Genomic DNA, 48,860 nt, shown 5'->3' with positions numbered 1-48,860 from the left:
CGCCCCGCCGCCGACCGTCCAAGATCAGCGGCAGATGTGCCTAAGTCTTCCTCAAACCTAAACCGGACAGCCGTGGGACAAGCCCGGCCATGACGACGAAGAAGCGTGCCCTACCTCACCTACCGGTAAACTTCGCCTTGCGCTTCTCGACGAAGGCCTTGCGGCCTTCGATGGCGTCGGCGCTGGTGCGGATGGTGGCCTGAAGCTCGATTTCGCGGCGGAACTGCGCTTCGTAGCTGGTATGCTCGCTCTCCTCGACGAGGGCGCGGGTGGCGACCAGGGCCCGGGTCGGGCCATCGGCCAGACGGCGGGCCAGCGTCAGCGCTTCCTCCATCAGCTTTGCGTCGTCGACGACCTGGCGCACCAAGCCGATCTCCTGGGCGCGCTCCGCCGTCAGCGGCTCGTTCAACAGCATGAGCTCGAGCGCGCGCTGCCGGCCGATCAGCCGCGGCAGCAGCCAGGTCGAGCCGAGATCGGGCACCAGCGCGATGCGGCTGAACACCTGAATGAAACTGGCCGACCGCGCCGCAACAATCATGTCACCGGCCATCGCGAGGCTGAAGCCACCGCCGGCCGCGACGCCATTGACGGCAACAACGACAGGCACGCGGCATTCGCGCAGCGCCTTGAACGCTGGCCAGTAGAAGCGCATCACGCCGGCCGCGAGGTCCTCGCCCAGCGCTCCGGCGGCCTTCAAATTCTGTCCTGAGCAAAAGCCGCGCCCGGCGCCGGTGAGGACCAGCGCTCGGACCTCCTCATCTCCAGTCATTTCGGCGACAGCGGCGGCGAGCGCACCGAGCAGGTTCGGCGTCACCGCATTCAGGCTTGCCGGCTCGTCGAGCGTCAAGATCCCGACGGCGCCATCCCGCGCCTGTTTCACACCTGCCATGTCGCGTCTCCCTTTGGTCTCGTTCGCGTCAATGTGCCATTCTTCGCATGCTCCGCCAATTGCAGAGCTTCAAGGTCAACGCAACGAAGCCAAGCAGAAGACAAGCACAAGCGACATCATGCCTCATCAATTCAGCCTCAACCAAACCGTCCGCAAGCCCGCCGTCACATCCAAGGGCGGCATCGTTGCTTCACAATCGCGGCGGGCGGCCGAGGTGGGCGCGCAGGTGCTGGCGGCGGGCGGAGACTGCGTCGACGCAATCGTGGCGACCACCTTTGCGCTGAACGTGCTCGAGCCCTGGAACAGCGGCATCGGCGGCGGCGGCGCGATGGTGCTCTACCGCGCCAAGGACAATCGCACGGAGGTGATCGACTACGGCATGTGCGCACCACAGAGCCTGCGCGCGGCCGATTATCCCATCACCGGAGACCGCGTCGCTTCCGACCTGTTTCCCTGGCCGCGAGTGAAGGACGATCGCAACGTTCACGGTCCCGGCTCGATTGCGGTGCCCGGAGTCGTCGCCGGCATGGAGGAGGCGCACCGCCGCTACGCCACTATGCCGTGGAAAGACCTGGTTGCTCCAGCCGCAGCGCTCGCGGGCGAAGGCCTGCTCGTCGACTGGTGGACCACACTGACGATCGCGGGTGCGGCGACGGATCTTCGGCGTTATCCGGCAAGCGCGGCAGCCTTTTTGAAGGACGGCCTGCCGCCAAGCGCGCCCTGGAGCATCGAGGCCGAGACGCGATTGCCACAGGACAATTTGAAGGCGACGCTGTTGCACCTCGCCGAGGCCGGACCGCGTGATTTCTATCAGGGCGATCTCGCCAAGAGCATCGCGTCCGACGTCAAGGCCGATGGCGGCTCGCTGTCGGTCGAGGACCTCGCCGTATTCCGCGCGCATCTGCGCGAGCCGCTGACAATCCCCTATCGCGACGGCAAGGTATATGCGACGCCCGAGCTCACAGCCGGCCCGACCATGGCGCATGCGCTGCGCCTGTTGCAGCAGAGTTTGAAGCCGGCCGGCACGCCGGATGCGGCCGCCTATGTCGAATACGCGCTCGCCTTGCAGGCGGCCTTCCGCGAGCGGCTCAAGGACATGGGCGATGCCGACGGCAAGCGCTCGCTCGGCGCCGAATATCTCGCGCCCGCCTGCACCACGCACTTTTCCGTAGTCGACCGCCACGGCAACATCGCGGCGGTGACACAGACGCTGCTCTCGTCGTTCGGCTCGAAATATGTGACGCCGCACAGCGGCATCGCCATGAACAACGGCATCATGTGGTTCGATCCGACGCCCGGCACCACCAACTCGCTCGCACCTGGCAAGCGCTGCCTCTGCAACTACACGCCCGTCATCGCCGAGACCCGGGACGGCAAGCGCCTCGCGGTCGGCGCGTCCGGCGGCCGGCGCATCCTGCCTTCGGTGATGCAGCTGGTGTCCTTTGCGATGGATTTCGGCATGGACCTCGATGCCGCCGTTCATCAGCCCCGCATCGATTGCAGCGAAGGCGCGATCGTGCTCGGCGATGCCCGCCTGCCTGCCGAAGTCCGCGAAGTCCTGGCCGCGCGCTTCGACTATCAGGAGAGCCGGGTGCAGGCCTTGCCGCAAAAGTTCGCTTGCCCGAGCGTGGTGATGCGCGATGGCGACGTCAACTCCGGCGCGGTCGAGATCTTCCAGCCCTGGGCCGACGCTGTGGCGGAGGCCTGAGCGCCACTACTCCTCCATATTTGCGCGCGACACCACGACCGATGTCCATCGAACGGACAGATGCGTGCCTTAAAGGAGATAATGAAGATGAAGACGCTTGTGCTCGCCGCAACATTGATCATCGCGGCCGGCTTCACGATGCCCGGCGCGGCATTCGCCAGGGGTGGTCACGGGGGTGGCCACGGTCATGGCCACGCGATGGGCCATCACCACCACGGCACGCCCCCCGGATGGTCGCATGGACGCAAGGTCGGCTGGCGCGGTCGCGGATGCCCGCCAGGCCTGTGGAAGCAGGGCCGCTGCTGATATCCGATCTTTCAATCATGCAAGGCGTCGCTCCCTTATGGAGCGGCGCCTTCTTCAAATGCCGAGCCGGTCGCGCACGCGCCCCGCAATCACGGCGGTGGTCACGCCCACCGGCCAGAACGCGTGCATCGGGATCGGCTTGATGCCGGTGATGGGCATGTCGATCTCGGCCTTGACGCCACCGATCAGCCGACGCGCGAGCTGCGCGCCCATTGCGGTCGAGAGCGCGACGCCGCGGCCGTTGCAGCCGAGCGAGATCAGGATGGTCTCCGCAGGCTCGTGCACATGCGGATAGTGGTCCTTGGTGATCGCGAGCCGGCTGTTCCAGCCATGGGTCCAGGCGACGCCCTTGAGCTGCGGCCAAAGCCGTTCGGCGTAGCGAATCAGATAGGCAACGTCGTTCGGTGAGTTGATCCAGCGCATCGGGCCGCGGCCGCCCATCAGGAGGCGGTTGTGCTGGTCGATGCGGTAATAGACAGTGATATGGCCGCTTTCGTAAAGAACGGGTCGCGTCGGCATGATCGAGCGGGCGACGTCGTCGGAAAGCGGCGCGGTCGCCGCGATCGAGGAGAATACTGGCACGATGGTGCGCCGGAGCGCGGGCCAGAGATCGTCGGTAAAGCCATTGGTGGCGAGCAACACCTTGTCCGCATGCACGATTGCGCGCGGCGTCTCGATGCACCAACGCAAGCCGTCGCGGCGCAGCGACAGCGCCGGCGTTCCGCCATGCACCTTCGCACCTGCCGAGATCGCGGCGCGCGCGAGGCCACGGGCGTAGCTGAGAGGATGCAAGTCACCGCCGCGGGTGTCGAGCATGGCGCCGATGTAGCGATCGGTGCCCGTCATCTCGCGGAGCTGCTCGCGGTTGAGATACGTCACCGGCATGCCGCGGCGAATGCATTGCTGGGCGGTCTCTTCAATCGCAGCAGCGCTCGCTTCATTATAGGCCGCGCGCAGCGTGCCGTTCTGCCGCGCCTCACAAGGAATCTGATAGCGGCGGATCAGATCATGCGTGAAATTCGCGGTGCCGTAAGAGAAGTCGATCATGCGGCGGCCGAACTCGGCGCCGAAGTCGGCCTCGATCTGATCCGGATCGTGCTTCAGGCCGGGATTGGTATGGCCGCCGTTGTTGCCGGACGCGCCCCAACCGGGCTCCTGCGCCTCCAGCACCAGCGTCTCGACGCCCTGCTCGGCCAGATGCAACGCCGTGGACAGACCGGTGTAGCCGCCGCCGACGATCGCGACGGAGACCGTCTTGTCCGTATCGAGCGGCGGCGTGGCTACCGGCGCGACGGCGGTGTCGGCATAGAGCGAGGGCGGCAGAGGCAGGCGCGTCATGATGGAAGACCGATCAAAGCGGATGCAGCACGCGGCGCAAAAAGTCCTGCGTGCGCGGATGCTGAGGTTGGTTGAGCAGCGTTTTCGCCGCTCCCTGCTCGACGATGACCCCGCCATCGATGAACAGCACACGATCGGCGACGTCGCGGGCAAAACCCATTTCGTGGGTCACGACGATCATGGTCATGCCCTCGTCGGCGAGCTTGCGCATGACGCCGAGGACGTCGCCGACGAGCTCGGGATCGAGCGCCGAGGTTGGCTCGTCGAACAGGATGGCTTTGGGCTGCATCGCCAACGCCCGCGCGATCGCAACGCGCTGCTGCTGGCCGCCGGAGAGCTGCGGCGGATGCGCGTCGGCCTTCTCCGCGAGCCCGACCCGGGCGAGCAACGTGCGGCCGCGATCGAGCGCCTGCACGCGCGACTCCTTCTTCACGAACAGCGGCCCCTCGATGACGTTCTCGAGCACTGTTCGATGCGGAAACAGGTTGAAGCGCTGGAACACCATCGAGACCTGAGTTCGGATCGATACGATCGACGGCGCATCACGGTCGACCTTCAGGCCCTCGACGCTGATCTCGCCACGATCATAGCTTTCGAGACCGTTGATACAGCGCAGGATGGTGGACTTGCCGGAACCGGATGGCCCGATGATGCAGACCACTTCGCCTTTCTGCACGGAAGCCGTGATGCCCTTGAGCACCTCGACCTTGCCAAAGCTCTTGTGGACGTCGTTCAGCTCGATCATCGCTTGCCGGCCCGCTTCTCGAAGTGACGGACCAGCAGGATCAGCGGGATGCTCATGGTGAGATACATCAGCGCCACCAGCGTGAACACGTTGGTGTTCTTGAAGGTCGAGGACGCGATCAACTTGCCTTGCAGCGCCAGCTCGGCGACCGTGATGGTCGAGGCCTGCGACGAGTCCTTCAGCATCATGATCATGACGTTACCGTAGGGCGGCAGCACGATGCGCACCGCCTGCGGCAGCACCACGCGGCGCATGGTGAGCCACCAACCCATGCCGATCGACTGCGCCGCCTCGATCTGGCCCTTGTCGATCGCCTCGATGCCGGCGCGGAAATTCTCGGCCTGATAGGCCGAGTAGGCAATGCCGAGCCCGAGGATCGCGGCTTGTAACGCGCTCAGCGTAACGCCCAGATCGGGCATCACGAAGTAGAGATAGAACAGCAGCACGATGATCGGGATGCCGCGGATCACGTTGATCAGGCTGGCACTGAGCATCGACAGCGCCTTGATGCCGGACACCCGCATCATCGCCCAGATCAAGCCAAGCACTGTCGAGAGCAACAGCGAGCCGATGGTGACGATGATCGTCAGCGCGACGCCGTTCATCAGGATCGGGAAGAACTCGGCAGCGTCGTGCCAGAAGCCTTTCATCGGAGAGCCTGCTGTCAGCCTCTATCAGCCCTGAGCCTTCAGGCCCCATTTGTCGAGGATCTTGTCGATGGTGCCGTTGGCCTTGAGCTTTGCGAGCGAAGCGTTGATCTTGCCGAGCAGCGCGGCCTCGCCCTTGCGCACGCCGATGCCGACCGAGCCGACGGTGACGGGCTTGTAGCCGTCGACGAGGCGCACCTCGGGAAAGCCGCCCTGCTTCAGATTGTAGGCAAGGATCGGATAGTCGGCGTAGCCGGCCTTGAGGCGGCCGGTGTTCACGTCGCGCAGGATGTCGGGAATGGTGTCGTAGGCCTTCACGTCGGCGAACAGGCCGGACTTCTTCAGCGCGTCGACGAAGGCGGTACCGACCTGGGCCCCGACCGTCTCGCCCTTCAGATCATCCTGCGTGGCATAGGCTTTCGAGTCGCTCTTCGGCACCACCAGGCCTTCGCCATAGGTGTAGATCGGATCGGAGAAATCGACGACCTCTTTGCGCGGTGCCGTGATGAACATCGCGGCCGCAATGATGTCGATCTTGCTCGACGTCAGCGACGGGATCAGCGCCGAGAACTGCATCGGCTCGATCTGCACGTTGAAGCCGGCGTCCTTGCCGATTTCGGTGATGAGATCGACCATGATGCCCTGAATGGAGTTGGTCTTGGTGTCGAGGAAGGTGAAGGGAATGCCGGTCGGCGTCGAGCCGACCTTCAGCACCTGCTGCGCGGATGCCGGCGTCACCGCGGCAATTGCGAGTGCCGCGACTGCGGCCAGACCAAAACGCTTCATCGCATCCCCCTTCGGGCCGGGCCGATGGCGGCGCTCGTGCGTGTCGTGATCAAACGTTGCGCGCCAAGCCGTTTCGGCCTATTTTCACCAATATGAAAATTTGGTCACACTTTCGCAGCCGATGCAAGTGGTTTTCATGCACATGAAGGAAGCGGTTTGACGTGAGCGGTGGCAAAAGAATGCGCAAACCGGCCGCGGCAAAGCCGGCCAGGAAAGCAGCGAAGAACGAGAGGGCCAAAGCCGCCGAGCCCGCGATGGACGTCGCGGTCGGCCGCCGTATCAGGGATCTCAGGCGTGTCAGGCAGTTCTCGCTCGAATCGGTCGCAGCACGCACGGAGCTTTCGATCGGGTTCCTCAGCCAGATCGAGCGCGGCCTGTCGTCGCCATCGCTGCGCGTGCTGGCTACGCTCGCCGACGTGCTTGGCGTCGGCATCGCCGCCCTGTTCGGCGCGAGCCCAAGCGCCGACGGAGCCACCGACCGGGTGGTGACGCGCGGGCTGCAGCGGCCGGAACTGAAACTTTGGCGGACCGGCGTCTCAAAACAATTGTTGAGCCCTGCGAGTGCCGACAGCAAGCTGAACCTGTTCCTTGTGCATCTGGAGCCCGGCGGCTCAACTGGCGACGAACTCTACACTCACGATGGCGAAGAGGCCGGCCTCGTACTCGAAGGCGAGATGATGCTGACCGTGGACAGCGAGACCTGGTCGCTGAAGACCGGCGACAGCTTTCGCTTTGCAAGCCGGCGGCCGCACCGGTTTTCCAATCCGGCGCAGGATGCGAAGGCCGTGGTGCTGTGGGTGAATTGCATGACGGGGGCGTAAGCCTCTCTGCTTCCACGCACACTCCCCCCGTCATCCTGAGGTGTGAGGCGTGGGACGCAACGCGTTCCACGGGGAGCCTCGAAGGATGCACGGCCCCGATAGAGCCGGGCCATCGCCCTTCGAGGGCCGCTGAAGAAGCGGCCACCTCAGGGTAACGGTGAAGGATTTAGATGCGTGGAAAGACGCTTACCCAAATCGGTGCTGATACCGGTCCACCGACAGCGCACTCACGTCCACATCCGGCTTCTTGCCCGACAGCATGTCCGCGAGCACGCGCCCCGATCCGCAGGACATGGTCCAGCCGAGCGTGCCGTGGCCGGTGTTGAGGTGGAGGTTGGCGTAGCGCGTCGGGCCGATCACGGGCGGGCCGTCCGGCGTCATCGGACGCAGGCCGCTCCAGAACGTCGCCCTGGAGAGATCGCCTCCGCGCGGGAACAGATCGGTCAGGGAGTGATCGAGCGTGGCGCGGCGTGCATTGTAAAGCTTGGTCGAGAAACCCGAGATTTCCGCGGTGCCGCCGACGCGGATGCGATTGCCGAGGCGGGTGATCGCGACCTTGTAGCTCTCGTCCATCACGGTCGATTCCGGGGCGCCGGAGGCGTCCTTGATCGGCACCGTGATCGAATAGCCCTTCACCGGATAGACCGGCAGCGAGATGCCGAGCGGCGCGGCCATTCGCGACGAATAGCTGCCGAGTGCGAGAACATAGCTGTCGGCCTGCAACAGCCCGGCACTCGTCGCGACGCCGCTGACGCGCGTGCCGTCGGTAACGATGCGATCGATGCCGGTGTTGAACATGAAGCGCACGCCGAGCGCCTGGGCATACTTGGCCAGTGCCTGCGTGAACATGTGGCAGTCGCCGGTCTCGTCCTGCGGCAGGCGAAGTCCGCCGGCGAACTTTTCCTTCACGCCGCCGAGCGCCGGCTCGACCGCGATGCAGCCTTCCCGGCTCAGCACCTCGAATGGCACGCCATATTGCTTGAGCACGGCGATGTCCTCGCCGATGCCGTCGAGCTGCGCCTGGTAGCGAAACAGTTGCAGCGTGCCCTGCGCGCGTTCGTCATATTGAATGCCGATGTCGCGGCGCAGAGCACGCAGGCAATCGCGGCTGTATTCCGCAATCGGAATCATCCGGCTCTTGTTGACCGCGTAGCGCGCGCTGGTGCAGTTGCGCAGCATCTTGAGCAGCCAGACCCACATCACCGGATCGATGTTCGGCCGGATCACCAGCGGGCCGTGCTTCATCAAAAGCCACTTGACCGCTTTCACCGGCACGCCAGGGCCGGCCCATGGCGAAGAGTAGCCGGGCGACACTTCGCCGGCATTGGCAAAAGAGGTCTCCAGTGCCGGTTCGGGCTGACGGTCGACGACCGTCACCTCATGGCCGGCACGGGCGAGGTAGTAGGCAGAGGTGACACCAATGACACCGCTGCCGAGGATCAAGACTTTCACGCTTCGTCAAACTCCCGCGGCATCACGCCGCTGCAAGATAGGGCCCTGCAGCGGCGAGAGCAATTATCAAGCCACCTTCTTGATGGCGTCGCCGAGGATCGAGACCATCTGGTCGATATGGCTCTTCTCGACGATGAGCGGAGGCGACATCGCGAAGCTGTCTCCGCTCATGCGCAGATAAAGGCCGGTGTTGAAGCAATCGACCATGACGTCATAGCCGCGGGCGCCGACAGCGCCGTCACGTGGTGCCAGCTCGACCGCGCCCATCAGGCCGCAATTGCGGATGTCGACGACGTTCGGCAGGCCCTTGAGCGAATGCAGCGCATCGCGCCAGTATTCGGCGATCGAAGCGCCGCGCGTGAGCAGTCCTTCGTCCTTATAGATGTCGAGCGTGGCGATACCGGCGGCGCAGGCGGTCGGATGCGCCGAATAGGTGTAGCCATGGAACAGCTCCATCTGGTTTTCCGGGCCGACCATCATGCCGTCATGCACCTTGCGGCTGGCGAACACCGCACCGCAGGGAATGGTGCCGTTGGTGATGCCCTTGGCCGTCGTCATCAGGTCCGGCGTGACGCCGAAGAAATTGGCGGCGAACGGCGTGCCGAGACGACCGAAGCCGGTGATGACCTCGTCGAAGATCAGCAAGATGCCGTGCTTGTCGCAGATCTGGCGCAGCCGCTGCAGATAGCCCTTCGGCGGCGGCAGCACTGCGGTCGAGCCCGGCACCGGCTCGACGATGACGGCGGCAATCGTCTCGGCGCCATGCAGACCAACCAAACGCTCGAGATCGTCAGCAAGCTCGGCGCCGTGCTCCGGCTGATCCTTGGCAAAGGCGTTACGGGAGAGATCATGGGTGTGGCGGATGTGATCGACGCCAGGTAGCAACGTCGCAAAGGCGCGACGGTTGGCGACCATGCCGCCGACCGAAGTACCGCCGAAGCCGACGCCGTGATAGCCGCGCTCGCGGCCGATCAGGCGGGTGCGGCTCGACTGGCCGGTGGCGCGATGATAGGCGAGCGCGATCTTCAGGGCAGTGTCGACCGATTCAGAGCCGGAGTTGGTGAAGAAGATGCGGTCGAGGCCCTTCGGCGCGATCTCTGCGAGACGCTCGGCGAAATCGAACGCCAGCGGGTGCCCCATCTGGAAGGTCGGCGCGAAATCCAGCGTCATCAACTGCCGCTCGACTGCCGCGGCGATCTGCTTGCGGCCGTGGCCGGCATTGACGCACCAGAGGCCAGCGGAGCCGTCGATCACCTTGCGTCCGTCGACAGTGGTATAGTGCATGCCCTCGGCCGAGGAGAACAGGCGCGGCGCCTTCTTGAACTGCCGGTTGGCCGTGAACGGCATCCAGAACGAGTCGGTCTTGATAGTGTTCGGAATCTGATGAAGGGTCACGGGCCGCGCTCCTTTGCTGACCGCCTAGCAGAGCCACGGCCTCGATCGCGCAACAAGTCCTTTTCTGGTGACCTGCAAGCCATTGATTTTACTAGGGCAGACGGTCCATATTTGCGCGATCCGCAACACCTGAAACAGGGGCCAGAGGCATGAGCGTCGACATCGGTGGACGGCTGCGATTCATCCGGGCGCGCCACAAGCTGTCGCAACGCGAGCTCGCCAAGCGCGCCGGGGTCACCAATTCGACGATCTCGCTGATCGAATCCAACCAGATGAACCCGTCGGTCGGCGCGCTCAAGCGCATCCTCGATGGCATCCCGATGGGGCTCGCCGAGTTCTTCGCGCTGGAGCCCGAGTCGAGGCGCAAGATCTTCTACCGCGCGGAGGAGCTGACCGAGGTCGGCAAGAAGCCGATCTCCTATCGGCAGGTCGGGGACAATCTGTTCGGCCGCAGCCTGCAGATCTTGAAGGAGCGTTACGAGCCCGGCAGCGACACCGGGCGCGTACATCTCGTCCATGACGGCGAGGAAGGCGGTATCGTCATCTCGGGCAAGCTCGAGGTCACCGTCGAGGATGAGCGGCGCATTCTCAATCCCGGCGATGCCTATTACTTCGAAAGCCGCCGACCACATCGCTTCCGCTGCGTCGGCGGCAAGCCGTGCGAAGTGATCTCGGCCTGCACCCCGCCGACATTCTGAAGCGCGGCTGCGACATCCGCAATCATACGGAGCACCGGCATCCTACTGTGCTTGAGCCAGCTCAATTTCTGCGGGCCAGACCGCTAATATATTACGAATCGTAGCCGAGCAGCCTGCCTTAGAGGTGTTGAGGTTATGGCCCCGGGCTCCTAGGCACTCCGGGGCCGCTCCGTCATAGAGCTCGCAGATGAAGATTATTACGCTCGCCAATGCCGAAGCCGCGCTCGACGAAGTTCGGCGCGATGCCGACAAGCTGCACTCGCGCGAGTTGCGCAAGGCTATCGAAGCATACATCGAAAAGCAGAGAGCGCAGATCAAGGCTCTCCGCCGGATGATGAACTGACCTTGTCACCAGCGCGGGCGCGACGCCCCGCGACCTCCTGAACCGGAGCGACGCGGCAGGCGACCAAGGAACAGATCCGAGTTTGCTTCGACCAAGAGCTGCCCATGTCCGCACCAGTGCGCCTCGCGCTGCTTGCAGCCGCGCTGCTGAGTTCCGCCACCGCCAACGCGATGGACGATTTCCTGCGCGCCAGCAGCGATGGGCCGATGGCAATGGCGCTCTGCGCGCGGAACTCTGACGGCAGCAAGATCGAAGGCACAAGCAAATTTTGCAAGGGAGCCGGCTACGACAAGCTGGTCGCCGCGATCGATGGATCCTTTGCGGCTACGGTGGCCAAGGCCCCGGCCAACATCCGGCCCCTGCTCAAGCGCGATCAGGCCTGGTTCAACGAGATGGTCCAGGAGGCCGCCTATACAGTGGAGGAGGCCGACGAGGCCGAGCTGCGCGAGAACCTGGCCGACACGCTCCGCAAGCGCGCCACCGTGCTCGACGACTTCGCGCGCGGTTTCGGGCGCGGTGGCCTGACCGGCGCCTGGGCCAACGCGCTCGGCGAAGTTAACGTCACTGCGGTCGAGGCAGGCGCCTATCGCCTCGATGCGGAGTTGAACTCCGACTACGGCAACGACAAGCATTGGCGCTGCAAGCTCAAGACGACAGTGAAGCCGCGTCCGGACGGCTGGCTCAGCGGCATCACGACACCAGCGCAACCATCCGATGGCGCCGCGAAACCTGCCGATCCCGTCTCGATCAAGTTGCGACGCCAGGGCGACACCTTGCGCGTCGTGCTCCTTGCAACCGAAGAAAAATGGTCTTCGTTCAATGATCCGGACTGCGATCGCCTCGGCCAGGTGACCGGCACCTATTTCGCGCGCGCCAGCCGCGATGGGACCGACAAGACCGACACCGGCTTCGTGACGCCGACCTTCGACTGCGCACGACCGGAGACGGCCACCGACGAGGAAATCTGCGCCGACCCGGATCTGGCGACGAATGACCAGCGGCTGAACCGCGCATGGAAAGCACTGCTGCCGCGCCTGGACGACGCAACACGGCGCGCGCTGACAGACGACCAGCGCCACTGGGTGAGCAGCCAGGCCCTGCAATATCCTGAATTCCTGCATCCGGCGTGGGAGAAGCAGACCTCGGCGATGCACTACACGGTGTTCGGACGCGATCGCCTCAACGGCCTGCAACGTGAACGCATCGCGCTGCTTGAAGGTTTTGACGACAAGCGCGTCGGTCTCGCCGGAACCTGGCTGGCCTACAATGCCATCCTCAAGATTACCGTCGACAAGGACGGCTCACTCGATGCCCAGGGCTGGAAATGGTCGCAGGCCGATTGGAAAGGCGGCTGCGACTACGAGATGAGCGGCAAGGTCCAGGCCGGCGCGTTCCGCGCGAGCGACCAGGGCAAGAACCCCGATACGCTCGAACGCGACCACGCCACGCTCATCGTCAACCGGCTCGACGACGCCTTTGCCGGGAAGCGTGAAGGCAAGACCGAAAATGACGACGAGGCGAAATGCAAGCGCAACATCACGATTTCCTCGACGGCACGGCTGTTTCCGGCCAAGCCGTCGGAAGATATCGATAATCCGCGCGGTTCGATACGCTGAGTAGCAAGCGGCTCAAACCCCTGTCAGCAGCTCCTCGATCCTGATCGGGAAACGGCGCACCCGCACGCCGGTCGCATGCCAGACCGCGTTCGCAACCGCGCCGGCACTGCCGGTGATGCCGATCTCGCCGACGCCCTTGATACCCAGCGCATTCACGTGAGGATCATGCTCCTCGACCGTGATCACGTCGAGCGGCGGCACGTCGGCATTCACGGGGATGTGGTACTCGCCGAGATTGGCATTCATGATCCGGCCGCTGCGACGGTCCGTAATCGCCTCCTCGTGCAGCGCAAAGGACATTCCCCAGATCATGCCGCCAAACAGCTGGCTCTTAACCAGGTGCGGATTGACGATGCGCCCGGCGGCGAAGGCTCCGACCATGCGGGTGACCCGGACTTGCCCGAGTTCGGGATCGACCTTGACCTCCGCGAACACTGCGCCGTGGGCGTGCATGGCATACTCGTCCATCGCCGCAGGGTTCGGCGCGCCGGTGCCGTGTGCCTCAACCTCGGCCACGCCCGCACGGGCGAGGATCTCGGTGTAGGTCTCGCTGCGGCTGCCATCATCGCGCCGGATCAACCGGCCGTCGCGCGCGATCACCCCGGCATTGCCGGCGCCGAACAGCGGCGAGCGCTCGTCATTAGTAGCGAGATCGGCAAGCTTCGCGATCACGGCGGCGCCGGCGCTGTGGATCGCAGCACCCGCGGTCGCCGTGTGCGCGGAGCCGCCGGCGATGCCTGCATCCGGAAGGTCGGACGTGCCCGCCTTGAACGTGACCCGATCGATGTCGAGACCGACGGCATCGGCTGCGATCTGGGCGAGCGCGGTCCATGCGCCCTGCCCCATGTCGTGCGCGCCGATCTCCATGCTGCCGGTGCCGTCACGTCGGATCGCGGCGCGTGCTTCGGCCTGGAACATCAGCGCCGGAAAGGTCGCCGTGCCCATGCCCCAGCCGACCAGATGGCCGGAATCGTCGCGCATCTGCCGCGGCTCGAGCGAGCGCTTCGCCCAGCCGAAACGCTCCGCGCCTTGATCGTAGCAGGCGCGCAGCGCTTTCGAGGAGAACGGCTTTCCGGTGATCGGCTCGACTTCAGCATAGTTTTGCAAACGGAAGGCGACCGGATCCATGCCGCAGGCCCACGCCATCTCGTCTATCGCACTTTCCAGTGCAATCGAACCTGTCGCCTCGCCGGGCGCACGCATGAACAGCGGCGTGCCGGTGTTGACGCGCACGGCATCGTGCGACGTGCGGATCGCGGGCGCCGCGTAGAGCGTGTGCGACGCATCGGCAGCGGGCTCGTAGAAGTCGTCGAACATGCTCGACACGGTCCGCGCGTGGTGATCGAGCGCGGTCAGACGCCCCTCGGCGTCGGCGCCGATGCGCAAGCGCTGACGCGTCGGCGCCCGATGGCCGACCGGGCCATACATCTGCTCCCGCCGCAGCACGAGCTTCACGGGCTTGCCGACCAGCTTGGCAGCCATGATGCCGAGAGTCGGCGGACCGGACATCAGTCCCTTGGAGCCGAAGCCGCCGCCGAGGAACGGACTGCGGATGTGGATCTTGTCGGGCGCGATGCCGAACAGTTCGGCGATGCGCCCGAGCGACAGCATCAAGCCCTGGGTCGGCATGTCGACCGACAAATGGTCACCGTCCCAGTGGGCGACGATCGCATGCGGCTCCATAGCATTGTGATATTGCGGCGGGGTCTCGTAGATCGCATCAATCTGCTTGTCGGCCCTGGCAAGACCCGCCTCGACATCGCCGCGGTGATTTTCCGCGGGATTGCCGACGCCGACGACCGGCGGCACAAAACTTTCGCCGGCATCGAGGCCAACGAGCGCAGGCAACGTCTCATAGCGCGGTGCCAGCAGCACCGCGCCTTCCGTCGCGGCCTCCAGCGTTTCCGCGATCACGACGGCGATCGGCTGGTTGGCGTAACGGACCTCGCTGCTCTGCAAGACCTCCATCCGGAACACGAAAGGATTGGTCTTGATCTCCGGATCTACCGCAAGCTGCGGCTTGTGGTCCGGCGTCATGACATCGACGACGCCGGGATGACGCTTGGCGGCGGCGATATCGAGCGAGGTCACTCGGCCACGCGCGATGCTGGATACAGCCATGACCGCGAACAGCATGCCGGGCGGATGATTGTCGGCGGCATAGGTCGCCTGCCCTTTGACTTTGAGCACGCCGTCGCGGCGGGTCAGCGGCTGGCCGATGCTCGAACCGTGACGGAGATGGGCAGGAGCGCTGGTAAGATTGAGCTCAGACATGGATAGCTCCAGACGACGCGAAGGGAGAGGCCGGCAGCGCGGGGATGCGCGCGGGGGTACCGGCTGCGGCAAGTGTCAGCGCCCGCACGACGATGCGACGTGCCAGCTCGATCTTGTAAGCGTTGTCACCGGACGGCTTGGCATCAACGAGCGCGCGCCAGGCGGCTTCCTGGAAAGCATCAACCGTTGGCGCGACGCCTCTGAGAACATCTTCCGCAGCCCGGGCGCGCCACGGCTTTGCGGCAACGCCGCCAAGCGCAAGCCGCGCTTCCGCGACCTTACCGTTCTCGATCCGCAACGCAGCCGCGGCGGAGACGATGGCAAAGGCGTAGGACGTCCGCTCGCGGACCTTGAGATAGCGTGCATGCGCGGCAAAGCCGGGTGCGGCAGCCGGCAGACGCACCCCGACGATCAGATCGCCGGGCTCCAGCGCGGATTCACGCTCGGGCGTATTGGCGGGCAGGCGATGCAGGTCGTCGAGCGCGATTTCACGACGACCGCCTCTACCTTCGATCTCGACGACGGCGTCGAGCGCCACCAATGGTACGCAGAAGTCGGACGGATGCGTGGCAATGCAGCTCTCGCTCCAACCGAGTACGGCATGCGCCCGGTTCTCACCTTCGCGGGCGTCGCAGCCGCTCCCGGCCTCGCGCTTGTTGCAGCGGCTGGCGGTGTCGTAGAAGTACGCGCAACGCGTTCGCTGCAGGAGGTTGCCGCCAACGGTCGCGGCATTGCGCAACTGCGCCGACGCGCCGGAGAGCAGCGCTTCGGCAACGACCGGATAGGCCTTCGCGAACTCCACGTCATGCGCAAGGTCGGCATTGCTGACGAGCGCGCCGATGCGCAACGACCCATCGGCGAGGCGCTCGATCCGGTCGAGCCCATCGAGATGGGTGACATCGACCAGCCGATCCGGCCGGCTGACGTTGCCTTTCATGAGATCGAGCAGATTGGTGCCGGCGGCAAGATACATAGTGCCCGGCTGGGCGGCGGCAGCAACGGCTTCAGCGACCGTGGCGGGCCTGACGTAATCGAACTGTTTCATGCGGAGCGCCTCTGGTTGGATTCGTCGGCACCGGCCTGCGCCTCGAGCACGGCATCGACGATGCCGGCATAGGCGCCGCAACGGCAGAGATTGCCGCTCATGCATTCGCGGATACGCTCGGGATCGTTGCCGGCCTGGGCTTCGTTCATCATGCCGATCGCGCTCATGATCTGGCCGGGCGTGCAGAAGCCACACTGGAAGCCGTCATGGGCGATGAAGGCGGCCTGCACGGGATGAAGCTGGTCGCCGCGCGCAACGCCTTCGATGGTGAGGATGTCGGCTCCGTCATGGCTGATGGCGAGCGCGAGGCAGGAATTGATGCGCTTGCCGTCAACGAGAATGGTGCAGGCGCCGCACTGGCCGCGGTCGCAGCCCTTCTTGGTTCCGGTGAGATGAAGGCGCTCACGCAAGAGATCGAGCAGCGTGACGCGGGGATCGTCGAGGACGAAGTCGCGCCGTGCACCGTTCACGGTGAGGCTGATGGAGTGGTTCATACAAGGCTCCGATCAGATATGGACATGGCTCATCGCTCGGCGCGCTACCGCCGTGGCCGCCGTCGATATCGCGCCGCCGAAAGGATCCGGCTCGGCACATGAGCGAAGATACGGAGGCTCCCTCCGCTTAACAAGGGCTGCCGAAGAATATTTGGAATTCGTCAAAAGCCCGTGTGCAGACAACGCGATGCAGCCGTCCAAGGGTTCAATCTAACCAATTCGTGATCTACATTGCCGGCATGGACGACCACACCGACCAGACCCGAAAGCCCCGCGCCGATGCCGTGCGCAACCGCGAGCGCGTGCTCGAGGCGGCCAAGGCCGTGTTCAACGCGGGCGGCCCGGAGGCAAGCCTGGAGGCCGTGGCCAAACGCGCCGGCGTCGGCATCGGCACGCTCTATCGGCATTTTCCGACGCGCGAGGATCTGTTCGAAGCGGTCTACCGGCGCGAGGTCGAACAGCTCAGCGAGCTTGCCGAGCAGCTGAAGAACGCCAAGGACCCGGTCGATGCGCTCAGGCGCTGGCTGCGGTCAGGTGTCGAATTCGTCGCCACCAAGAAGGGCATGGTGGCAGCCCTGGCACTCGCAGTGCAGAGCGGATCCGAGCTGTATGCCTTCTCATTTGAGCGCCTGACCAAGGCGATTGGCTCGCTGCTTGATCGCGCAGCCGCGGCCGGCGCGATGCGCGCCGACATCAGTCCCGAGGACTTGCTGCGCGCGTTCTTCGGCATGTGCTACATGCACGATCAGCCCGGCTGGCAGTCCTCGGTGCTGCGGATGCTCGACGTGTTCGTAGACGGATTGCGCGTACAGCCGGCCGGCAAGACCAAGGCACGCGCGGCCAAGCCTGCAAAACCGGCCGTGAAACGGAAGCGATAGCACGCCCGTATTTACTCATGGTCATGCTAGGATCAGTATCGCCGGCACATCAACGCGGAGCCTGTCATGCGCATCGCAGTTTTGGTCGTCGCTCTCACTGTTGGCTTCAGCTCCCTCGCCACACGCGCTGACGATGTCACGTCGGCGCAAGGCGTGATCCGCGCCCAGGAGCAAGCCTTCGTCCGTGACGATGCCACAGCCGCCTATTCCTATGCCGCTCCGGCGATCAAGCAGATCTTCCCGGCGCCCGACATCTTCATGTCGATGGTGCAAAACGGCTACGCACCCGTTTTTCGCCACAGGAGTTTTGAGTTCGGCGACAGCAAGACTGAAGGCAGCTCGGTTGCCCAGCGCGTTCACATCATCGATGCCAATGGCGAAGCCTGGGAAGCGCTCTACACGCTCGAGCAGCAGGCAGATGGCAGCTACAAGATCACAGGCTGCTCGCTCCTGAAGGCAGGACAGGCGGTTTAGGTTGCCTCAAAGCATAGGGAGACCACGGTCGCGATGGCGCCCAACGTGATGGCCGTGTCGGCGACGTTGAAAATGGCGAACGACCAGGCCTGGTAGGAGAGGTGGACGAAGTCGATCACCGAGCCGATGCGGGCGCGGTCCAGCATGTTGCCAAGTGCGCCGCCAATGATCAGGGCCAGCCCCGTTGCCAGGATCGGCTGACGCGGCGGCACACGGCGGAGCCACCAGCCTAGCAGTCCGCACGCAAGAAGCGACAGACCAACCAAGGGCCAGCGCTGGGCATCGCCGGCAAACCGCAGGAAGCTGAACGAGACGCCCTTGTTGTAGGACAGCAGGAAGTCGATGGATGGCAGTGCGATGGACGACAACACGAGCACTGGGCGATCCGGCTCCAGCCAGCCGACGACGAACTGCTTGGTGCTCTGGTCCAGCAGCGCAACAGCAACGATCAGCCAAATCCGGCGGTGTGACGGCGTCCGCGGCATGGTCAGGATGTTCCGGGTTGCATCGATACGGACTCGCACCGACGGGAGGCGCCCTTCAGGTCGCGAAGCCAGCCCCTGCCCTGGTCGCGTTCATGCGCGAGCGGATCAGCAACGTCAAGACGATGCCGATATTGAGCGCGTTCCAGGCCACGCCGTTTGCGAAGGCCGCTGCATAGGAGCCGGAGGCATCGAAGATGACGCCGGAGACCCAGCCACCGAAGGACATACCGAACACGGAGGCGAAGATCACGATGCCGACGCGGGTTGCGGCTTCGCTGGCCGGCATCGCCTCGCGCACGATGATGGCATAGCTCGGCACGATGCCGCCCTGGAACAGGCCGAACATCGCGGAGATGAGATACAGCGACGTGAGGCTGTCGAAGAAAAGATAGAAAACCAGTGCGAAACCCTGCGCCACGGCCCCGATCAGCAACGTCGGGATGCCGCCGATCTTGTCGGCCAGGTAGCCTGAGCCAATGCGGCTGACGATGCCGCAGGCCATCATCAGCGACAGCATCTCGGCGCCGCGCGCCACGCCGTAGCCGAGGTCGCCGCAATAGGCGACGATGTGCACCTGCGGCATCGCCATGGCGACACAGCAGGAGATGCTGGCGATCGAGAGCAGCACCGTCAGCGTGTTGGTCGACAGTTTGAGATCGACCCGCGGCGGCGGCGCATTGGCGTGATTGCGAACCTTGTCGTCGCCCATCTGCACACGCAGGACCAGCACCAGGATCGACATCAGGACCACGCAGACGAAGGCGATGCCGATATGGGTGTAGCGCCAGCCGATCTTGTCCATGCCCGCGCTGACGAGCGGCGGCCACATCGTGCCGGCGACGTAATTGCCGCTCGCGACGATGGTCACGGCGAGCCCGCGATAGCGCTCGAACCAGTGCGAGGCCTCGGCCATCAATGGCGCAAAGGTCGCCGACGTGCCGAGCCCGATCAGGAAGTAGGCCGCCACGAACTGCCAGAGCTGGGTCGATAGTCCTGCCAGCGTATTGGCGACGCCGAGAAAGGCGATGCTGATCGCCATGGCCGGCACAATGCCAAATTTGTCGGTGATCTTGCCGGCAATGACGCCGCCGAGCCCGAAGCCGAACATCATCAGCGTGAAGGCCAACGACACCGCGCCGCGCGTGGCGGCAAATTCGGCCTGTACGACGGGGATCACGACGACAACCGCCCACATGCCGACGGCGCCGATCGAGCCGATCACCAGCGCGAGCAGGAGTCGCACCCAGGCCTGACGGGAGTCTGGGGAGAAGGAGGCCGGTCTCTGTCCTGGATGATTTGGTGCGTGCACGGCGCGGAACATGTTCGCGGATCGTCTCGCGGTCAAGCATCCTGCCGCGATAATGGGCATGCGCGGTGCACTGCGGTAAGAAGGAGCTTGGCGAAACGCTGCTTTGCCATTAGTTTGCAATCTGCGTGTGCAACAATGCCGCGCGGAGAGCTTGCTGTCGGAATGTTGCTGCAATTGACGCGATCGATGCGGATCAGGGTGGGGCGCTTCGTTGCGCTGGCCTATCTGTTCTGCGTGCTCGCGCCGGCAGCAGCACTCGCCTGGGGCAGCGGCCCCGCACCGTGCCTTGGCGACGATGTCGTGCCGGCGAATCACATGCACGCGAACATGCCGCATGACCACGCCGGGATGCATCATACGCATCACCAAGCGGCCGCGCAGGACACCCCCAGTCCGCAGCATCACGACGGCAAGGGGCACGTTGGCCCATGCTGCGCAATGATGTGTGTCAGCGCGCTGCCGGCTGATCTGCCGAGCGTTGCAAAGCCGCTGCAGCCCATCTCCGCCTGTGCGCCCGAGATCGTGATCAGCCTGCACAGCGCGGCGCCGCCCCAGCACTACCGCCCTCCCATCGCCTGATCTGACGCAACGACGCCAGGACTTGCGCGCATCTGCGCGCGCAAGCCTGTGGTCTCAAGACAGATCAAGGATGACTCATGCGGACCCTTTCCGGGGCGAAGTCTGCCGTCGCATCTGCGGCGCGTGGACGACACTTTCGATTTTGTCGGCCACTGCTGGCCACGATTGCGCTGGCGTTGTCCGGCTGCATGCCGGCAACCCCTCAAGTGACCACCGCCGATCCTGCCGATCCGGCGGCGAAGGTCGCGCCTGTCGGCTATCGCTCGACCGTCACGCCTTATACGAGCCTGCGGCCCGCGGCGCCGGCGCCATGGCGCGAGCGCAACGACGCCGTTGTGCCGCAGCCGAAGCAAGATCGATAGGAGCGCGCCATGGCAAAGCATTTTGCGCGGGGCCTGTTCGTTCTCGTGGCGCTCGGCCTGTCCGGTTGCGCCGGGTTCTCGCCCGACACCGGCATGACGGTGGTCTCAGATTTGACGAGCCAGACCATCAACAAGGACGTCGCCTTCGTGCGAACGGCCGACGGAGCCGGCGTGATCGATGCGCGCGTTCGCCAGTTGCTGTCACGGACGCTGACCGCAGAGAGCGCCGTGCAGGTCGCGCTGCTCAACAACAAGGGGCTGCAAGCGGCCTATAACGAGCTGGCGCTGGCCGAGACCGATCTGGTCGAGCAGAGCCTGCCGCCCAATCCGGTGTTCTCGATCTCGCGCATCTCGGGCAATGGCGCCAGCGAAATCGAACGGCAGGTGGTCGGCGATATCCTGGCGCTGGCCACGCTGCCGTTCCGATCCGAGATCGCGCGCGATCGCTTCCGCCAGGCGCAATTGCGCGCGGCGCTAGCGACGCTGCGGCTCGCCACCGATGTGCGGCGCACTTTCGTCCGCGCGGTCGCCGGAAACGAAATGGTGGCCCTGCTGACGGATGCAAAGGCGACGGCGGAATCGACGGCGCAACTCGCGGTCAAGCTCGGCGAGACCGGCTCGGTGAACAAGCTCGATCAGGCCCGCGAGCAGGTGTTTTACGCCGAGACCACTGCCGATCTCGCCGCCGCGCGCCAAGCGGCGACCAGTGCGCGCGAAAAGCTGGCGCGGCTGATGGGTCTTTGGGACGACGGTCTCGACTTCCGCCTGCCCAACGCATTGCCGCCGCTGCCACGCCGGCCGCAGGCCCTGCCCTCGATCGAGGCCGATGCCGTCGCGCACCGCATCGACCTGCAGATCGCGCGGCTGGAACTGACCGCCCTGGCAAAGTCGCTGAACCTCACCGAGGCGACGCGCTTCGTGACGCTGCTCGACCTCGCCGGCATCTCTCGCCGGACCCAGGATCCTGAAGGCACCCCGTTCCGCGAGCGCGGTTTCGACGTGCAGTTCCAGATCCCGATCTTCGACGGCGGCGAGGTGCGGGTGCGGCAGGCGGCGGAGACCTACAATCTCGCCTTCAACCGCCTGACCGAGCGTGCCGTGAACGTCCGTTCGGAGGCTCGCGATGCCTACCGTGTCTATCGCTCCACCTACGACATCGCGAGCCACTACCAGCGCGAGATCATCCCGTTGCGAAAGATCATCACCGAGGAGATGCAGTTGCGCTTCTCCAGCATGCAGGTCGACATCTTCGCGCTCCTGACCGAGGCACGGCAGCGCCTCGCCTCGCTGCGCGGTGCGATCGACGCCCGGCAAAACTTCTTCCTCGCCCAATCCGAGCTGCAGACTGCCGTCAATGGCGGCGGCGCGCCTGCTTCCGGCGGCGACAATCCGACCAACATCGCCGCGGCAGCACCTGCCGATGGCGGTCACTGACATGGAGATAAGCATGTTTTCCCGTCGAGGATTTTTGGGGACCGCCGCGCTCGTCAGCGCCTCAGCCGTCAGCGGTCGCGTGCAGGCAGCATCGATTCCGGAGGCGCCGCATATGGACAAGGCCGTGATGCAGCCGCCGCTGCACCCGGCAAGCGGTCCAGACTACCGCCCCGTCGTCACCCTGAATGGCTGGACGCTGCCGTTCCGCATGAACGGCGACTGGAAGGAATTCCATCTCGTCGCCGAGCCGGTGGTGCGCGAATTCGCCGAAGGCATGAAGGTGAATCTATGGGGCTACAACGGCCAGTCGCCGGGCCCGACCATCGAGGCCGTCGAGGGCGACAAGGTCCGCATCTTCGTCACCAACCGCCTGCCCGAATACACCACCGTGCATTGGCACGGCATGATCATTCCGAGCGGCATGGACGGTGTCGGCGGGTTGACCCAGCCGCACATCCAACCCGGCAAGACCTTCGTCTACGAGTTCGAGATGAAGAAGAGCGGGACCTTCATGTACCACCCCCATTCCGACGAAATGGTGCAGATGGCGATGGGGATGATGGGCATGGTTATCGTGCACCCGCGCGATCCGAACTTCAGGCCCGTCGACCGCGACTTCGTCTTCGTGATGAGCACCTACCGCATCGATCCCGGCACGTATCTGCCCCGGGTCAACGAGATGACCGATTTCAACATGTGGACCTGGAATGCGCGGGTGTTTCCCGGCATCGATCCGCTGCCAGTGCGGCTCGGCGACAAGGTGCGCGTGCGCATCGGCAATCTCAGCATGACCAACCATCCGATCCATCTGCATGGCCACAGCTTCGCCGTGACCTGCACCGACGGTGGCTGGATTCCGGAGAGCGCCCAATATCCGGAGACGACGACCGACGTTCCCGTCGGCGCGGTCCGTGTGTTCGACGTCCTCGCCGACAATCCCGGCGACTGGGCATTCCACTGCCACAAATCGCACCACACCATGAATGCGATGGGCCACGACATGCGCAACATGATCGGCGTGTCGCGCAAGGATCTCGCCAAGGCCGTCGGCAAGCTCGCGCCCGACGCCATGGTGATGGGGCAATCAGGTATGGCGATGGACAACATGGAGATGCCCGCGCCTGACAACACGCTGCCGATGATGAGCGGCGCCGGCCAGTTCGGTCCGATCGAGATGGGTGGCATGTTCACGGTGATGAAGATCCGCGAGGACCTCGCGCGCGGCGATTACCGCGATCCCGGCCCCTATCAATTCCCGAAAGGTACCGTCGCCTACGAGGTCGCCTCGCCCGCGACGGAGCCTGCGCGGCAGCCGGCCGCACCGGCGCACAAAATGAAGATGTGAGCGTTTCGATGAACCACCAACTGGAGAATAAGATGAAAACGACGATCAAACTTGCCCTCGCGCTGGCTGCGCTTTCGATCGCGCCTGCGCTCGCGCACGAGGGACACGACCATCACGGCTTCTCGGCCGGCGAACCCGGCGATCCCAACAAGCCCGCTCGCACCATCGAGATCGCGTTGAGCGAGATGGCCTATGAGCCGTCGGCCGTCACGGTCAAGCGCGGCGAGCAGATCCGCTTCGTGCTGCGCAATGTCGGCAGGGAGGATCACGAATTCCTGCTCGCCACCACAAAGGAGAATCTCGCGCATGCCGAGGTGATGAAGAAGCACCCGCATATGGAGCACGACGATCCGAACGGGGTGCGGCTGGCGCCGAACAAGACGGCCGAGATCGTCTGGAAGTTCACCAAGGCCGGCACCTTCGAATTTTCCTGCCTGATCCCGGACCATCGCGACTACGGCATGGTCGGCCACGTCACCGTGAAATAGCAATGGAGACTCTCATGAACCACATCATCCGCATCACGACCGCGCTGGTGCTGACCGTCGGCGTTGCCACTAATGCGCTGGCAGCCGGGGGCGCCTCGATCAGTGGCGAGGTCAAGAAGATCGACGAGGGCGCCGGCAAGATCACGCTCAAGCACGGCCCCGCCAAGAGCCTCGGCATGGATGAGCCCATGACCATGGTCTACCGAGTCAAGGACCCTGCTCTCCTCAAGCAGGTCAAGGTCGGCGACAAGGTGAGCTTCGAGGCCGAAGAGGCGGCTTCGGGCTACACGGTGACGAAGCTGGAGAAGGCGAAGTAGGCGGATTGCCAGCCACGCCGTCATTCCGGGATGGTCCGAAGGACCAGACCTCAGGCGCGCAATTGCGCACCGGGGGATCTCGAGATTCCGGGTTCGATGCTGCGCATCGCCCCGGCATGACCAGGAGCCCCCCCGAAACACCCCGGTCCGCCCCTCCCAGCCCCCTCCATTAACCCTTTGCTAACCATACACCCGGCAAGAATTGCCGGGTGAAGTCGAGTGTCGTCAGCCGCGTAGAACGGGGGATCCCGTGGACGCCAGTGCGGTGCCTCACTTTCGGAACGGCGGCCCATCGGCCGCCGCGCAGACGTTTGGGGCGCGCGGACGGCAGTCGCGCGGGGAGGCAGCTACCATGGTCGACGTCACCGCGGGACAGGGCGTAGGCAGCGCGAAGCCGGGCCTCCCCTCCGTCACCGAGATCGTCAACATCCTCAAGCGCGGCGACATCGCGCTGGCGCTCGGCATCCTCACCATCCTGGTGGTGTTGATCCTGCCGCTGCCCGCGATCGTCCTGGACCTGTTCCTGGCGATCTCGATCACGCTCTCGATCCTGATCCTGATGACGTCGCTGTTCATCCAGGCGCCGCTGGAATTCTCCGCCTTCCCGACCATCCTCTTGATCTCGACCATGTTGCGGCTGTCGCTGAACATGGCCTCGACCCGCCTGATTCTGTCGCACGGGCACGAGGGCACGGATGCCGCCGGTCACGTCATCGAAGCCTTCGGCAGCTTCGTCATGGGCGGCAATTTCGTCATCGGCATCATCGTCTTCGCCATCCTGATCATCGTCAACTTCGTCGTCATCACCAAGGGTTCGGGCCGTATCGCCGAAGTCGCCGCCCGCTTCCACTTGGACGCCATGCCCGGCAAGCAGATGGCGATCGACGCCGACCTTTCCGCCGGCCTGATCGACGAGAAGGTCGCCAAGGAGCGCCGCAAGGCGCTGGAGGACGAAAGCGGCTTCTTCGGCGCCATGGACGGTGCCTCGAAGTTCGTCCGCGGCGACGCCATCGCCGGCCTCCTGATCGTCTTCATCAACGTCGTCGGCGGCATGATCATCGGCGTCGCGCAGCAGGGCCTGTCCTTTGCCGATGCCGGACGCAGCTACACGCTGCTGACCGTCGGTGACGGCCTCGTCACCCAGGTGCCGGCGCTGATCGTCTCGACCGCGGCGGGCCTGCTCGTTTCCAAGGCCGGCGTCTCCGGCGCCGCCGACAAGGCGCTGATGAAGCAATTCTCCGGCTATCCGCAGGCGCTGGCGATGTCCTCGGCCGTCATGCTGGTGCTGGCGGCGCTGCCGGGCATCCCAACCATCCCGTTCCTCGCGCTCGGCGCCGGCGCCGGCGCACTGGCCTGGAGCGCGCGCAACCACAAGCGCACCACCGCCAAGGCCGAGGAAGCGGCCAAGGCCGCGCCTGTTCCGGGAACGCCCGGCGCGCCTGGCGCGGCGGCAGCGGACGAACCGATCTCGGCGGCGCTGAAGATCGACGACCTCAAGATCGAGCTCGGCTATGCGCTGCTGCCGCTGGTCAACGGCCCCGACGGCACCGACCGCCTCACCGAGCAGATCAAGGCCCTGCGCCGCTCGCTCGCGATCGAGATGGGTTTCGTGATGCCGGCGGTGCGCATCCTCGACAACGTCCAGCTCGAAGCCAACACCTACATCATCAAGATCAAGGAGGTCGACGCCGGCACCGGCAAGATCTGGCCGAACCAGTTCATGGTCATGGACCCCGGCGGCAGCCAGGTGCAGGTGCCCGGCATCCACACCACCGAGCCGACCTTCGGCCTGCCCGCGACCTGGGTCGATGCCAGCCTCAAGGAGGAGGCTTCGCTCAAGGGCTACACCGTCGTCGACGCCGCCACCGTGCTCTCGACCCACCTCACCGAGTTGCTCAAGGCCAACATGTCGGACCTGCTTTCCTACGGCGAGGTGCAGAAGCTGCTCAAGGAGCTGCCGAAGGAGCAGAGCGAGCTGGTCAAGGACATCGTGCCCGGCCAGGTCACGGTTTCCGGCATCCAGCGCGTGCTGCAGCTGCTGCTCGCCGAGCGCATCTCGATCCGCGACCTCTCGACCATCCTCGAAGGCATCGCCGACTCGCTCGCCTTCTCGCGCAACCCCGCGACCATGGTCGAGCATGTCCGCGCCCGCCTCGCACGGCAGATCTGTGCCCAGAACACCTCCTACGCCGGCTACCTGCCGCTGATCGCGCTGTCGGCGAAATGGGAGCAGGCCTTTGCCGAATCCATCATCGGCCAGGGCGAGGAGCGCAGCCTGGCGATGCAGCCGTCGAAACTGTCGGAGTTCATGACCGCCGTGCGCGAGGCCTTCGAGCGCGCCGCCCGCGAAGGCGAGGCCCCCGTACTGGTCACCTCTGCGGCAATTCGTCCCTTCGTCCGTTCCCTGGTCGAACGGTTCCGCGCCCAGACGACCGTGCTGTCGCAGGCCGAAATCCACCCGAGGGCAAGGCTGAAGACCGTCGGAAGCGTCTGATTTACCTTAAGAAGCCGTGTGTTTTTCGGCCACAGGCAAATGGTTTTTGAGTTCCTGGCGCCTTGTGGACCAGATGTTGACAAGGCGCCCTGCAAGTACATTACAGCATTGAAATAATTGCCAATTTGCACGATCAGGCCTCGCTGCTGATCGCGATTTCTCACGTCATATCACGCTCTTGTGATGTCCCCTTGGGAACGAATCCGCCCAATACTAGGTTGTTGGGCACCGGAAGCATGAACCAGCCTGAACGGGCTAGCGACTACTTCGGGTAGGTGGCGGCAGGAGGCTTCCATGAACCACTCGATCTACAGCGCAGATCGCTCGACCCATTTGAAGATTGTGGTCGTTGCCCTCGTCGCCGGGATCGCGGTTGCTGGCTTCGGCATCACGGCACGCACAGGTTCGGACGACGGCCTGACCCAGACCGCCCGCGTCATCAAGGCCGGCAAGCCGGTTGTGATCACCAGTTCGAACGCATCGCTCGTTCGCTAAGGAGATTTTTTGAGTTTCAGGAATTCACGCGGCTCTTTACCAGCCCCCCAAAGTCGCCACGTGGATATGTAGACGACCCCAACCCCAAGTCGACTACAGAAAGCGCCCGCCCCCCACGGGCGCTTTCTCATGTCTGGGGGGTACGTCGTTGCTTGCGGGACTAGCGCCTCAGCCTCGTCATTGCGGGGAGCATAGCGACGAAGCACTGTGCGACGGTTGCGCTACAAGAGGCTGCACAGCGGCATACAGGTGAAGAGTTGCGGGCCAAAAGCCGACGTCACCCGGCTATTCAATCACCTCGTCAGCGCGTGTCAGCACTGAGGCAGGAACGATGAGGTCGAGCGACTTGGCAGTTTTCAGGTTCAACGCGAACTCAAATGACGTCGGCCGCTCGATCGGAATGTCGCGAGGCGCGACGCCGCGAAATATCTGAGCAATCTGGTCGGCCATGCGCTTGCGCAGTTCTATGCGATTGGGCCCATATCCGATCAGACACCCCGTGTGCGCCATTTCCGCCCATTCGCACACTGTTGGGAGCCGACCTTCGAGAGCAAGAGCTGCCAACTGCCTGCCATCCCGCAGAAACTGCGGAAGCGCGCTGATGATCAATGCCTGTGCACCTTGAGCCCGCATCGCCGCAAAGGCAGCCGGGTATTCGCTCGGTGCGGCGACTGGAAATACAAGTACTTCAATGCCGAGCCCCGCCGCCGCCTTCCTCACGGCCTCGCTCGCTCCACTCAAGGCCGGGACCAGCGCGGCCACACGCCGACGGTCAGGTACCGCTTCGAGCAGAATGGAAAGCCGCTTCGCTTCAAGCTCGTCCGCCGCAATCACGACGCCAGTAATATTCCCTCCCGGCCGCGCGTAACTCGCGGCGAGGCCAAGCACAATCGGATCGTTGCCAAAAGCGACGACCGGCACGGTGCGTGTGGCCGCGGCGGCAGGCTTTAGTGCGGTGCCAATGGCGACGACTGCGTCTGGCTGAGCGGCGAGCAATTCGCGCATGAGAGCCGGCAGCGAATCCGAATCGCCGACACGTGCGTCGAAGATGAGATTGCGGCCTTCAACAAAGCCAAGCCTTTCAAGTTCTGGCAAAGTTATCTGGCGGGTAAGAGCTTCGGTTTCCGATGTGGTCGCAAGATGCCCGAGGCGGTAGATTCGGTTTGGCCTCTGAGCGCGAGCGGTCAGCGGCAGTGCCACCATACCAGCCAGCCCGGCAATGAACTTCCGTCGCCACATGTCTCCCTCGCTTGATCGACGATAGGATTGCACAGAATGGCTTTTCAGCGCCTCGGATGGGGGGAGCGAAGCGAAACCCCATCAAACTTCGTTCTCTTGATCAGATCGCACCAACGATTGCTTGATGCTGGCTCCGCCCGTCAAGCGATGGGATTCGCGAGAGCTCACGTCCAACGAGCTGACATCTCTCAGCATTGCCTAACTTCAATTCGGTCCTCATCGTCTCCCAGCGGCTGAAAGCGGCTCTTAAGCATCTCGAACGTATGTCGGACGATGAGCAAGCTTCCGTCGAGATGCGCATTTCGTTTGTCGACCCGACGCCATGCTTCGTGTTCCGGGCACTCGAGAAGATAGAGCCGCGCGCTAGCCCCCAGCGCTGCAGCGGTCGTCCTTGTCTCATCGCGCTGGCGTCGCGACCAAAAACCAAGATCAAGTACGACATCTAGGCCGAGTTTCACACATCGTGTCCAGTGCGCGTCGATCAGCCTCGATACGCGTTGATGAAATTCGGGAAACTGATCCATAGGCGGATCATTGCCGTACAAAATCGTCATCCATTCGTCGTGACTGAAGCGAATGGCCGGCAGTTCGTGCTCCAAGTGCCGCGCGAACGTCGTCTTTCCTGCACCGAGATATCCATGAATCAAGTGTGCGGTTGCCATTCTGCTGTCCCGTTACAGCGCGTAGGATGGATAGAGCGAAGCGAGATCCATCAGACTTCGTTCTCTTTATCAGATCGGCACCAACAGTCGCTTGGCGCTGGCCCCGCCCGTCGGGCGACGGGCTTCGCAAGAGTTCAACACACGCTATGAGAACTGACATCTAGCCGATTGCCGTCGGGCGTCGCTTTGGCTGATGGCGTGCCCATCTCAAGGACGACCGTCAGAATGAACGGCAAGCGATCCACCGAGCGGCTCCATTTCGCGGTTGCACGGCAAATATGGCACAATCTCGGGCCGATCGTCCATGGGCGAACTTGCCGCGCCCGGTGCGACGTCAGCCCGTAGGGCCATGCCGGACCAAGCAATCGTCGTTCCGGTCTGATCAGGAGAACGAGGTTCGATGAGTTTTGCTTCGCTCTCCCCATTCTACGCGGTACGTTCATGGCGCGACGATGCTGAGCGTCAATTGGGGAAACCGTTATGCTCTTTAGGATTGTGACGGCCGCTTTTGCGGCAATGTGTCTTTCGACACCTACCGTCGCCGGCGCTCAATCGGAGCCCTCATCCTCCGCAACATCCGACAATGCAACCATGGAGCGCGCCGTCGATCAGCTCTTCGCGCGATGGGCTGAACCAAACTCGCCCGGCGCTGTCATCGCCGTCCTTCGGGACGGCCAGATCATCTACAGCCAGGGTTATGGCGCAGCCAATCTGGAGTATGGTGTGCCAAACACGCCGGCGACCGTATTCCACCTGGCATCGGTCTCCAAGCAGTTCACCGCCTTCGCGATCTATCAACTTGCTCACGAAGGAAAATTGTCTCTGGATGACGACGTTCGCAAATATGTTCCGAAGTTGCACGACTTCGGCAAGCCGATCACGATCCGTCAACTGCTTCATCACACCAGCGGAGTTCGAGACCAGTGGAATCTTCTGGCGCTCGCGGGGTGGCGGCTCGACGACGAGATCACGGACGATGATGTGGCACATCTGCTGTTTCAACAAACCGAGTTGAACTTCGAGCCCGGCGACCAGTTCCTCTACAGCAACAGCGGCTACACGCTGCTCGCAATGGTCGTGAGGCAAGTGTCCGGCAAAACGCTGCCCGAGTTCACGAAGGAGCGCATCTTCGACCCACTCGGTATGTCTCATACGCACTTCCAGGACAAATACGGCATGCCCGTCAAGGACCGGGCCTATTCCTACGGGCGGCAGCCGGATGGCAAGTACCAATACATTGCGCTGACCTATTCGACGGTCGGACCTTCAAGCCTGTTTTCAACGGTCGGCGACCTGGCGCGCTGGGATGAGAATTTCTACACCGGACAAGTCGGCGGCCTGACGCTGCTCGCCGAGATGCAGCAGAAGGGCAAGCTCAACAACGGCAAAGATATCAACTACGCATCGGGCCTATCCATCGGAAAGTATCGCGGGCTCAGGACGGTTGAGCATTCTGGCGGCGATGCCGCATACCGGACCAATATTCTCAGATTTCCAGACCAGCACTTTTCGGTAGTGATACTGGCAAACGCGGGAGATCTGACCCCGGCAGCGCTCTCATTCAGGATCGCCGACATCTATCTCAAGGAATTGCTCAAGCCTGCGCGTGACAAGCCGACCCTTGACGACAAGCCGGAAGTTGCCGTCGACCCCAAGATCCTCGATGCCTATGTTGGCGACTATGAACTCAGACCGGGGTTCATCATTTCCGTCAGCAAGGACAATGATCATCTCGTCACGCGCGCGACCGGCCAGCCATCGTTTCCAATGTACGCGGTCTCCAACACCGCTTTCCGCCTGAGGGTGGTTCCCGCCGAAATCGTCTTCGACGACGTCGCGCAAGGCGGAGCGGCCCAAAACGCGGTCCTGCACCAGAACGGCGCCATTCTTCCTCTGAAGCGGATCACCATCAGCAAGCCTGCAGGAGACCGGCTCAAAGCATACGAGGGTCACTATTACAGCGCTGAACTCGGCGTCATCTATGACGTGTTCGTTCGCGAGAATGTGCTGATGGTGCACTACCCGCGGGGAGAACTCGATCTGCAACCTGTCGGAACTGACGCGTTCACGACGGGCTTTCCGATCGGAAATCTGAAGTTCGCGTGCGTAGACGATGGCAAGTGCAATGCAATGTCGATCGATGACGGCCGCGTCAAGCGGCTGCGATTCGACAAGGTCTCGCTCGATCCGATCGGCTCGAAGTCGTCGCAATGATTCAGGAATGCGCTTCCCGGAACTGACATAAATCGAGGGCTTGAACGTTTGCTTGTCCTGATGACCAAGGACGAACGCGTTACTGGACCTCGGCGACCTTCGGTTCAGATGACCGCAACTGCGCATTCGTTGCCGGGGGCCGCTTCGACGGCGATGACGGGTCCGGTGATCGGAAGGTGGTGTCGGGCGTCGCTTCCTGGGATGGTCGATGGGCTGCGGTTGCCGGAAGCACGATCACTTTCGCTCCGACTTTAACCCGCTCATAGAGATCGACGACGTCCTCATTGGTCAGCCGGATACAGCCGGACGAAACACGCTTCCCGATCGTATCGGGCTTGTTGGTGCCGTGAATTCTATACTCGGTCTCGCCCAGATACATCGCCCGGGCGCCGAGCGGGTTGCCGGGACCGCCTGCCATGAACCGCGGCAGATAAGGCTGGCGCACGACCATCTCGGCCGGCGGACGCCAATCCGGCCATTCCGTCTTGCGGGCCACGGTCTGTTCGCCCGACCAGGTGAAACCCTCGCGGCCGACACCGATGCCGTAGCGCATCGCTTGCGCGTCGTTCAGAACGAAATAGAGGAACGTATTCTTGGTATCGATGATCACCGTGCCTGGCGCCTGGTGGCTGGCGTAGTCGACCACCTGCCGGACAAGCGCTCCGGGACCTTCAGCAGCCTTTGGCGGTTCGACCAGTGGCGCAGGGGCCGGGATTGGAGCCGGAGTTGGCGCTGACGCCAATGCATGAACCGGAGGTGCCACGTAAACCGGAGTTGACGACGCCTGGGCCTGAGGCGCGGACGGCTTCCGTGTTGGTTGCACGCTCGCCGGGCGAGACAGCAAACCGTACCCCAATGCGGCGACGGCCACGGCGCCAATTGCAACTCTCGCGGCCATGGGTATTGCGAGCGTCTCCGCCTTTCCACGTTTGGCCCGCCTACCCATACGCTTTCCCCAGGTCACTATGCCCAAGAGACGTACCCAGCAAGTTTTAACAAACTTCGAAGCAATTTCCGCTCAGGCTGGAACCGTTAACCATCATTCGCTGCCGACCACGGCCACGCTCAATTCCGCCGCGCTCCATAGGTCGGCGGCGGCGCCTGCACCGTCGGCGCAGCGGCAGCAAACAGCTCGTCCTTGCGCCCCGAGAGCGGCGGATAGATGCGCTTGCGGTTGATGGCCTGCTTGGTCGCCTTGGCTGCCTCGCCGGTCGTCCGCACCTCGCGATCCCAGCCTTCCGTGTAGAGCGCGCCCCAGCCGCCGAGATCGAGCACGGTCACGTACCAGTCGATGCGCAGCGGCAGCATCGGCCGGCCGGCGAGATCGGCCACCACATTGTGACCAGCGAAGCGGCCCATGGGCCGGGCAAACTGGCAGGACATCACGGTTGGATGCAGACCGTCGATCACGCTGGATGCGACGTCGCCTGCCGCGAATACACCAGGCACATCCGCAATCCGCATGAAGGGATCGACCAGCAGGCGCCCGAGACGATCGCGCGCCCCGGCAAAGTTTCCGGCCAGCCGGCTCGCGCGCATGCCGGCGCACCAGATCACCGTCTGCGTCAGGATGAATTCACCTGAATTCAAGCGGGCTCCTGCGGCCTCTACCGATGCGACGCGCACGCCGAGTCGGGTTTCGACGTCGAGCGAGGCCAGCGCCGTCTCGATGACGGGGCGTGCTTGTTCGCCAATGGTGGCGCCGACCACTGGATTGGGATCAAGCAGGACAATGCGGCGGCTGCCGGTGATGCCGGCGCGCGCCAGCCGCGCAGGCATTTCGGCAGCAACCTCGATGCCGGTAAAGCCGGCGCCGACCACCACCACCGTCGATCGCGCGGGCGACGGCGCGCTTCGCCCGAGCGAGGCGAGATGATCCTCAAGGCGACGCGCCGCAGCATAGGTGTCGACATCGAATGCGTGCTCGGCCAGGCCCGGAACATCGGGACGCATCACTTCGCTGCCAAGCGCAAGCACGAGGCGATCGTAACTCAGACTCTCCTTGCCATCGCTCGTGACCAGCGAGATTTCGCGCCGCGCGGGATCGATGGCTTCGACCTCACCGATCCCGTGCGTGACGCCGATCGGGTCGAGCAATTGCGGCAGCGGCAGCGCGACCTCGCTGAGGTCGACCTCGTAATTGCGCACGCGGATGTTGTGGTAAGGATTGCGGTCGATGAGATGGATCTCGATGTCGCGGCCGGCATCACCGATCTCATCGCGCATGCGCGCGGCACCGATGGCCGCCCACAGGCCTGCAAACCCTGCGCCGAGCACGACGATACGCGCCATGTCCGTTGACTTCGCTATTCCCGGGGATCCGGTGATCCGCCCCGCGCAGGCAGATATAGCTCATTGGTCCGGAACGACCAAATGCTGACGCCGCGTCCGACTGTACAAAATCGCGGCTCAGGCCTCGCGCAGCTCCGACGGCGTGGCGTGAAAACGCCTGCGGAAAGCACGGTTGAAATAGGACAGATCCGAAAAGCCCGAGGAATGCGCGATGTCGCTGATCTTGCGCGCGCGCGCGCGGGGATCGCCGAGCAGTTTTCGCGCCAGCAGCAGACGCTGCTCCAACACGAATTCGGTGAAGGTGGTGCCGGCCTGCTCGAACAGCCGCTGGGCCTGACGCGGGCTCAACCCCGAGCGCGTTGCGACCTCGGACAGGCAGAGATCGTTGCGACCAAGTGCGGCCATCACATCGGCGCGCATCAGATCGAGACGGGCCGCCGCATGGCCCCGACCGCGCGCGAGCGCGGCGTGCTCGGCGTCGGTACCGAGCAGCAGGCCGACGAGATCGACCATGTGCTGCGCGGTCAGGCGCTGGCCGACGGCGTCGAGATGGGGCGCGTGATGAGCGGCAAGCTCGTGATAGCGGAAGATGGTCTCGGCGACCGCGCCGTCCGAGAGCACCTGCGACAGCTTCTCCTCGGCGCGCGGATTGATGTCGAGCAGTGCGCGGCGCGGCATGCGAATGGTGGTGAAGCGGTTCTCGTCGGTGTGGCCGACGCTGCCGGTGATGCTCATATCGGCAAGCACCATCTGCTCCGGCGCAAGCTCGACCGTGTGGCCATTCTGCCGGACGCTGACGAGGCCGGCATGCGCGGCGATCAGCACGAGATCGTCGCTGCCGTCGGCGAGGCCGCTCTGTGTGCGGGAATATTGCGCGGAGGCACCTTCAGGAATGGCCAGCGTGATATTGTCGACCACGCTGACCTGCAGCCGGCAATCGATGCTGTCGCCCTGGCTCGGTCCGATCTCGAGGCCGCAGGGCCCGAGCGCCCTGTCGCGCCAATGCTCGAACGCCGGCCCCTGCGGCAGGCCTGCATATTGGTGAATAAAGATGCCCGGCGGCTTGGCTGCATCCATCTGATTTCTAGCCCCTCTTTCGGCACCATGATCGGCCGTGCCGACTGCAAATTCCGGGCATTTGACGCCGCGAAATGCATGGAGGTTCAAATCAGGGGCGGATTTGGCGGAACTTGTCGCATTGCGACGATCGAATGGACCGTGGCGACAGGAACGCGCGCTTGTCGCAACTACTTCTTCGCAGGCGCCTGCAGCTGGGACGGCGGCACGGTCTCGATCAACTTGCCGGAAAATACCGGCGCCGAGGTCGGCTGGCCATTGGGCGAGCCGCCCGACTGCTCGACAGTGACGGCATAGGTCGCGCCGTTGACGACATCGGCATCGTAGCCGGCGAGCACCGGACGGGCCGTGAAGTCACCGCTGCCGATCACGCCGAGCGAGCGCGGGCGCGGCAGCCGGTCGGAGATCAGCCATAGCTCAAAGCTCTTGCCCGGCTCCGGCGTCGCGCCGACCTTGCGCACCGTGAAGTTCTTGGTCGCGCCATCGATGGTGAGAATGAAGGCGGGACCGCCGCTCTGGCCCTGCAACAGCGCAACATATTGCGCGGGCGAGGACAGCGGCGCGGCAGGCGTCTTGACCTCGACCGTCTGGATGCGCGGCGCCGGCCGCAACGCGCCCGGCAGCGCATCGGGCAGGAAGATCTGAAGCGACAGCGTCACCAGCAGCGCCGCCGCGAGCGCACCCACGGCGGAAGCGATCGAGCGCCAGCGCTTCACGCGGCTCTCGAGACGGATCACGTTGGTGTCGTCGACGACTGGCGCCGGCGTCGGAGGCACAATGCTCCGGTCGGGCGCATGGGTCTGCGGCACGAACTGCGGCGGGAAAATCGGAATGGCATCGGAGCCGGATTCGAGCGGCGCCGGCTGCTGAATAACCAGCATCGGAGGCTCGTGCGCCGGAGATTCCGGTGATGGCGAGTCTGGCGCCGGAGACTCCGGCGCTGAAGGCTCGGATGATGGAGGCTCCGGTGAATAGGATTCCGGCAACGGCGCGTCCGACAGCACCGGCGGCGCCGCAGGCGCATCGTGCGAAGATTCCGTCCGCGCGATCTCCGCCCTGATGTTCTCCCACACGATCGGCCGCGGCTCGATCGTGCCGACCATCTGATTGAGGACGCCGAGCCGGAACTCCCAGGCCTGCACGACGGCAGCGAACTCCTGGTCTACCGCCATCATGGCCGCGACCTGCGCGCGCTCGTCGGCATCGAGTGTGCCGAGCGCATATTCCGCGGCGAGCGCGATATGGTCCTCGCTGTAGGCCATCAATTGCAGTCCAAACTCACCCTCATCGTCCAGGCCTTCATAATCCGAGGCACTCACGGATATCCAACATACTGCGCCGGAGCCACGTCTTCACCGTGTTGACGGGCGCAGCGAATTTCTCCGCCAATTGTTCGCGGCTCCAGCCGTTGTAATAGGCGAGCAGCACGAGCCGCTGGCGGTCCGGCTCGAGCCGGCCGATACATTCCAGGAGCCGCTTCAACTCCTCGGTCATCTCCCGGCGCGCCAGGGGATCGGGACTGTCGGCGGCGACTTCCATCGCCTGCGGCTCCTCCTCGAGCGAGGCTTCGGTCTTCTTGCGCACGATATCGATGGCGCGGTTGCGCGCGATCGACGCCATCCACGTGATCGGCGACGACAGCGCCGGATTGAACTGGCCGGCGCTATTCCAGATCTTGACGTAGGTCTCCTGAATGACTTCCTCTGCGAGATCCTGTCGGCGCAAGATACGGAGGACGACGCCATAGAGTTTCGCGCGCGTGGCGGCGTAGAGGCGCTCGAACGCGGCCTGATCGCGCTTCGCCACCGCCTCAATCAGCCCGACCAGCTCTGCTGGCGTCAGCATTCAGCCCCCCAACGCGCGGCCCCGTCGTACCTTACCTCTCCCCGACGGGGAGAGGTCGATTTGCCCCCGGGCGATGCGAAGCATCGTCCCGCGCAAATCGGGTGAGGGGCTCGGGGCTCACGGGAAATCGTAACCCCTCACCCCAGCGCCTCCCGCGCCGACCTCTCCCGAAGGGAGAGGTGGACACTCCACCACCGGCACCGCTTTCATCTCCGCCACCATAGCGCGCGGCAAAGCCCGTCACCAAGGGGCGAAGGGTCACGCTGTGGACAGCACATGCAAAAACCCGGACCTTGCGGGTCCGGGCTCGCAAATTCTCAGGCGATTTTGGTGCCGGCTGCCGTCTACGCGACGGCGCCGATGCGGGAGCGCATCAGGCCGATGCTGTCGAGATCGGCCTGCTCGCGGGCATTTTCCTCGGCGCGCTCGCGGGCCTGGTCGCGCTCGTCCAGGAGCTCGACCTTCTTCAGCTCCTCGAAAGCCTCGCCGAGCGCGGCCTTGGCTTCCTCGAGCTGGCCCTTCAGCTCGTCGGCCGAGCGGGTCAGGTTCTCGCGGCGCTGGATGGCGGCCTTGGCATAGGTCGGATAGGCAAAATGCGAGGGATCGTTGATCCCGGCGCGGTCCTGCTCGGTCTGGATCTCCCGCTCGAGATCGACCGACATCCGCTGAAAGTCGGCGATCATGGACTCGATCTGGGCGACCCGGCGGCGCTTCTCGTCGACCTGAAATTTCTTCAGGCGGATGAGGGTATCACGTGACTTCATCGACTCGTACTCCCCAGAAGTCCCTTGGCTGCACGTGGGACGACACCAGTCTCCCCACAGGCCCGATTGGGGCCAAGACCGGCTCTGCTACTCTGTGGGATCGGATGATGACGGGACAAAGTTAGCGTTCCGTTTCCAAATTACCGAGGATTTGCGCCAATTGGCGGTAGCCGTCGGCCAGCGAAGCATTTTCGTCCTTGCGCTGGCGCAGGAAGGCCTCCAGCGGCTCGTGCAGGCGGATCGCCTCGTCGACCTCGGGGCTGGAGCCGGCCCGGTAGGCGCCCAGCCGGATCAGCTCCTCCATGTCCGCGTACGTCGCCATCACCGCCCGCGCCTTCTGGATCGTTGGCCAGAACTGCGGATCGGCCGATTTCGGCATGGTGCGGGACACCGATTTGAGAATGTTGATGGCGGGGTAGCGGCCGCGCTCGGCAATCGAGCGCTGCATCACGATGTGACCGTCGAGGATGCCGCGGACGGCATCCGCGATCGGCTCGTTGTGATCGTCGCCGTCGACCAGCACCGTGAAGATCGCGGTGATGGCGCCCTCCCCCAAGCCCGGACCGGCGCGCTCCAACAGCTTCGGCAGCTCGGTGAAAACGGTCGGCGTGTAGCCCTTGGCGGTGGGCGGCTCGCCGGCGGACAGTCCGATCTCGCGCTGGGCCATGGCGAAACGCGTCACCGAGTCCATCAGGCAGAGGACGTCCTGGCCCTCGTCGCGAAAATATTCGGCGACCGCGAGCGTCAGATAAGCCGCCTGCCGCCGCATCAGGGCCGGCTCGTCCGAGGTCGCGACCACCACGACGGAGCGCGCCAGCCCCTCCTCACCGAGATCGTCCTGCAAGAATTCCTGCACCTCGCGGCCGCGTTCGCCGATCAGCCCGATGACACTGACCGCGGCATCAACGTTGCGCGCGAGCATCGACAGCAGCACCGATTTGCCGACGCCGGACCCTGCGAAGATTCCCATGCGCTGGCCGCGGCAGCAGGTGAGAAAGGTGTTCATCGCGCGCACGCCGAGATCGAGCGGTGCGCCTACGCGCCTGCGCGAATGCGCCGGCGGCGGCGAATTGCGATACGGCATCGGCGAGGCGCCCTGCGGCAACGGCCCCTTGCCGTCGATCGGCTCGCCGAGCGCGTTGACGACGCGGCCGAGCCAGGCTGCCGACGGACGCACTTGATTGGCGGCATTGGCGATCACGGCCTTGCAGCCGCGGCGCACGCCATCCAGGCCGGCGAACGGCATCACGACAGCATTGTTGCCGGAGAAGCCGATCACCTCGCAGGGGATCGAACGGTTGGCGCCGGTCTCGATCACGAGCCGCGCGCCGACCGACATCGCATGAATCGGCCCCGCGACCTCAACCATCAGGCCGCGCACGCCGACCACACGGCCATAGATATTGACGCCGTCGATATCGCCGATCTGTTCCGCCAGAGCCTTCATAAGAGGGCCTTCATAGGGGCCGTGCGCTTCCTGATTTGGGCCTTCATGGCGAAACCCTTAAATTTCGCCATATTTCTGAACGGCGTTTAACTTCGTGTTTACCCGCATCGTTAATCATTGCGTCACTGTCTTTGTGACTGAGCGTGGCTCCCCTTCAGAAGAAGGCTGAGTCGCGGGAGTCGGTTAGGCCCGTCTCTTAAAGTGGAACTTGAACGGAGCCGGATAACGAAAGCTGCTTCGCGCGCAAGACCTTAGGGCGATTCGACAAAAATTGCACCGGGGGGACTTGCGTTCCAGAATCAGGATTTGTTAACCATCTGTTGTCAGGATCCGAATCAGTTGTTCAAAGGCGTTTTGTTGAGTGCCGCGAATGCGGCCGACCTGACGCCCAGGAGCGGCGACTATGGGGAACTGGCATGCGCGTTTTGCTGATTGAAGATGACAGCGCCGTCGCGCAGTCGATCGAGCTGATGCTGAAGTCTGAGAGCTTCAACGTCTACACGACCGATTTGGGGGAAGAAGGCGTCGATCTCGGTAAATTATACGATTACGACATTATCCTTCTCGACCTTAACCTGCCCGACATGTCCGGTTACGACGTGCTCAAGCAGCTTCGGGTCTCCAAGATCAAGACACCGATCCTGATCCTCTCCGGCCTCGCCGGCATCGAGGACAAGGTCAAGGGTCTCGGCGTCGGCGCCGACGACTACATGACCAAACCTTTCCATAAAGACGAGCTGGTTGCCCGCATCCACGCGATCGTGCGCCGCTCCAAGGGTCACGCCCAGTCGGTCATCCAGACCGGCGACCTCGTCGTCAACCTCGACACCAAGACGGTCGAAGTCGGTGGCCAGCGCGTGCATCTGACCGGCAAGGAATACCAGATGCTGGAGCTGCTCTCGCTCCGCAAGGGCACGACCCTCACCAAGGAAATGTTCCTCAACCACCTCTATGGCGGCATGGACGAGCCCGAACTGAAGATCATCGACGTCTTCATCTGCAAGCTCCGCAAGAAGCTCGCCAACGCCTCCGAGGGACGCAACTTCATCGAGACCGTGTGGGGCCGCGGCTATGTGCTGCGCGAGCCGCACGAGGCCGACGAGCGCATCCCCGCCTGACCCGTTTACGTCGCGAGCCCTGGTCGGGCTCGCTCCTCCCAGCCTGGACCCCGCCGCAAATGGCGGGGTTTTGTTTTTTGGGGGTAGGTCAGGCGCCGGCAAGAGACGGGGTCACGAGGTCCGGTTTCCAGACCGGGCTGCGCGCGGCCGCCTCGCGCAGCCGGCCGATCATCAGATAACCGATGATGAATCCGAACAGGAAGCTTGGAACCATCATAGAGCTGAAAAACATCGATGCCGACATGCCGTCGACGAGCTTCATGACCGGCATCGGGACGACCTGGTAGGTGACCATCAACAACACCAGCATGACCACCATGCCGCCGCCAAAAACCAGACCGTCGCGCACTTGTCTGGTCTGCCTCGAGCGCCGGCCCCAAGTCGAATCCTGCACGAGGAGTGCCGTCATCGCGGCAAAGCCCCAGGGGAAGATCAGCAGCGGCAAATCGTACAACACGACCTCCGACGATGGCTCCTTGGGAAACTGGTAGAGGTCAAAAAGCACCTGAACCGGCAGGAATATGAAGATCACACCCGCGAGGCCGATCGACAGAATGAATCCCATCGGAAGCCGGCCGAAGATGTTCTCGTTCGCGAACGCGTAACGCTGCTTGAAGTGATAGATCAGCGGGAAGTTCACGACCGGGTACAGCGTCGTGACAACGAGCGCGCGTAGCGAAGCGACGGATTGGTCTCCCGGCTGGTGGATGAACCGCCCCGAAAACACCAGCCACAACAGAGCCCAGCAAAACGCGAAAGCGGCAACACCCGCGACGAACTTCAGGAACCCCGGCGACGAGGATGCCAGCGTGAATCCGATCGCGCCAAGCCGTCGCTTGCTGCGCGCCAGGGTCCACTCGCCGGCCAGCGCCGCGCGCACGACGAACAGCAGGAGATTGCTGAGCAGGGAATCCATGTCCTTGCGCAAGTCCTCCAGCATGCACCCCGCCGCTGTCTGGGCCGCCAGCTGCAGCTGGCTCACCGTACTGTGCCGGGTCGAGAGAGAATCGAGTGCCTCCCAATTATCCGGCTCGATCTCGTTGTCCTCCATAATCGCGCCGTAGATTTCGGCGCTGCTCCTGAGCACGCGAACGGTCCGGAAGCACAAGGCATCGTAGGCCGCCAGCAGTTCCGCATAGATCTCGGAATTGCGCTTCATGAATCTTTCGCCGGCCCAGCGATCGAGATGCAGCATGAGCGCCGAGATCTTCAGCAGGCGCGACTGGATCGCGGTCGATTGCACAGCGCGGAAATCGTCGATCTGGTACCCGACCCGGGCAAGCTTGCGTTGAAGGCTCGGCATGTCGTCCGGACGAACGTCGAAGGGCGACTTGGCCAAGGCGTCGCGCAATCCGTGGGCGCTGGCGGGAATGCCGGCGAGTTGGTGGCAAAAGCCACGCCACAGCGCCGGAACGACCGGAATGAGCCAGGTCAGGATGGTGAGCCAGATCGCAGCGAGCGGCCACAGCTTGTGCACCAGCAGCCAATAGAGCAGCATGAACGGCGTGATGAAGACGGCGACGCCGAACGCGAACAAGGGCCAAGTGGTAAACGAACGCGTGCCCTTGAGCGTATGAAAGCGGAACCAGAAGAACAGCGCGACGATGAGCGGAGCGCCGCCGGTATCGAAGAACTTGTTCAACAAGTCGATGACGTAATTGAGCGACACGATGAACTCCTATCGCCGGGGTTCACGGGTGGAGGACATGCCGGACGCCGCGGCGTCCGGCGGCCTCGTAAAAGTCATGCAGCCTGTGCGACCATCTTCGCCTTCTGAAGCGCGAGATCGATGTTGTCGGGCGCAAGTGCGATGGCGCTGTCCATATCGTTCTGGGCGCTCGTCAGGTCCTTGATCTGTGCGTAGGCGTTGGCGCGCGACACCAGATATTTCGGCTCGGTCGGCTTCATCGAGACCGCCGCGCTGAAAGCCTTGATCGCTTCTTCCAAGTAGCCCCGCTTGTCGTCGACCCCGGAGGCCGTCATGCTGATGATGCCCTTGATCCAGAAGAATTCAGGGCTGTCCGGCTTCAGCCTGATGGCCTCGTTGATGTCCTTCAACGCGTTCTCGTAGAGCCCGACCGTCACGTTGAAATTGGCCCTGCGCACCCGGTATTCCGCCTTGTTCGGATCCAGCTCGATCATGTAGGCGAAGCTGGCCGCCGCCTTCGGGATCTGCTTCTGCTTGTGCTGAAGCGCGCCGAGATCGAAATAGACCTTGGCAAGCCGGACCGAAAGCTCATCGTCGTTCGCGAGCAGGCCGTGCAGCTCCCGACCGCGCCGCGTCAGCTCCTCCAGCGCCTCGATCGTGGCTGGCGTCGCGTCTAGCTCGCGCAGAAGCGCGTCGCGACGCTGCTGCAGGTCGTCCTTCGACAGGCGCGCCGCCTCGGGCGGACCCGCAGCCGGTTGCGGACTTTCGACGTTGAAGATCCTGCCGTCGGAGGAGCGCATGTAGAGCACCGGTATGCCCCATTCGACCCGGGACTTCTGCTGGATGAACTGGCGCGCGTAGGTCACGGCATCGTCGATCGACCTGTTGCCGGCGAGCGCTGAATAGAATCCTTCCGACATCGAGATCGCTGCATTGTCGGTGATAGGGAACTGCATCGCCACCACCGCAGGCAACCAGCCGGTCTTCATCAATCCGATTGCCGGATTTCCGAAGCGATCGCCGACATTGACCTTGGCGCTCTCGCAGCAATTGAGCATGATCAGGCGCAGGCTCCGCTTGGCGCCCGACAGCATCATCGCAAGGTCGGAGGCGAACTTCTTCACCGGCTTGCCATCCTCGTCGACCATGACGACGAAGCCACGCTCGTCGAAGCTGTCGGCGTCAGTCCCCGGCCGCAAATCGTCCACGCCGCCATGCCCGATGAAGTGGAAGATGTGCCAATCTCCCTCCAGCAGCTTCTTCATTAGGTCTTTTCCGGTCCCGCCCGGGACCCACTGGAAGTCGACCTTGCCTTCGTGCTGGAGCGCATCGATGCCCTTGTTGATGCGGTCCCGTTCCTTGACCACGTCGAGCTTCGGCCATTCGCTGGTCGAGGGATCGGAAATCATGCCGAGAATGCGCAAGGGTCCCCTGACGCCCATTCGCGTCACGCTGCCCGCGGTCTCCAGATGGCGCACGATCGGCCGGGTGAGGCTGACATAGTAGGGAATCTCGCTCTCGTCGTAGAGATATTCCCACGGCAGCCCGGCGAGCTCGTCCGCCTCGATCCGCAGCTTAATCCGCAAATCCTGCGTCGCGCCCTTGCTGCGGTCGTAGACCTGCCGGATCAACGGCACCTCGGTGAAGAGGCTTCGGAAGACACCCCGCCCGAAATCTCGCAATACCTGTTCGCCGCGCGTCACCGGGCCTGAACGGCTCCGGTCGTCGATCTCCAGCACTGCGCTTTCCAATTCTCCCCGCAGCTTGGCCAATTCGCCCGGCGCAGAGAACCAGAACTTCACCTGGCTCCTCGGCGCTTCGCCTCCCGGCGACTTGACGACGCGTCCGTAATACTGCTGAGGGCCGACGCCCCCCGGCAAATAGGAGCCGATCTCGAGCTCGAAATCTTCGTAATCAGGCATTTGAGCCTCACTCAAACAAGATCTCTTCAGCCACTGAAAAATCTCTCGACTCTGAACAACGCGCGTCGCCAAGGCACTGCGCGCTTGGCCGACGGACAATCGCCGGTCAGATCATGCTGGTCTGATCATGCCCGGAGAACTGATCTCAGCGAGGACGCAATTCATCTGCTCCTCCCGGATAACGGCAATCTCAATGCGCCAGACTATCACACACAACCTCGAGACGCATTTGTGAAGCATGTCTCATACGGCCCGAAAATTTGTGCAGTGCCCGGGCATGCGCCAACGGACTCGTTTCTGGGGATCGAACCTGTCCGACCGGTGCGGCGACTAAGCGATCGTGCCAGAATTCGCGGCGTCAACGTCGGACCTCCCCATGATCCTGCAATCGCTCGCCGGCCTGCCCGCCTTCCTGGTCTATTTCTGCACCGGGCTGATCGCAATAGTGGCATATCTATTCGTCTACACGCGGATTACGCCGCACAACGAATTCCAGCTCATCCGGGACAATGATCCAGCGGCTGCGATTGCGCTCGGCCTCAGCCTGCTCGGCTTCGTGGCGCCGCTGTTCAGCGCCATTGCGCACTCGGCCAATGTGCTGGACTGCCTGATCTGGGCCGTCATCGCCCTGATCGTCCAGGTCGCCGCGTTCTACATCGTCAAAATCCCGGTGCCGAACCTGTCGGGGCGGATCGCCGCCGGCGAGCTCGCGCCCGCAATCTGGCTCGGCCTGTCCTCACTTGCCGCAGGCCTCCTCAACGCCGCCTGCATGATCTACTGACATGGTAGCGAAGTGACATGGCCAACAATCCTACCAGCAAGGAGTTCGGCAAGCGCCGGCCTCGCCAGCCGGCGGACCTGCCGCTACCGCCACGGGAGCCGGTGAAGCGCTCGGGCCATGTCGCGCTGCTGGTGATGGGCACGATCGCGGTCGGCGCCAGCGCCTACACGCTGATGCCGCACCGAAGCTGCGATCCCGCGCCTCCCGGGGCGACAGTCCCCGGGGCGACGGCGCCTGCGCAGACGAACACCAACTGTAGCAGCAGCTCCTCCAGCGGCAGCGGCTCGCACTGGTCGTCGCGGTCGAGCTTCTACAGCAGCGACTCCTCGAGTCATTCCTCGTCCGGTGGCTCGTCCGACGGAGGCTCTGGCGGCGTCACGCGCGGCGGCTTCGGCTCGTTTGCACACGCCTTCTCGGGAGGGAGCTGACGCGCGAGTGTTTTGAATTCAACGCCGCGCGCCGGTCTGCTTTAAGTCGCGCGGGAGGACATACCATGAAACGTTCGCGAAGGGTCATGCTCACGCTGATGGGAAGCGCCGCGGTCAGCGCCGTCTCGATGGGATTTACCACGCGCGAGCGTCCCTGCGGCTCCGGGCTTGAAGCCGTGCCCGGCATCGACGGCAAGCCGTACTGCCGCCCAAGCTATGGCGGCTTCGGCGGCACGCTGCATCGCATGCATGGTGGTCATGGCCATGGCGGTCATGGTCATGGTGGTCACGGCGGCGGCTGACATATGCAACGCATCATTTGCCCCGAGCGCGACGACTGGCAACAGACCGCCGAGCAATGCGGCTTCGCCTTCCACACCATCGACGGCGAGCGCTATTGGGACGAGCGCGCCTATTACGCCTTCACGCTCGACGAGATCGAGCGCTCCATCGAGACACCGACCGGCGAGATCGATGCGATGTGCTTGGAGCTTGCGGGCCGCGTGATCGGCGACGAGCGCCATCTGCGGCGACTGAAGATTCCGGAAGCATTCTGGAATCTGATCTCCGAGAGCTGGAAGCGCGATGACCGCAGCCTCTACGGCCGGCTCGATCTGAAGTTCGACGGCGCGGCTCCCGCAAAACTGCTCGAATACAATGCGGACACGCCAACCTCGATCTTCGAGGCTGCAGTATTTCAATGGACCTGGCTCGAGCAGGCGATCGAGCGGCGCATCATCCCCGCGCGCGCCGACCAGTTCAACTCCATCCACGAACGGCTGATCGAAGCGTGGAAGACGATCGGTGCGGACCATCATCTGCACCTCACCGGCACCACTGGCAATGAAGAGGACGCCGGTACGCTCGCTTATCTCGAAGACACCGCGCGCCAGGCCGGCCTGTCGACGACGCTGCTCGACATCGAGCAAATCGGCTGGCGCGACGAGGCCGGCGGTTTCGTCGACCTCGGTAACAACGACATGGAGCTGGTCTTCAAGCTCTACCCCTGGGAATGGATGTTCCGCGACGCCTTCGGCACAAAGCTCAAGGAGGCACCGACGCGCTGGATCGAGCCGCCGTGGAAGGCGGTGCTCTCCAACAAGGGCATCCTGCCGCTGCTGTGGGAGATGTTTCCAAACCATCCCAATCTGCTGCCGGCCTTCTTCGAGGACGACGCGCGGGCGGCGGAGCTCGGGACGTCCTATGTCCGCAAGCCGCTGCTGTCGCGCGAAGGCGCCAATGTCACGCTGGTGTCGGGCGGAATGTCACTCGACGAGCACGCGGGGCCCTACGGGGCCGAAGGCTTCGTGCGCCAGGCACTGTCGCCGCTACCGAATTTTTCCGGCGTCTATCCGGTGGTCGGAAGCTGGCTGGTGAACCACGAACCATGCGGACTTTCGATCCGCGAGGACGAGAGCCCGATCACGGGCAATGGCTCGCGGTTTCTGCCGCATGCAATCTTGTGACCTTGTCATTCCGGGGGCGATCGAGAAGCGATCGAGCCCGGAATGACGGGAAGACAATCACCTCGCCGCGGCGACCTTCAGCGGCTGCGGCATCAAGCCACCCATCGGACGGCCGGAACGCGCGGGATTGAGCTGGTAGAGGCCGCGCCGGTCGGAAATGGGGCGGAACGCGTCGGTGATGCCGACGACGGATTCGGCGGCGCCCAACAACAGCGTGCCGTCGGCTTCCAGGCCCTTCGACATCCGCTCGAAGATCAGCGCCTTGGTGTCCTGATCGAAATAGATCAGCACGTTGCGGCAGAAGATCACGTCGAACGTGCCGAGATGGGAGAAGTCCTGCAACAGATTGAGCTGGCGGAACTGCACCATCGCGCGGACATCGGCCTTGAGCTGCCAGACATCGCTCGACTGGGTGAAATACTTCATCAGGAGCTGGATCGGCAGGCCGCGCTGCACCTCGAACTGGCTGTAGACGCCGGCCTTGCACTTCTCCAGCACCTCCTGCGAGAGGTCGGTGGCGACGATCTCGATGCGCCAGCCCGCGAGTGTCGCGCCCATTTCCTTCAGGCACATCGCGATCGAATAGGGCTCCTGCCCCGTCGATGAGGCCGCCGACCAGATGCGCAGCGACTTGCGCGCGGCGCGCGCCCGGATCAGGCCAGGCACGATGCTGTCGCGCAGATGATCGAATGGAATCTTGTCGCGGAAGAAGAACGTCTCGTTGGTGGTCATGGCCTCGACCACGTCGGTCGCAAGCCGGCCGTCGCCGTTCCTGATCTTGAGAACGAGGTCGGGGATGCCAGGCAGGCTCGCCTTGCGCGCCAGCGGCAGCAGCCGACTCTCGACCAGATATTGCTTGTCAGCCGAAAGATCGAGGCCGGAGCGCTCCTTCAGGAACTTGCGGAGGTAATCATAGTCCGCGGGCGTCACGAGCGGTCTCCCGTGAACAGGCGGTTGACCTTGGCGCCGATCTGATTGAGCGGCAGGATGGCCGCGCAGATGCCGGCATTGGCGGCCGCACCCGGCATGCCCCACACCACGCTGGACGCTTCATCCTGCGCAATCACGCTGCCGCCGGCGGCGACGATGTCCTTGCCCCCGCGCATGCCGTCCGAGCCCATGCCCGTCAGGATCACGGAGAGGATGTTGCCGTGCCAGATGTCGATCGCGGAGGTGAAAAGCGGGTCGACCGCGGGCTTGCAGAAATTGACTGCGGGGCCGTCATCGAGCGCGATCGCGGCTTCAGCACCGCTGCGCACGACGCGCATGTGCTTGCCGCCCGGCGCAAGGTAGATCCGACCCGGCTTCACCGGCTCGCCGTCGACCGCCTCGGCTGCCGGCCGGCGGCTCGAACGCGCCAGATGCTCGGCGAGAATGGTGGTGAAGGTCGGCGGCATATGCTGGGTGATCAGCACCGGGAAGCGGTCGATCACCGGGCCGAGCTCGGTGACGAGCGCCATCAGCGCCTGCGGCCCACCGGTCGACGAGCCGATCAGCAGCACCTTCGGCGCCTGGGTCGAGAACGGACGCGTGGTGAGCGAGCCTGACGACAAGGCGGACACGGCCGGAGCCGGTGCGGGCGCGGCGGGGCGTGTCACGGCCGGCGCACGCGCAGCCGGTGCAGCAGGGCTCGCGGGTGCCAGCGGCGGGCTCGCCACAGCCGTCTTCCGGCGCAGCCGTGCTCCGAGGTGGCGGATCTTCTGGATCAGATCGTGATGGAAGACATCCGCGGCGGATGTCTCGCGCGTCGATTCCGGTTTCGGAATGTAGTCGGCTGCGCCGAGCGACAGCGCCTTGAAGCTGATCTCCGCATTGCGGCGGGTCAGCGTCGAGGCCATGATGATGACGAGATCGCGCTTCTTCGCCAGGAGTTGCGGCAGCGCCGAGATGCCGTCGAGCTCGGGCATTTCGATGTCGAGCACGGCAACATCGGGATTGATGCGTTCGATCTGGTTGACCGCTTCGAGCCCGGTGCGTAGCGAGGCTGCGACCTCCATGTCGTGCTCGGCGCCGATCCAGCGCGAGATGAGGCCACGAATGACGACGGAGTCGTCGACGACCATCACCCGCAGCGGCCCTGCTTCGCGCGACGAGCTCGTGGTCGACTTACCTGCGAACGCAACACTCATTACTCACCAACTCAGACTGAAACGGTTCAGTTGACACCAATCGCCGAAGGATCCGTTCAGCCTCCGGGCGTTCGCTCAGATAAGGCCGACTTCCTGGAATTTCGCCGTCACGATGTCCTTGTCGAACGGCTTCATGATGTACTCGTTGGCGCCGGCGTGCAGCGCCCGCGCGATATGCGCGACGTCGTTCTCGGTGGTGCAGAACACCACCTTGGGCTGATCGCCGCCGGGCATGCGACGCAGATGGCCCAGGAACTCGTAGCCATCCATGACCGGCATGTTCCAGTCGAGCAGCACGGCGTCGGGCAGTCCGCGCTTGCAGGCCTCCAGCGCCTTCTCACCGTCCTCGGCTTCGAGAATCTGGAAGTCGAGGCCTTCCAGGATCCGGCGCGCAACCTTTCGGATGACGCTGGAATCATCAACGACGAGACAAGTCCGCATGTGAACCTCTGCTTCCTATCCCCTGTACGGGGCACTTCCAATTGCGAATCCGGCGGCAATGCCGCCGTATCAAGCCGCCATCATCTCGGGCGCGAGCTCGAGGACGCGATCGACGTCGAGGACGACCATGAGCTGGCCGTCGAGGCGGTGGACGCCGCCGGCGAGCTTGG

At 63.9% G+C, this 48,860-nt stretch carries 48 protein-coding genes and 1 pseudogene; 22 read left to right on the top strand and 27 right to left on the bottom strand.

Going from position 1 to position 48,860, the window contains the following annotated elements; all coding sequences use genetic code 11:
- Positions 1-115 precede the first annotated feature (115 nt).
- Positions 116-889, bottom strand: coding sequence for an enoyl-CoA hydratase-related protein (locus tag JQ587_RS36035; protein WP_212428517.1), 774 nt, complete (start codon positions 887-889; stop codon positions 116-118).
- Positions 890-1,007: 118 nt separating this feature from the next.
- Between JQ587_RS36035 and JQ587_RS36030 the strand changes: the two genes are divergently transcribed.
- Together JQ587_RS36030 and JQ587_RS36845 are read left to right on the top strand one after the other, a co-directional pair.
- On the top strand, positions 1,008-2,597 hold the full coding sequence (locus JQ587_RS36030) for a gamma-glutamyltransferase family protein (protein WP_212428516.1): 1,590 nt from the start codon (positions 1,008-1,010) through the stop codon (positions 2,595-2,597).
- Positions 2,598-2,684: 87 nt separating this feature from the next.
- Positions 2,685-2,903, top strand: coding sequence for a hypothetical protein (locus tag JQ587_RS36845; RefSeq protein ID WP_249154693.1), 219 nt, complete (start codon positions 2,685-2,687; stop codon positions 2,901-2,903).
- Between the two features lie 54 nt (positions 2,904-2,957).
- Here JQ587_RS36845 and JQ587_RS36020 read toward each other — a convergent pair whose 3' ends face one another.
- Genes JQ587_RS36020 through JQ587_RS36005 form a run of 4 tightly spaced genes read right to left on the bottom strand, consistent with a single transcriptional unit; the run spans position 2,958 to position 6,419 of the window.
- Positions 2,958-4,241: an NAD(P)/FAD-dependent oxidoreductase gene (locus tag JQ587_RS36020; protein ID WP_249154692.1), complete on the bottom strand. Its 1,284-nt coding sequence runs from the start codon at positions 4,239-4,241 to the stop codon at positions 2,958-2,960.
- A 13-nt stretch (positions 4,242-4,254) separates the two neighbouring features.
- Complete coding sequence (locus JQ587_RS36015) at positions 4,255-4,986, bottom strand: amino acid ABC transporter ATP-binding protein (RefSeq protein ID WP_212428515.1); 732 nt, start codon at positions 4,984-4,986, stop codon at positions 4,255-4,257.
- A complete protein-coding gene (locus JQ587_RS36010) occupies positions 4,983-5,636 on the bottom strand; it encodes an amino acid ABC transporter permease (protein WP_194406317.1) in 654 nt (217 codons plus the stop codon). The genes JQ587_RS36015 and JQ587_RS36010 overlap by 4 nt, the downstream gene beginning before the upstream one ends.
- A 24-nt stretch (positions 5,637-5,660) precedes the next feature.
- Positions 5,661-6,419 carry an ABC transporter substrate-binding protein gene (locus tag JQ587_RS36005; RefSeq protein ID WP_212299993.1) on the bottom strand — a complete coding sequence of 253 codons (759 nt, stop codon included), beginning with the start codon at positions 6,417-6,419 and terminating at the stop codon, positions 5,661-5,663.
- Positions 6,420-6,598: 179 nt separating this feature from the next.
- On the opposite strand from JQ587_RS36005, the gene JQ587_RS36000 reads away from it, so the two are divergent.
- Positions 6,599-7,240 (top strand): helix-turn-helix domain-containing protein, encoded by a 642-nt coding sequence (locus JQ587_RS36000; RefSeq protein WP_212299994.1) that lies wholly within the window; start codon positions 6,599-6,601, stop codon positions 7,238-7,240.
- Between the two features lie 186 nt (positions 7,241-7,426).
- Here the strand turns inward: JQ587_RS36000 and JQ587_RS35995 are convergent, their stop codons facing one another.
- The gene (locus tag JQ587_RS35995; RefSeq protein WP_212428514.1) at positions 7,427-8,692 is read right to left on the bottom strand and encodes a D-amino acid dehydrogenase; all 1,266 of its coding nucleotides are present in this window, start codon (positions 8,690-8,692) and stop codon (positions 7,427-7,429) included.
- 66 nt (positions 8,693-8,758) lie between these two features.
- Positions 8,759-10,087, bottom strand: coding sequence for an omega-aminotransferase AptA (gene aptA, locus JQ587_RS35990; RefSeq protein WP_212299996.1), 1,329 nt, complete (start codon positions 10,085-10,087; stop codon positions 8,759-8,761).
- 149 nt (positions 10,088-10,236) lie between these two features.
- Here aptA and JQ587_RS35985 point away from each other — a divergent pair, with 149 nt between their 5' ends.
- From JQ587_RS35985 to JQ587_RS35975, 3 genes are all read left to right on the top strand, one after another.
- Positions 10,237-10,785, top strand: a complete 549-nt coding sequence (locus tag JQ587_RS35985; RefSeq protein WP_018646206.1) for a cupin domain-containing protein — start codon at positions 10,237-10,239, stop codon at positions 10,783-10,785.
- A 187-nt stretch (positions 10,786-10,972) separates the two neighbouring features.
- On the top strand, positions 10,973-11,128 hold the full coding sequence (locus JQ587_RS35980; RefSeq protein ID WP_212428513.1) for a hypothetical protein: 156 nt from the start codon (positions 10,973-10,975) through the stop codon (positions 11,126-11,128).
- A 104-nt stretch (positions 11,129-11,232) separates the two neighbouring features.
- Complete coding sequence (locus JQ587_RS35975) at positions 11,233-12,744, top strand: lysozyme inhibitor LprI family protein (RefSeq protein WP_212428512.1); 1,512 nt, start codon at positions 11,233-11,235, stop codon at positions 12,742-12,744.
- Positions 12,745-12,756: 12 nt separating this feature from the next.
- Here the strand turns inward: JQ587_RS35975 and JQ587_RS35970 are convergent, their stop codons facing one another.
- From JQ587_RS35970 to JQ587_RS35960, 3 genes are read right to left on the bottom strand one after another with little or no spacing between them, the layout of a single operon-like run.
- Entirely contained in the window at positions 12,757-15,018 is a 2,262-nt protein-coding gene (locus tag JQ587_RS35970) for a xanthine dehydrogenase family protein molybdopterin-binding subunit (protein WP_212428511.1), read from the bottom strand.
- A complete protein-coding gene (locus JQ587_RS35965; RefSeq protein ID WP_212428510.1) occupies positions 15,011-16,063 on the bottom strand; it encodes an FAD binding domain-containing protein in 1,053 nt (350 codons plus the stop codon). The genes JQ587_RS35970 and JQ587_RS35965 overlap by 8 nt, the downstream gene beginning before the upstream one ends.
- The gene (locus JQ587_RS35960; RefSeq protein ID WP_212300002.1) at positions 16,060-16,557 is read right to left on the bottom strand and encodes a (2Fe-2S)-binding protein; all 498 of its coding nucleotides are present in this window, start codon (positions 16,555-16,557) and stop codon (positions 16,060-16,062) included. Before JQ587_RS35960 ends, JQ587_RS35965 begins: the two co-directional genes overlap by 4 nt.
- Positions 16,558-16,796: 239 nt before the next feature.
- Here JQ587_RS35960 and JQ587_RS35955 point away from each other — a divergent pair, with 239 nt between their 5' ends.
- Entirely contained in the window at positions 16,797-17,435 is a 639-nt protein-coding gene (locus JQ587_RS35955; protein WP_212300294.1) for a TetR/AcrR family transcriptional regulator, read from the top strand.
- A gap of 66 nt (positions 17,436-17,501) precedes the next feature.
- Entirely contained in the window at positions 17,502-17,909 is a 408-nt protein-coding gene (locus JQ587_RS35950) for a DUF4864 domain-containing protein (RefSeq protein ID WP_212428509.1), read from the top strand.
- Here JQ587_RS35950 and lspA read toward each other — a convergent pair.
- Together lspA and JQ587_RS35940 are read right to left on the bottom strand one after the other, a co-directional pair.
- A complete protein-coding gene (gene lspA / locus JQ587_RS35945; RefSeq protein WP_212428508.1) occupies positions 17,906-18,394 on the bottom strand; it encodes a signal peptidase II in 489 nt (162 codons plus the stop codon). The genes JQ587_RS35950 and lspA overlap by 4 nt on opposite strands.
- Positions 18,395-18,449: 55 nt before the next feature.
- The gene (locus tag JQ587_RS35940; RefSeq protein WP_212428507.1) at positions 18,450-19,715 is read right to left on the bottom strand and encodes an MFS transporter; all 1,266 of its coding nucleotides are present in this window, start codon (positions 19,713-19,715) and stop codon (positions 18,450-18,452) included.
- A 150-nt stretch (positions 19,716-19,865) separates the two neighbouring features.
- On the opposite strand from JQ587_RS35940, the gene JQ587_RS35935 reads away from it, so the two are divergent.
- The 8 genes from JQ587_RS35935 to JQ587_RS35900 all read left to right on the top strand — a co-directional run bounded on the left by JQ587_RS35935 (position 19,866) and on the right by JQ587_RS35900 (position 27,217).
- Positions 19,866-20,282: a hypothetical protein gene (locus JQ587_RS35935; RefSeq protein WP_212300006.1), complete on the top strand. Its 417-nt coding sequence runs from the start codon at positions 19,866-19,868 to the stop codon at positions 20,280-20,282.
- Between the two features lie 77 nt (positions 20,283-20,359).
- A complete protein-coding gene (locus tag JQ587_RS35930; RefSeq protein WP_212300007.1) occupies positions 20,360-20,644 on the top strand; it encodes a hypothetical protein in 285 nt (94 codons plus the stop codon).
- A gap of 9 nt (positions 20,645-20,653) precedes the next feature.
- Positions 20,654-22,078, top strand: coding sequence for a TolC family protein (locus tag JQ587_RS35925; RefSeq protein ID WP_212428506.1), 1,425 nt, complete (start codon positions 20,654-20,656; stop codon positions 22,076-22,078).
- A 13-nt stretch (positions 22,079-22,091) separates the two neighbouring features.
- Positions 22,092-23,423 carry a multicopper oxidase family protein gene (locus tag JQ587_RS35920; protein WP_212428505.1) on the top strand — a complete coding sequence of 444 codons (1,332 nt, stop codon included), beginning with the start codon at positions 22,092-22,094 and terminating at the stop codon, positions 23,421-23,423.
- Between the two features lie 32 nt (positions 23,424-23,455).
- Complete coding sequence (locus JQ587_RS35915) at positions 23,456-23,911, top strand: cupredoxin domain-containing protein (RefSeq protein ID WP_212300010.1); 456 nt, start codon at positions 23,456-23,458, stop codon at positions 23,909-23,911.
- A gap of 14 nt (positions 23,912-23,925) precedes the next feature.
- Positions 23,926-24,228: a copper-binding protein gene (locus tag JQ587_RS35910; protein ID WP_212300011.1), complete on the top strand. Its 303-nt coding sequence runs from the start codon at positions 23,926-23,928 to the stop codon at positions 24,226-24,228.
- A 352-nt stretch (positions 24,229-24,580) separates the two neighbouring features.
- Complete coding sequence (flhA, locus tag JQ587_RS35905) at positions 24,581-26,722, top strand: flagellar biosynthesis protein FlhA (protein ID WP_212300012.1); 2,142 nt, start codon at positions 24,581-24,583, stop codon at positions 26,720-26,722.
- Positions 26,723-27,016: 294 nt separating this feature from the next.
- On the top strand, positions 27,017-27,217 hold the full coding sequence (locus JQ587_RS35900; protein WP_027532768.1) for a hypothetical protein: 201 nt from the start codon (positions 27,017-27,019) through the stop codon (positions 27,215-27,217).
- Between the two features lie 285 nt (positions 27,218-27,502).
- Here the strand turns inward: JQ587_RS35900 and JQ587_RS35895 are convergent, their stop codons facing one another.
- Together JQ587_RS35895 and JQ587_RS35890 are read right to left on the bottom strand one after the other, a co-directional pair.
- A complete protein-coding gene (locus JQ587_RS35895; RefSeq protein ID WP_212300013.1) occupies positions 27,503-28,456 on the bottom strand; it encodes an ABC transporter substrate-binding protein in 954 nt (317 codons plus the stop codon).
- Between the two features lie 188 nt (positions 28,457-28,644).
- Positions 28,645-29,118 carry a P-loop nucleotide/nucleoside kinase family protein gene (locus JQ587_RS35890; protein WP_212428504.1) on the bottom strand — a complete coding sequence of 158 codons (474 nt, stop codon included), beginning with the start codon at positions 29,116-29,118 and terminating at the stop codon, positions 28,645-28,647.
- 591 nt (positions 29,119-29,709) lie between these two features.
- On the opposite strand from JQ587_RS35890, the gene JQ587_RS35885 reads away from it, so the two are divergent.
- Positions 29,710-31,332, top strand: a complete 1,623-nt coding sequence (locus JQ587_RS35885; RefSeq protein WP_212428503.1) for a serine hydrolase — start codon at positions 29,710-29,712, stop codon at positions 31,330-31,332.
- Between the two features lie 79 nt (positions 31,333-31,411).
- Here the strand turns inward: JQ587_RS35885 and JQ587_RS35880 are convergent, their stop codons facing one another.
- The 7 genes from JQ587_RS35880 to fliI all read right to left on the bottom strand — a co-directional run bounded on the left by JQ587_RS35880 (position 31,412) and on the right by fliI (position 38,757).
- Positions 31,412-32,278, bottom strand: a complete 867-nt coding sequence (locus JQ587_RS35880; protein ID WP_212428519.1) for a L,D-transpeptidase — start codon at positions 32,276-32,278, stop codon at positions 31,412-31,414.
- Positions 32,279-32,397: 119 nt separating this feature from the next.
- Positions 32,398-33,624, bottom strand: coding sequence for an NAD(P)/FAD-dependent oxidoreductase (locus tag JQ587_RS35875; RefSeq protein ID WP_212428502.1), 1,227 nt, complete (start codon positions 33,622-33,624; stop codon positions 32,398-32,400).
- Between the two features lie 117 nt (positions 33,625-33,741).
- Positions 33,742-34,701: a helix-turn-helix transcriptional regulator gene (locus tag JQ587_RS35870; protein WP_212428501.1), complete on the bottom strand. Its 960-nt coding sequence runs from the start codon at positions 34,699-34,701 to the stop codon at positions 33,742-33,744.
- Between the two features lie 170 nt (positions 34,702-34,871).
- Positions 34,872-35,963: an anti-sigma factor gene (locus JQ587_RS35865; protein ID WP_212428518.1), complete on the bottom strand. Its 1,092-nt coding sequence runs from the start codon at positions 35,961-35,963 to the stop codon at positions 34,872-34,874.
- 37 nt (positions 35,964-36,000) lie between these two features.
- The gene (locus tag JQ587_RS35860) at positions 36,001-36,546 is read right to left on the bottom strand and encodes a sigma-70 family RNA polymerase sigma factor (RefSeq protein WP_212300018.1); all 546 of its coding nucleotides are present in this window, start codon (positions 36,544-36,546) and stop codon (positions 36,001-36,003) included.
- Positions 36,547-36,890: 344 nt separating this feature from the next.
- The gene (fliJ, locus tag JQ587_RS35855; protein ID WP_092302166.1) at positions 36,891-37,310 is read right to left on the bottom strand and encodes a flagellar export protein FliJ; all 420 of its coding nucleotides are present in this window, start codon (positions 37,308-37,310) and stop codon (positions 36,891-36,893) included.
- A 121-nt stretch (positions 37,311-37,431) separates the two neighbouring features.
- On the bottom strand, positions 37,432-38,757 hold the full coding sequence (gene fliI / locus JQ587_RS35850) for a flagellar protein export ATPase FliI (RefSeq protein ID WP_212300019.1): 1,326 nt from the start codon (positions 38,755-38,757) through the stop codon (positions 37,432-37,434).
- Between the two features lie 416 nt (positions 38,758-39,173).
- Between fliI and ctrA the strand changes: the two genes are divergently transcribed.
- A complete protein-coding gene (gene ctrA / locus JQ587_RS35845) occupies positions 39,174-39,875 on the top strand; it encodes a response regulator transcription factor CtrA (RefSeq protein ID WP_016848562.1) in 702 nt (233 codons plus the stop codon).
- A gap of 88 nt (positions 39,876-39,963) precedes the next feature.
- Here the strand turns inward: ctrA and JQ587_RS35840 are convergent, their stop codons facing one another.
- Positions 39,964-41,544 (bottom strand): hypothetical protein, encoded by a 1,581-nt coding sequence (locus tag JQ587_RS35840; RefSeq protein WP_212428500.1) that lies wholly within the window; start codon positions 41,542-41,544, stop codon positions 39,964-39,966.
- A 74-nt stretch (positions 41,545-41,618) separates the two neighbouring features.
- A complete protein-coding gene (locus tag JQ587_RS35835; RefSeq protein WP_212300021.1) occupies positions 41,619-43,445 on the bottom strand; it encodes a CHAT domain-containing tetratricopeptide repeat protein in 1,827 nt (608 codons plus the stop codon).
- Positions 43,446-43,821: 376 nt separating this feature from the next.
- On the opposite strand from JQ587_RS35835, the gene JQ587_RS35830 reads away from it, so the two are divergent.
- The 4 genes from JQ587_RS35830 (at position 43,822) to JQ587_RS35815 (ending at position 46,120) form a co-directional block, all read left to right on the top strand.
- The gene (locus JQ587_RS35830) at positions 43,822-44,226 is read left to right on the top strand and encodes a DUF350 domain-containing protein (RefSeq protein WP_212428499.1); all 405 of its coding nucleotides are present in this window, start codon (positions 43,822-43,824) and stop codon (positions 44,224-44,226) included.
- A gap of 17 nt (positions 44,227-44,243) precedes the next feature.
- A complete protein-coding gene (locus JQ587_RS35825; RefSeq protein ID WP_212428498.1) occupies positions 44,244-44,654 on the top strand; it encodes a hypothetical protein in 411 nt (136 codons plus the stop codon).
- A 65-nt stretch (positions 44,655-44,719) separates the two neighbouring features.
- On the top strand, positions 44,720-44,956 hold the full coding sequence (locus JQ587_RS35820) for a hypothetical protein (protein ID WP_212300024.1): 237 nt from the start codon (positions 44,720-44,722) through the stop codon (positions 44,954-44,956).
- Between the two features lie 3 nt (positions 44,957-44,959).
- A complete protein-coding gene (locus JQ587_RS35815; protein ID WP_212428497.1) occupies positions 44,960-46,120 on the top strand; it encodes a glutathionylspermidine synthase family protein in 1,161 nt (386 codons plus the stop codon).
- 57 nt (positions 46,121-46,177) lie between these two features.
- On the opposite strand, the gene JQ587_RS35810 is transcribed toward JQ587_RS35815, so the two are convergent.
- The 4 genes and pseudogenes from JQ587_RS35810 to JQ587_RS36840 all read right to left on the bottom strand — a co-directional run.
- Entirely contained in the window at positions 46,178-47,050 is an 873-nt protein-coding gene (locus JQ587_RS35810; protein WP_212428496.1) for a CheR family methyltransferase, read from the bottom strand.
- On the bottom strand, positions 47,047-48,249 hold the full coding sequence (locus JQ587_RS35805; RefSeq protein ID WP_212428495.1) for a protein-glutamate methylesterase/protein-glutamine glutaminase: 1,203 nt from the start codon (positions 48,247-48,249) through the stop codon (positions 47,047-47,049). The genes JQ587_RS35810 and JQ587_RS35805 overlap by 4 nt, the downstream gene beginning before the upstream one ends.
- Before the next feature lie 75 nt (positions 48,250-48,324).
- Complete coding sequence (locus JQ587_RS35800) at positions 48,325-48,690, bottom strand: response regulator (protein ID WP_007600538.1); 366 nt, start codon at positions 48,688-48,690, stop codon at positions 48,325-48,327.
- A 69-nt stretch (positions 48,691-48,759) separates the two neighbouring features.
- Positions 48,760-48,860, bottom strand: a pseudogene (locus JQ587_RS36840) (chemotaxis protein CheW); the annotation flags it as partial.

This window comes from Bradyrhizobium manausense (genome assembly GCF_018130615.1).
In the GTDB taxonomy this organism is placed as follows: domain Bacteria; phylum Pseudomonadota; class Alphaproteobacteria; order Rhizobiales; family Xanthobacteraceae; genus Bradyrhizobium; species Bradyrhizobium manausense_A.
This window is presented reverse-complemented; position numbering and strand designations above follow the sequence as displayed.

Coding starts and splice junctions, on each gene's coding strand:
- JQ587_RS36035 (WP_212428517.1), bottom strand. CDS start 889: ATGGCAGGTGTGAAACAGGCGCGGGATGGCGCCGTCGGGATCTTGACG.
- JQ587_RS36030 (WP_212428516.1), top strand. CDS start 1,008: ATGCCTCATCAATTCAGCCTCAACCAAACCGTCCGCAAGCCCGCCGTC.
- JQ587_RS36845 (WP_249154693.1), top strand. CDS start 2,685: ATGAAGACGCTTGTGCTCGCCGCAACATTGATCATCGCGGCCGGCTTC.
- JQ587_RS36020 (WP_249154692.1), bottom strand. CDS start 4,241: ATGACGCGCCTGCCTCTGCCGCCCTCGCTCTATGCCGACACCGCCGTC.
- JQ587_RS36015 (WP_212428515.1), bottom strand. CDS start 4,986: ATGATCGAGCTGAACGACGTCCACAAGAGCTTTGGCAAGGTCGAGGTG.
- JQ587_RS36010 (WP_194406317.1), bottom strand. CDS start 5,636: ATGAAAGGCTTCTGGCACGACGCTGCCGAGTTCTTCCCGATCCTGATG.
- JQ587_RS36005 (WP_212299993.1), bottom strand. CDS start 6,419: ATGAAGCGTTTTGGTCTGGCCGCAGTCGCGGCACTCGCAATTGCCGCG.
- JQ587_RS36000 (WP_212299994.1), top strand. CDS start 6,599: ATGCGCAAACCGGCCGCGGCAAAGCCGGCCAGGAAAGCAGCGAAGAAC.
- JQ587_RS35985 (WP_018646206.1), top strand. CDS start 10,237: ATGAGCGTCGACATCGGTGGACGGCTGCGATTCATCCGGGCGCGCCAC.
- JQ587_RS35980 (WP_212428513.1), top strand. CDS start 10,973: ATGAAGATTATTACGCTCGCCAATGCCGAAGCCGCGCTCGACGAAGTT.
- JQ587_RS35975 (WP_212428512.1), top strand. CDS start 11,233: ATGTCCGCACCAGTGCGCCTCGCGCTGCTTGCAGCCGCGCTGCTGAGT.
- JQ587_RS35970 (WP_212428511.1), bottom strand. CDS start 15,018: ATGTCTGAGCTCAATCTTACCAGCGCTCCTGCCCATCTCCGTCACGGT.
- JQ587_RS35965 (WP_212428510.1), bottom strand. CDS start 16,063: ATGAAACAGTTCGATTACGTCAGGCCCGCCACGGTCGCTGAAGCCGTT.
- JQ587_RS35960 (WP_212300002.1), bottom strand. CDS start 16,557: ATGAACCACTCCATCAGCCTCACCGTGAACGGTGCACGGCGCGACTTC.
- JQ587_RS35955 (WP_212300294.1), top strand. CDS start 16,797: ATGGACGACCACACCGACCAGACCCGAAAGCCCCGCGCCGATGCCGTG.
- JQ587_RS35950 (WP_212428509.1), top strand. CDS start 17,502: ATGCGCATCGCAGTTTTGGTCGTCGCTCTCACTGTTGGCTTCAGCTCC.
- lspA (WP_212428508.1), bottom strand. CDS start 18,394: ATGCCGCGGACGCCGTCACACCGCCGGATTTGGCTGATCGTTGCTGTT.
- JQ587_RS35940 (WP_212428507.1), bottom strand. CDS start 19,715: ATGTTCCGCGCCGTGCACGCACCAAATCATCCAGGACAGAGACCGGCC.
- JQ587_RS35935 (WP_212300006.1), top strand. CDS start 19,866: ATGTTGCTGCAATTGACGCGATCGATGCGGATCAGGGTGGGGCGCTTC.
- JQ587_RS35930 (WP_212300007.1), top strand. CDS start 20,360: ATGCGGACCCTTTCCGGGGCGAAGTCTGCCGTCGCATCTGCGGCGCGT.
- JQ587_RS35925 (WP_212428506.1), top strand. CDS start 20,654: ATGGCAAAGCATTTTGCGCGGGGCCTGTTCGTTCTCGTGGCGCTCGGC.
- JQ587_RS35920 (WP_212428505.1), top strand. CDS start 22,092: ATGTTTTCCCGTCGAGGATTTTTGGGGACCGCCGCGCTCGTCAGCGCC.
- JQ587_RS35915 (WP_212300010.1), top strand. CDS start 23,456: ATGAAAACGACGATCAAACTTGCCCTCGCGCTGGCTGCGCTTTCGATC.
- JQ587_RS35910 (WP_212300011.1), top strand. CDS start 23,926: ATGAACCACATCATCCGCATCACGACCGCGCTGGTGCTGACCGTCGGC.
- flhA (WP_212300012.1), top strand. CDS start 24,581: ATGGTCGACGTCACCGCGGGACAGGGCGTAGGCAGCGCGAAGCCGGGC.
- JQ587_RS35900 (WP_027532768.1), top strand. CDS start 27,017: ATGAACCACTCGATCTACAGCGCAGATCGCTCGACCCATTTGAAGATT.
- JQ587_RS35895 (WP_212300013.1), bottom strand. CDS start 28,456: ATGTGGCGACGGAAGTTCATTGCCGGGCTGGCTGGTATGGTGGCACTG.
- JQ587_RS35890 (WP_212428504.1), bottom strand. CDS start 29,118: ATGGCAACCGCACACTTGATTCATGGATATCTCGGTGCAGGAAAGACG.
- JQ587_RS35885 (WP_212428503.1), top strand. CDS start 29,710: ATGGAGCGCGCCGTCGATCAGCTCTTCGCGCGATGGGCTGAACCAAAC.
- JQ587_RS35880 (WP_212428519.1), bottom strand. CDS start 32,278: ATGGGTAGGCGGGCCAAACGTGGAAAGGCGGAGACGCTCGCAATACCC.
- JQ587_RS35875 (WP_212428502.1), bottom strand. CDS start 33,624: ATGGCGCGTATCGTCGTGCTCGGCGCAGGGTTTGCAGGCCTGTGGGCG.
- JQ587_RS35870 (WP_212428501.1), bottom strand. CDS start 34,701: ATGGATGCAGCCAAGCCGCCGGGCATCTTTATTCACCAATATGCAGGC.
- JQ587_RS35865 (WP_212428518.1), bottom strand. CDS start 35,963: ATGGCCTACAGCGAGGACCATATCGCGCTCGCCGCGGAATATGCGCTC.
- JQ587_RS35860 (WP_212300018.1), bottom strand. CDS start 36,546: ATGCTGACGCCAGCAGAGCTGGTCGGGCTGATTGAGGCGGTGGCGAAG.
- fliJ (WP_092302166.1), bottom strand. CDS start 37,310: ATGAAGTCACGTGATACCCTCATCCGCCTGAAGAAATTTCAGGTCGAC.
- fliI (WP_212300019.1), bottom strand. CDS start 38,757: ATGAAGGCTCTGGCGGAACAGATCGGCGATATCGACGGCGTCAATATC.
- ctrA (WP_016848562.1), top strand. CDS start 39,174: ATGCGCGTTTTGCTGATTGAAGATGACAGCGCCGTCGCGCAGTCGATC.
- JQ587_RS35835 (WP_212300021.1), bottom strand. CDS start 43,445: ATGCCTGATTACGAAGATTTCGAGCTCGAGATCGGCTCCTATTTGCCG.
- JQ587_RS35830 (WP_212428499.1), top strand. CDS start 43,822: ATGATCCTGCAATCGCTCGCCGGCCTGCCCGCCTTCCTGGTCTATTTC.
- JQ587_RS35825 (WP_212428498.1), top strand. CDS start 44,244: ATGGCCAACAATCCTACCAGCAAGGAGTTCGGCAAGCGCCGGCCTCGC.
- JQ587_RS35820 (WP_212300024.1), top strand. CDS start 44,720: ATGAAACGTTCGCGAAGGGTCATGCTCACGCTGATGGGAAGCGCCGCG.
- JQ587_RS35815 (WP_212428497.1), top strand. CDS start 44,960: ATGCAACGCATCATTTGCCCCGAGCGCGACGACTGGCAACAGACCGCC.
- JQ587_RS35805 (WP_212428495.1), bottom strand. CDS start 48,249: ATGAGTGTTGCGTTCGCAGGTAAGTCGACCACGAGCTCGTCGCGCGAA.
- JQ587_RS35800 (WP_007600538.1), bottom strand. CDS start 48,690: ATGCGGACTTGTCTCGTCGTTGATGATTCCAGCGTCATCCGAAAGGTT.